The organism is Streptomyces sp. MMS24-W38 (assembly GCF_059889265.1).
In genome coordinates this window covers 6450621-6506527 of sequence record NZ_JCBCPP010000001.1, presented here as the reverse complement: position 1 = coordinate 6506527, position 55907 = coordinate 6450621, and the positions used below count along the sequence as shown (strand labels likewise).

General features: G+C 69.4%; 54 protein-coding genes, 1 tRNA gene and 5 pseudogenes (2 of these 60 cut by a window edge). 28 read left to right on the top strand and 32 right to left on the bottom strand.

Annotated elements, in window-relative coordinates; genetic code table 11:
- Together AC6F7H_RS28530 and AC6F7H_RS28525 are read left to right on the top strand one after the other, a co-directional pair.
- Nucleotides 1–1054 carry the 3' portion of a relaxase/mobilization nuclease domain-containing protein gene (locus AC6F7H_RS28530; protein WP_500759995.1) on the top strand. It extends 668 nt beyond the left edge of the window, so only the last 1054 of its 1722 coding nucleotides appear in the window; its start codon lies off the left edge, out of view; the stop codon is at nt 1052–1054.
- Between the two features lie 53 nt (nt 1055–1107).
- Complete coding sequence (locus tag AC6F7H_RS28525; protein ID WP_500759994.1) at nt 1108–1584, top strand: hypothetical protein; 477 nt, start codon at nt 1108–1110, stop codon at nt 1582–1584.
- A 147-nt stretch (nt 1585–1731) separates the two neighbouring features.
- On the opposite strand, the gene AC6F7H_RS28520 is transcribed toward AC6F7H_RS28525, so the two are convergent.
- The 4 genes from AC6F7H_RS28520 to AC6F7H_RS28505 form a co-directional block, all read right to left on the bottom strand.
- Nucleotides 1732–2208, bottom strand: coding sequence for a DUF7919 family protein (locus tag AC6F7H_RS28520; RefSeq protein WP_500759993.1), 477 nt, complete (start codon nt 2206–2208; stop codon nt 1732–1734).
- Nucleotides 2209–2556: 348 nt separating this feature from the next.
- On the bottom strand, nt 2557–3366 hold the full coding sequence (locus AC6F7H_RS28515; RefSeq protein ID WP_500762100.1) for an SPDY domain-containing protein: 810 nt from the start codon (nt 3364–3366) through the stop codon (nt 2557–2559).
- A gap of 26 nt (nt 3367–3392) precedes the next feature.
- Nucleotides 3393–3683 carry a hypothetical protein gene (locus AC6F7H_RS28510; protein ID WP_500759991.1) on the bottom strand — a complete coding sequence of 97 codons (291 nt, stop codon included), beginning with the start codon at nt 3681–3683 and terminating at the stop codon, nt 3393–3395.
- Between the two features lie 106 nt (nt 3684–3789).
- Entirely contained in the window at nt 3790–4143 is a 354-nt protein-coding gene (locus AC6F7H_RS28505) for an SPDY domain-containing protein (protein WP_500759989.1), read from the bottom strand.
- Between the two features lie 366 nt (nt 4144–4509).
- On the opposite strand from AC6F7H_RS28505, the gene AC6F7H_RS28500 reads away from it, so the two are divergent.
- The gene (locus AC6F7H_RS28500; protein ID WP_112438315.1) at nt 4510–4722 is read left to right on the top strand and encodes a hypothetical protein; all 213 of its coding nucleotides are present in this window, start codon (nt 4510–4512) and stop codon (nt 4720–4722) included.
- Nucleotides 4723–5413: 691 nt separating this feature from the next.
- Entirely contained in the window at nt 5414–6259 is an 846-nt protein-coding gene (locus tag AC6F7H_RS28495; RefSeq protein WP_500759988.1) for a hypothetical protein, read from the top strand.
- 60 nt (nt 6260–6319) lie between these two features.
- On the opposite strand, the pseudogene AC6F7H_RS28490 reads toward AC6F7H_RS28495, so the two are convergent.
- Nucleotides 6320–6865: pseudogene (locus tag AC6F7H_RS28490) on the bottom strand (helix-turn-helix domain-containing protein); the annotation flags it as partial.
- A 434-nt stretch (nt 6866–7299) separates the two neighbouring features.
- Nucleotides 7300–11829, bottom strand: a complete 4530-nt coding sequence (locus AC6F7H_RS28485) for an NACHT domain-containing protein (protein WP_500759987.1) — start codon at nt 11827–11829, stop codon at nt 7300–7302.
- Nucleotides 11830–11887: 58 nt separating this feature from the next.
- Here AC6F7H_RS28485 and AC6F7H_RS28480 point away from each other — a divergent pair, with 58 nt between their 5' ends.
- Entirely contained in the window at nt 11888–12118 is a 231-nt protein-coding gene (locus AC6F7H_RS28480) for a hypothetical protein (protein ID WP_500759986.1), read from the top strand.
- A 124-nt stretch (nt 12119–12242) separates the two neighbouring features.
- Here AC6F7H_RS28480 and AC6F7H_RS28475 read toward each other — a convergent pair whose 3' ends face one another.
- From AC6F7H_RS28475 to AC6F7H_RS28450, 6 genes and pseudogenes are all read right to left on the bottom strand, one after another.
- Nucleotides 12243–13412, bottom strand: coding sequence for an ISAs1 family transposase (locus AC6F7H_RS28475; RefSeq protein WP_500759985.1), 1170 nt, complete (start codon nt 13410–13412; stop codon nt 12243–12245).
- A gap of 186 nt (nt 13413–13598) precedes the next feature.
- Entirely contained in the window at nt 13599–13724 is a 126-nt protein-coding gene (locus tag AC6F7H_RS28470) for a hypothetical protein (RefSeq protein WP_500759984.1), read from the bottom strand.
- Between the two features lie 37 nt (nt 13725–13761).
- A complete protein-coding gene (locus AC6F7H_RS28465; RefSeq protein WP_500759983.1) occupies nt 13762–14250 on the bottom strand; it encodes a hypothetical protein in 489 nt (162 codons plus the stop codon).
- A 19-nt stretch (nt 14251–14269) separates the two neighbouring features.
- A complete protein-coding gene (locus AC6F7H_RS28460) occupies nt 14270–15136 on the bottom strand; it encodes an SPDY domain-containing protein (RefSeq protein ID WP_500759982.1) in 867 nt (288 codons plus the stop codon).
- 28 nt (nt 15137–15164) lie between these two features.
- Entirely contained in the window at nt 15165–15794 is a 630-nt protein-coding gene (locus AC6F7H_RS28455; RefSeq protein WP_500759981.1) for an HAD family hydrolase, read from the bottom strand.
- Nucleotides 15791–16306, bottom strand: a pseudogene (locus AC6F7H_RS28450) (MFS transporter); the annotation flags it as partial. The pseudogene AC6F7H_RS28450 and the gene AC6F7H_RS28455, both read right to left, overlap by 4 nt.
- A gap of 155 nt (nt 16307–16461) precedes the next feature.
- Between AC6F7H_RS28450 and istA the strand changes: the two are divergent.
- Nucleotides 16462–18093: an IS21 family transposase gene (istA, locus tag AC6F7H_RS28445; RefSeq protein ID WP_500761605.1), complete on the top strand. Its 1632-nt coding sequence runs from the start codon at nt 16462–16464 to the stop codon at nt 18091–18093.
- Nucleotides 18090–18887 (top strand): IS21-like element helper ATPase IstB, encoded by a 798-nt coding sequence (gene istB, locus AC6F7H_RS28440; RefSeq protein WP_500754609.1) that lies wholly within the window; start codon nt 18090–18092, stop codon nt 18885–18887. The genes istA and istB overlap by 4 nt, the downstream gene beginning before the upstream one ends.
- A 2-nt stretch (nt 18888–18889) precedes the next feature.
- Here istB and AC6F7H_RS28435 read toward each other — a convergent pair whose 3' ends face one another.
- The 3 genes from AC6F7H_RS28435 to AC6F7H_RS28425 form a co-directional block, all read right to left on the bottom strand.
- Nucleotides 18890–19675 carry a GNAT family N-acetyltransferase gene (locus AC6F7H_RS28435; RefSeq protein WP_500754610.1) on the bottom strand — a complete coding sequence of 262 codons (786 nt, stop codon included), beginning with the start codon at nt 19673–19675 and terminating at the stop codon, nt 18890–18892.
- A 219-nt stretch (nt 19676–19894) separates the two neighbouring features.
- Nucleotides 19895–20593, bottom strand: coding sequence for an MFS transporter (locus AC6F7H_RS28430; protein WP_500754612.1), 699 nt, complete (start codon nt 20591–20593; stop codon nt 19895–19897).
- Nucleotides 20590–21825 (bottom strand): ATP-grasp domain-containing protein, encoded by a 1236-nt coding sequence (locus AC6F7H_RS28425; protein ID WP_500761607.1) that lies wholly within the window; start codon nt 21823–21825, stop codon nt 20590–20592. Before AC6F7H_RS28425 ends, AC6F7H_RS28430 begins: the two co-directional genes overlap by 4 nt.
- 225 nt (nt 21826–22050) lie before the next feature.
- Between AC6F7H_RS28425 and AC6F7H_RS28420 the strand changes: the two genes are divergently transcribed.
- Nucleotides 22051–22431: a transposase gene (locus AC6F7H_RS28420; protein ID WP_500754603.1), complete on the top strand. Its 381-nt coding sequence runs from the start codon at nt 22051–22053 to the stop codon at nt 22429–22431.
- Nucleotides 22432–22451: 20 nt separating this feature from the next.
- The gene (locus AC6F7H_RS28415) at nt 22452–23456 is read left to right on the top strand and encodes an IS3 family transposase (protein WP_109382741.1); all 1005 of its coding nucleotides are present in this window, start codon (nt 22452–22454) and stop codon (nt 23454–23456) included.
- Nucleotides 23457–23605: 149 nt separating this feature from the next.
- Here AC6F7H_RS28415 and AC6F7H_RS28410 read toward each other — a convergent pair whose 3' ends face one another.
- From AC6F7H_RS28410 to AC6F7H_RS28375, 8 genes and pseudogenes are all read right to left on the bottom strand, one after another.
- Nucleotides 23606–24814: an MFS transporter gene (locus AC6F7H_RS28410; RefSeq protein WP_500754613.1), complete on the bottom strand. Its 1209-nt coding sequence runs from the start codon at nt 24812–24814 to the stop codon at nt 23606–23608.
- Nucleotides 24811–25287 carry a hypothetical protein gene (locus AC6F7H_RS28405; RefSeq protein WP_500754615.1) on the bottom strand — a complete coding sequence of 159 codons (477 nt, stop codon included), beginning with the start codon at nt 25285–25287 and terminating at the stop codon, nt 24811–24813. The genes AC6F7H_RS28410 and AC6F7H_RS28405 overlap by 4 nt, the downstream gene beginning before the upstream one ends.
- Entirely contained in the window at nt 25284–26126 is an 843-nt protein-coding gene (locus AC6F7H_RS28400; RefSeq protein WP_500754617.1) for a winged helix-turn-helix transcriptional regulator, read from the bottom strand. The genes AC6F7H_RS28405 and AC6F7H_RS28400 overlap by 4 nt, the downstream gene beginning before the upstream one ends.
- 42 nt (nt 26127–26168) lie before the next feature.
- A complete protein-coding gene (locus AC6F7H_RS28395) occupies nt 26169–26582 on the bottom strand; it encodes a hypothetical protein (protein WP_500754619.1) in 414 nt (137 codons plus the stop codon).
- Between the two features lie 13 nt (nt 26583–26595).
- On the bottom strand, nt 26596–27045 hold the full coding sequence (locus tag AC6F7H_RS28390) for a hypothetical protein (RefSeq protein WP_500754621.1): 450 nt from the start codon (nt 27043–27045) through the stop codon (nt 26596–26598).
- On the bottom strand, nt 27042–27503 hold the full coding sequence (locus AC6F7H_RS28385; protein ID WP_500754622.1) for a hypothetical protein: 462 nt from the start codon (nt 27501–27503) through the stop codon (nt 27042–27044). The genes AC6F7H_RS28390 and AC6F7H_RS28385 overlap by 4 nt, the downstream gene beginning before the upstream one ends.
- 57 nt (nt 27504–27560) lie before the next feature.
- Nucleotides 27561–27908, bottom strand: coding sequence for an SH3 domain-containing protein (locus tag AC6F7H_RS28380; RefSeq protein ID WP_500754624.1), 348 nt, complete (start codon nt 27906–27908; stop codon nt 27561–27563).
- Nucleotides 27909–28209: 301 nt separating this feature from the next.
- Nucleotides 28210–29436: pseudogene (locus AC6F7H_RS28375) on the bottom strand (IS1380 family transposase); the annotation flags it as partial.
- Between the two features lie 134 nt (nt 29437–29570).
- Between AC6F7H_RS28375 and AC6F7H_RS28370 the strand changes: the two are divergent.
- The 3 genes from AC6F7H_RS28370 (at nt 29571) to AC6F7H_RS28360 (ending at nt 32105) form a co-directional block, all read left to right on the top strand.
- A complete protein-coding gene (locus AC6F7H_RS28370; RefSeq protein ID WP_500754596.1) occupies nt 29571–30695 on the top strand; it encodes an ISAs1 family transposase in 1125 nt (374 codons plus the stop codon).
- A 199-nt stretch (nt 30696–30894) separates the two neighbouring features.
- Nucleotides 30895–31617: an IS110 family transposase gene (locus AC6F7H_RS28365; protein WP_500759980.1), complete on the top strand. Its 723-nt coding sequence runs from the start codon at nt 30895–30897 to the stop codon at nt 31615–31617.
- Nucleotides 31530–32105: a transposase gene (locus AC6F7H_RS28360; RefSeq protein ID WP_500759978.1), complete on the top strand. Its 576-nt coding sequence runs from the start codon at nt 31530–31532 to the stop codon at nt 32103–32105. Before AC6F7H_RS28365 ends, AC6F7H_RS28360 begins: the two co-directional genes overlap by 88 nt.
- Nucleotides 32106–32296: 191 nt before the next feature.
- Here the strand turns inward: AC6F7H_RS28360 and AC6F7H_RS28355 are convergent, their stop codons facing one another.
- The gene (locus AC6F7H_RS28355) at nt 32297–32935 is read right to left on the bottom strand and encodes a TetR/AcrR family transcriptional regulator (protein WP_500759976.1); all 639 of its coding nucleotides are present in this window, start codon (nt 32933–32935) and stop codon (nt 32297–32299) included.
- Nucleotides 32936–33143: 208 nt separating this feature from the next.
- Between AC6F7H_RS28355 and AC6F7H_RS28350 the strand changes: the two genes are divergently transcribed.
- From AC6F7H_RS28350 to AC6F7H_RS28315, 8 genes are all read left to right on the top strand, one after another.
- Nucleotides 33144–34505 carry an MFS transporter gene (locus AC6F7H_RS28350; protein WP_500759975.1) on the top strand — a complete coding sequence of 454 codons (1362 nt, stop codon included), beginning with the start codon at nt 33144–33146 and terminating at the stop codon, nt 34503–34505.
- A 35-nt stretch (nt 34506–34540) separates the two neighbouring features.
- Entirely contained in the window at nt 34541–35476 is a 936-nt protein-coding gene (locus AC6F7H_RS28345) for a 3-carboxyethylcatechol 2,3-dioxygenase (protein WP_500759974.1), read from the top strand.
- On the top strand, nt 35473–36357 hold the full coding sequence (locus AC6F7H_RS28340; RefSeq protein WP_500759972.1) for an alpha/beta fold hydrolase: 885 nt from the start codon (nt 35473–35475) through the stop codon (nt 36355–36357). Before AC6F7H_RS28345 ends, AC6F7H_RS28340 begins: the two co-directional genes overlap by 4 nt.
- Nucleotides 36350–37165, top strand: coding sequence for a 2-keto-4-pentenoate hydratase (locus tag AC6F7H_RS28335; RefSeq protein ID WP_500759971.1), 816 nt, complete (start codon nt 36350–36352; stop codon nt 37163–37165). Before AC6F7H_RS28340 ends, AC6F7H_RS28335 begins: the two co-directional genes overlap by 8 nt.
- A 2-nt stretch (nt 37166–37167) precedes the next feature.
- On the top strand, nt 37168–37632 hold the full coding sequence (locus tag AC6F7H_RS28330; protein WP_500759970.1) for a nuclear transport factor 2 family protein: 465 nt from the start codon (nt 37168–37170) through the stop codon (nt 37630–37632).
- On the top strand, nt 37629–38399 hold the full coding sequence (locus AC6F7H_RS28325) for an HpcH/HpaI aldolase family protein (RefSeq protein ID WP_500759969.1): 771 nt from the start codon (nt 37629–37631) through the stop codon (nt 38397–38399). The genes AC6F7H_RS28330 and AC6F7H_RS28325 overlap by 4 nt, the downstream gene beginning before the upstream one ends.
- Nucleotides 38396–40009, top strand: a complete 1614-nt coding sequence (gene mhpA / locus AC6F7H_RS28320; RefSeq protein ID WP_500759968.1) for a bifunctional 3-(3-hydroxy-phenyl)propionate/3-hydroxycinnamic acid hydroxylase MhpA — start codon at nt 38396–38398, stop codon at nt 40007–40009. The genes AC6F7H_RS28325 and mhpA overlap by 4 nt, the downstream gene beginning before the upstream one ends.
- A 263-nt stretch (nt 40010–40272) precedes the next feature.
- On the top strand, nt 40273–40953 hold the full coding sequence (locus AC6F7H_RS28315; RefSeq protein WP_500759967.1) for a TetR/AcrR family transcriptional regulator: 681 nt from the start codon (nt 40273–40275) through the stop codon (nt 40951–40953).
- Nucleotides 40954–40984: 31 nt separating this feature from the next.
- Here AC6F7H_RS28315 and AC6F7H_RS28310 read toward each other — a convergent pair whose 3' ends face one another.
- From AC6F7H_RS28310 to AC6F7H_RS28300, 3 genes and pseudogenes are all read right to left on the bottom strand, one after another.
- Nucleotides 40985–41695 carry an SDR family oxidoreductase gene (locus AC6F7H_RS28310; RefSeq protein WP_500759966.1) on the bottom strand — a complete coding sequence of 237 codons (711 nt, stop codon included), beginning with the start codon at nt 41693–41695 and terminating at the stop codon, nt 40985–40987.
- Nucleotides 41696–42388: 693 nt separating this feature from the next.
- Nucleotides 42389–42754, bottom strand: a pseudogene (locus AC6F7H_RS28305) (lysoplasmalogenase family protein); the annotation flags it as partial.
- 30 nt (nt 42755–42784) lie between these two features.
- Complete coding sequence (locus tag AC6F7H_RS28300; RefSeq protein WP_500759965.1) at nt 42785–44158, bottom strand: glycoside hydrolase family protein; 1374 nt, start codon at nt 44156–44158, stop codon at nt 42785–42787.
- 207 nt (nt 44159–44365) lie between these two features.
- Between AC6F7H_RS28300 and AC6F7H_RS28295 the strand changes: the two genes are divergently transcribed.
- From AC6F7H_RS28295 to AC6F7H_RS28280, 4 genes are all read left to right on the top strand, one after another.
- Nucleotides 44366–45385 carry a LacI family DNA-binding transcriptional regulator gene (locus tag AC6F7H_RS28295; RefSeq protein WP_500759964.1) on the top strand — a complete coding sequence of 340 codons (1020 nt, stop codon included), beginning with the start codon at nt 44366–44368 and terminating at the stop codon, nt 45383–45385.
- A 96-nt stretch (nt 45386–45481) separates the two neighbouring features.
- Nucleotides 45482–46825 carry an ABC transporter substrate-binding protein gene (locus AC6F7H_RS28290; RefSeq protein WP_500759963.1) on the top strand — a complete coding sequence of 448 codons (1344 nt, stop codon included), beginning with the start codon at nt 45482–45484 and terminating at the stop codon, nt 46823–46825.
- 80 nt (nt 46826–46905) lie between these two features.
- On the top strand, nt 46906–47898 hold the full coding sequence (locus tag AC6F7H_RS28285) for a carbohydrate ABC transporter permease (RefSeq protein WP_500759962.1): 993 nt from the start codon (nt 46906–46908) through the stop codon (nt 47896–47898).
- A gap of 7 nt (nt 47899–47905) precedes the next feature.
- Complete coding sequence (locus tag AC6F7H_RS28280) at nt 47906–48748, top strand: carbohydrate ABC transporter permease (protein ID WP_500759960.1); 843 nt, start codon at nt 47906–47908, stop codon at nt 48746–48748.
- Nucleotides 48749–48829: 81 nt separating this feature from the next.
- Here AC6F7H_RS28280 and AC6F7H_RS28275 read toward each other — a convergent pair.
- Together AC6F7H_RS28275 and AC6F7H_RS28270 are read right to left on the bottom strand one after the other, a co-directional pair.
- Nucleotides 48830–49149: pseudogene (locus AC6F7H_RS28275) on the bottom strand (glycoside hydrolase family 6 protein); the annotation flags it as partial.
- An 842-nt stretch (nt 49150–49991) separates the two neighbouring features.
- Entirely contained in the window at nt 49992–50549 is a 558-nt protein-coding gene (locus AC6F7H_RS28270) for a GNAT family N-acetyltransferase (RefSeq protein WP_500759958.1), read from the bottom strand.
- 845 nt (nt 50550–51394) lie between these two features.
- Here AC6F7H_RS28270 and AC6F7H_RS28265 point away from each other — a divergent pair.
- On the top strand, nt 51395–52078 hold the full coding sequence (locus AC6F7H_RS28265) for a hypothetical protein (RefSeq protein ID WP_500759957.1): 684 nt from the start codon (nt 51395–51397) through the stop codon (nt 52076–52078).
- Nucleotides 52079–52444: 366 nt separating this feature from the next.
- The gene (locus AC6F7H_RS28260) at nt 52445–52975 is read left to right on the top strand and encodes a GNAT family N-acetyltransferase (RefSeq protein WP_500754593.1); all 531 of its coding nucleotides are present in this window, start codon (nt 52445–52447) and stop codon (nt 52973–52975) included.
- 39 nt (nt 52976–53014) lie between these two features.
- On the opposite strand, the gene AC6F7H_RS28255 is transcribed toward AC6F7H_RS28260, so the two are convergent.
- Nucleotides 53015–54112 carry an IS630 family transposase gene (locus AC6F7H_RS28255; RefSeq protein WP_500754592.1) on the bottom strand — a complete coding sequence of 366 codons (1098 nt, stop codon included), beginning with the start codon at nt 54110–54112 and terminating at the stop codon, nt 53015–53017.
- Nucleotides 54113–54315: 203 nt separating this feature from the next.
- Here AC6F7H_RS28255 and AC6F7H_RS28250 point away from each other — a divergent pair.
- Nucleotides 54316–54390, top strand: a tRNA-Trp gene (locus AC6F7H_RS28250).
- Between the two features lie 191 nt (nt 54391–54581).
- On the opposite strand, the gene AC6F7H_RS28245 is transcribed toward AC6F7H_RS28250, so the two are convergent.
- Entirely contained in the window at nt 54582–55127 is a 546-nt protein-coding gene (locus tag AC6F7H_RS28245) for a hypothetical protein (RefSeq protein ID WP_500759956.1), read from the bottom strand.
- A 9-nt stretch (nt 55128–55136) separates the two neighbouring features.
- On the bottom strand, nt 55137–55496 hold the full coding sequence (locus AC6F7H_RS28240) for a hypothetical protein (protein ID WP_500759955.1): 360 nt from the start codon (nt 55494–55496) through the stop codon (nt 55137–55139).
- 367 nt (nt 55497–55863) lie between these two features.
- On the opposite strand from AC6F7H_RS28240, the gene AC6F7H_RS28235 reads away from it, so the two are divergent.
- Nucleotides 55864–55907, top strand: partial view of an SMI1/KNR4 family protein gene (locus AC6F7H_RS28235; protein WP_500759953.1) — the 5' portion only. 1894 nt of this gene lie beyond the right edge of the window; only the first 44 of its 1938 coding nucleotides appear in the window; its start codon is at nt 55864–55866; its stop codon lies beyond the right edge, outside the window.

The window sequence follows — 55907 nt, the reverse complement described above, 5'->3', positions numbered from 1 at the left end:
CGCCGGCCTGCTGATCCGCAAGCGGGTCGCCCCCTCTGGGGACCTGCTCGGCTACAAGGTCGCTCTACCCAACGACCGTAACGCCCAGGACGAGCCGGTGTTCTACCCCGGTGCGCGTCTCGCGCCGGACCTGTCCCTGCCCCGGATCCGAGAACGCTGGTCCGCCGAAAGCCACGACCAGGACGCCGTGCCGGCCGATGCGAAGGTACGTACGGCGCCGAGCGGACCGTCCGCCGCCCGTCGACGTACTGCCTCCGCGGCATGGCAGGCGGTGCACGTCATCGAGCGCGGCGGCGACGCGGTCGCCGCCGCCCACATCGCCTCGGCTGGTGAGGTCCTGGACGCGCTGGCGAAGACGTCCGCCGCGCACACCCGCCGCGAATTGCGTGACGCCGCCTTCGCGTTCGAGCGAGCCTCCCGCTCCCACATCCGCGCCGAGCGCGGCCACGACCGGGCACTGCGACAGGCCGCCCGCGACCTCGTCCAAAGCGGCCCCTCCCTCGGCCGGGGCGAAGACGGCGCGACGACTGCCATGGCGATCGACATGCTGTTCTTCCTCATCACCGCCACCGTCCACTGGCATGCGAAGAAGGGCCACGTCCAGCAGGCCATCGCCGCGCGCCGGGCCGCCGCACATCTGCGCGCCGCCTACAAGTTGGCCGCCGCCCAGCCGCTCGGCGCCCTCTACCAGCGCAGCCGGCACCTGGGCCGCCCCCTCCTCCAGCGGCAGACAAGGGCACTGCGCGAGGCGCTGCCGGAACTGGCGGAGCAGATCCTTGCCGAGCCCGGCTGGTACGCGCTCGCCGCCACCCTCGCCGACGCCGAAGCCGCCGGCCACGATCCCGCTGCCCTGCTTACCGACGCCGTCGGGCGACGGGAACTCGACACGGCAGAGTCCGTCAGCGACGTCCTGGTGTGGCGACTGCGCCGGACCGCGGACCTGCCCGCCGATACCAGCGACATGGTCGGCAACGCCCCCAGGGCGGGCCAGGTCGCACACCGCACGGGCCAGCAGGCACCGCAGCGGCCCGGGTCCCGGCACAGACGGGCGTGACTGTGGAGTTTGTGAATTGAAGCAGGTCGGGGCCCAGGGAACGATCATGACGCGTGCAAGACGAGACGAGGGAGAACGTCAAGGTGTTCCAACGGATACGCCGCCATCGTGAAGCGGAGATCAGCGAGATGCGCCACCTCCACGAGACGATGAGGGCTCGGCTGGACGGCTTGGTGCCGTCGGAAGCAGAACGGATACGGGTCGCGACGCGAGCCGACGAACCTGTCCCGGTGGTGGACGACTTCCTCCCGCCGGAATTGCGTGTCCCGAGCCACGACCAGCTCGACGGCCGGATAATGCCCTGGCCCTGGCCGATCACCCTCGACGGCGAGATGGTCGAGTGTGCCACATGCGGCACATACCGTGACTGGCTCGTCCTCTCCACCCGCGACCAGGTCTGGCTGCGCTGCCGAGCAGGCCACCAGCAGCACGAGAGGCGTCTCGACACCGCCTGGTACAACCGGCACGCCGGGCCGGCGGACGCGACGCACGCCACCTTCGAGGACTGCCTGCGACACCTCGGCCACTGACCGCCACCCCACTGGGTTCCGCAGCTGGCCGGTGGACACCCGCGTACTCGGACCGATCACCTCGGGGCGGCAAAGCCCATGACTTCCGGGGGACGGTCACCGTCGCCTCGATCCGGCTCTGGCTGCGCACGTGAGATTCGCTTGCTCCTACTCCAGCATGCGTTCGGCGTCATTCGGAACCCAGGAAAAGGGGACGTCGGGCCATCGTGCGGCGGCCCACGCGTCGAGATCTACGGCGAGGACCGCATCGATGAAGACCTGCGGTGGTCGGTAGCCGTGTGCGGTGACGTAGTGCGTGATCAGGAACGGAGCGGCGTAAGCGATACCGAGCTCGCCAGGGATCCGGATCTCCCCGTTTCCCTCTGGGGCTTCTCTCTCCGGACACAGGTCGCACTCGTGCTGCCCGAGGCAGACATTCATCCACTGGACCTTCTGGACAGCCTTCAGCTTCTCCACGAACGCCGCCGGGACGGCACCTGTGGGATATGGCCTACCTGCCTCCAGCCACCCAATGTTCAGGCGTCGGTAGGCAGGCCGGTACCAAAGCGCATAGAACCCCGATTCCCCGTCCGTGAACGCGTCCTCGTCCTGGTAGTTGTACTCGCTCAGATCTCCATAAAACACCCGCACATCATCGCCGTGCCCTCCAACAAACCGCGATCCGTGAAGGAAACGTGCTGTGGGTTGCCTCCAGCCCTCCCGCCCTCGTCGACCGACACCTCGACAAGGCCCTCCTCAAGGCGACAGGCCGCTGACGCCCGCTCATGACACGCTGCCCTCAGCCTCGATGACCAGGGGCAGCCGCCTGTTCCCGCAGCCCGACTCCACACGCGTCATACCAGGGCACGGACAACAGCACGAAGCCCGGCCTGCCCCAGCGGGGCAGGCCGGGCTTCACCGATTTCGGGCGAGCGGCGGGCGGTCGGACACCGTTCTGCCCGGGACTCGCGCCGGCCCGGGATGGATGTGCGGTCAGCCGGCCGGGGCGCGCAGGAGCCGGTCCCTGGTGCTCTCAGGCAGCACCCGTCGCAGCACCGGGTCCGTGGAGCTGAGGGAGCCAGCGAACACGGCGACGAGGTCGTGCGGCACGCTGCTACCAAAGGACGCCGCCCACAGGCACGCCGAGCCGGGCACCGGCTCGGCCCATGTCTGCCACCCGGCCGGGCCCGCCTCGTCCGCGCCAGCAGTCAGGGCGCGCGGGTCGGCGTCCTGGATGAGCGGCGGTACCTCGCCGAGGCTGATGTGCGAGGTGAAGGTCGGGTCCATCGCTCCCGTGTCGGGCTGGTCGATTTCGCGGAGCCAGCCGTGCGCGGTGACGCTGTCGAGGACCAGCTCGGGCCCGGCGAACTGCACGGCGGGCTGATCGCGGGCGTCGAGCGCGAAGAGGAAGTCGACGATCGCCTCTCCAGGAACCTCGGGGGTGAAGTAGGCGGACCACTGCGCGAGCGGGCTGGTCGTGTCCGCGCGCGCGGACACGTGCCAGGCGATCGGCAGCTCCCCCAGGTGGAACGGCTCGTCCGCCAGGACCCACTGGGCCCAGCGGAGGGTGTCGGGGCTGATGTGCAGGACGGTTGAGCGCAGGACCTGCCGGTCCTGCGGTGTCTCGTCCGGCTCCCGCCGCCCGCGGACGATCGTCAGGCTCGTCCAGCCGAGGCCGGCGAGTGTGTCGGCGACGGCGTCGTAGAGTCGTCCGTCGTCACCGGCCAGGTGGCGGGGACCGACCCAGTACGCGCTTTGGGCCTTGTGCGAGTGGGACGAGTCGAACGGGAAGTCGGGGTTCAGGGCGCCTCCAACGGGTTGGCGGGGGTCTACTGTCCGCCGACGGTACGGCGGGGACGGCGCGGGGGTGCCTGGACGGGAACCTGCCAGGCCAGCAGGACGGCGACCTCGGGCGGCAGATGGCCGAGCTGCGTGTCCGCATTCCGGCCCTCGGCGAGATGGACGACCGTCTGTCCGGTCTCGTCCATGGCCTGCACCACCTGCTCGAGGCGGTGAGCCATCGGAAAGAACGGGTTCATCGCCTGGCGCACAGGAGCGCTTCGATCGCAGACAGACAAGAGGTCGATGAGATCGCCGACGGTCATCTCCGTGTGCGGCACGGACAGCCTCCTTGGTTGCGGGATACAGGTGAGGTGACGGGGCAGGGATCGCCCGGTGGACGTAGAACCGCCTCCGAGGGAGTACCTCCGGCTCGCGGCTCCAGCGTCATACGCGAGGGTAGGTTTCCAGCACATGCGCCACGGCCGCGGCGACGACAGCGGCCGGCGTCTCCACATCGAAAGAGATGCTGTAGCCACGAACCGTCGCCGTACCGGTAACGGCAATCTTCCACCCCTCCCCGTCGGTGCCGGGGCGGCCGAGCGGAAACCATCCGAGGTAGAAGCGGCCATCCTTCGAGTTGACGTGCACGTCCGCGCGGTCGTCCACGACCAGATGGAAGTCGTCGGCGGAGAACTGGTCCATGACGAGCGCGGGCTCGCCTGGGCCAAGCTGCCACTCACGCAGCCGCAGGCCCTCGACGGTGGTCGAGAATCCAGGGCTCACGGGAGCCACGGTCACGGGCAATCACCTTCCTGACCTGGGAGTTTTCCCGGAAGGTCGTCTACGTTGACATGCCTGAACCCGTGTTGGCCAGTCCTTCGTGGATCTTTCCTGTCTGCCCCAGGCGAACTGCGATATGCACTTGCTGTTGTAAGGTCTCAGATTTCGTGGCCAAATCTCACGGTCGATGGCCAAGCGATGGCAGATCTGACACGAGTTTGAGATTGGCAGGTCAGGCCCTTCACTCATATGGGTGAGCGGGGTCTGATGCCGCCCCGCTACGGAATCTGCGCCGACGACTGGCCGGAACCCGGGGAGGGCGTTCAAGGCTCACCGGCGGCTCCGCGCGGTCAACGGCGGCAGCGACGACGAACAGGAGGCGTGATGCAGAGCAGTGCGGAGAACATCGATGTTGTGCTCAGGATCGTGGACACCATGGTCGCCTACCGGAAGGCGCACGGCGGCCTACCTGCCGACACGGACGGCCTTGAGAACATGGCCGTGGCGATCGTCGAGGCCCTGGAGCGCGACGACTTCCGCATCGTGGACGTCTTGAGCGGCAGCCGGACCGAGACGCCCACACCCGAACCGGCCTGACGGCACGGCAGCGGGGCGCCAGCCACTCCGGCCGGCGCCCCGCTTGCATTCTGCACTCCGTCAGCTGGTGGTTAGCCAGCGAGCTGACGAGCCAGCAAGCCAGCCGTCCCGAGGATTCGGACACGATCGTGAGACTGGACAGCTGGCCAAGTCGTGAGACACGACGACAACTACCAGGTCACGGCACCGCCGCTGGCCATGGGCGGCGAGACCCTACAGCTGTGTAGCGTCTCAAATTCGGGCGTATCCCAGGCGTCGCGGGTGCGCCGGTACCTCGGCGGCCCGATAGCCGAGGAGGAGATCGCACTCCGGCGCCAGCGGCTGCCCGGGACGCCCAAGGCATTCGCCACGAAGTACCGCACCACGGCCGCGTTTGTTGGACTGGTCACCGTGGGGCCAGGGTCGCCTCAGGGCGCCGTGGTGGCGACGGGGAGGAGGCCGTCCGGCTGTGGCGAGTGAAGGTCGAGTGGAGCGTCCGCTTCATGGCGGCCCAACTACCCGGCGACCGCTTCGACCCGAACCTGTGGACGACGCTGGCGGGCCGTCCCGAGCATCGAGCGGGCAGCCCTCGCAAGACGGGCTCTGCGTAATCCGCACCGACAGGCTGCTCCAGGCCGACAAGGCCACGCGCTATCAGGCGGCTCTCGCCCACCTCGCCAGGCTTGTCAGACCCCTGTGCCAGGGTGACCGTGTGAATCTTCAGAATGCAGCAGATGTCAGTACCGCGTTGGCTGCGATAGCCACATGCGTTTTGGTGGGCTTCACCTTGCTCCAGCTTCGCGCCCTCAAGCGCCAAGTTGAGATCGGACAGGAAGCCAGCAACGCGGCGGTGAGTGCGGCAGAGGCGGCACACCACGCCGTAGGGGAAGCGGCTCGCGCGCGAGTCGATGAACAGGTGGCACGCGTCGTGGTGTTGTCAGAAAAGCCACGGTGGCCGCCTTTCATTAATGCCCATCTCAGCGGCTCCGGGCCGGCGCAGCTCTTCGATCCGATGACAGTGCACGCCTCCTCCCAGGTGGGCCGCGAGGAGTTCGTCTTTCCCGAGCAGGCGCATCATCTGATGTGGTTCGTCGTACGAGGGATTATTACGAACGAGGGCAGGTCCACGGCGAGGATCCGTATCGCCGGCGACGGTGAGTTCGTCGCCGGCGAATCCCCCCTGCTGCCCGGCGAGCAAATCCCCTGCCCGCCGGTCGCCGCTGAGTGGCGCACCGACCGAAGCTACCTGTACCGCGAGCACGTACTCCGCCCCGGCCAGAGCGCCCTGTTCCAGTGGGCCGCCAACAACAAGGTGATGGACTGGGCAGCTGACTACAGTGAGGAGGGTGCTCCGCGGGCAAGTATGAACCTGGAAATCTTCGACTCAGCCGCCCACGGTGTCATAGACACCGTGCAGGTCCAGGTCCGGGCCTGGCCACTCCGGCGGGTACCCAACAGGGCGGAACACTGGGTGCTGAAGAACACCGACATCGATGTGGACGTCATCGTGTCGCCTACCAAGCGTCGATACCTCGCTGAAGAACCGCTTCCCAACTGAGGCACGCGCATGGGCATGGCTGCTGATCAGTTACGAATCGGTCGGCGATTGAGGTTGGGGAGTGCGGCCCTGGCCATCGCTGATGGAGGTGGTCTTGATGGTGTTCTGCTTCTTCTTGCCAGAGACAAACGCGCGGCGCCCGGGCCGGTGCACTCTCGGGCGGCGGACTTGGGTCTCCATGCCGTCGATGCGCAGGGTAACGCCTTCGGCGGCGGCGTAGGCGAACACGTCGGCCAGGGTACGCAGCCGCAGCCCGGGCCGGTCGGGGACTGCGAAGCCACGCCGGGCGAGCAGGGGGCGGACCTCGCCGATCGCCTCGCTGACGGTGGAGCGGCCGACGCCGTACAGCTCGGCCAGTGCGGCATGCGGCAGGTGGGGGCGCAGGTGGGCCAGGATAAGTACGACGCGGTCGGTGAAGACCAGCTCCTGTTTCGGGCCGGCCCCCGCCGCTCTCAGCCGCTTGTGACCGCGTCGTGCGTGCAGGTCCACCTCGCGCAGCGCACACCACGGCTCGGCCAACTCCTCGATCAGATCGCCGAGATGTCGGCGCGAGACGCCGGTGAAGCCGGGATGGGACAAGGCCGCACGGGCCCACTTCTTGGTCACACTCGAAGAACCCGCGCGGCCGTCCTCACGTCACGGCCAGTCCACGATCAACTATCGCCGACCGAGTCGTTATCGGACGGCGTAGTCCGCACGGCTCTAGCTCAAACAGGAACCGCAACTCGATCAGTCAGCGGATCCCGCCACGGCTCCGGCCCCCGCCTTGGCAGGGGCCCGTCAACCCTTGCGTGAACCAGCCTCAGTCGCCGGGACGGGGCAGCGGTGGAAGTGGAGCAGGTCGGCCAGGAGCGGGTGGCCGTGTCCCAGATCTCGCTGGCGAGGCGGGCTGGGGCACGGTGCCGTTGTCGAGCTCAAACACACCTCGCTAACCTTCGTCGGCAGGTACAGAACGGCGTCGGTGGTGAAGTGCAGGCCGGTCTCCTTGATGCGTTACTGACGTTCAGGTACTCACGTGCGTCGCGGCAGGCTCCAGCGGCTTACGACGGATGCGGTCGCGGGATGGTTATCACCATGGGTCGAAGGTGGAGCGCGCTGTCTTGAGACAGGCGCGCCGCTTGGTCCTGCAGATCGGCCAGCAGTGTGTCCGGCGCAAGCCTGCCGGCCCGCCGCCTCCGGTCGCTATCCTCCTCGGCGTCCCAGAGATCGACCGGGTACCAGCCGATGAGGTAGATACCCACGTCCGTCCCCGCCTCAGGCAGGTACCTGCCCGCCAGTTGCTCCGCCTGCGCGGTCATAACCCCCCGGTTCCAGGAGCCTTTGACCTCGATGACCAGCTTCACGGGACGGACGGAACCAGAACGCATGCCGTCACCGGGTGAGGGCAGGGCGTCGATAAGGATATCCGTGCGCTCGCCCGCGCCGTAGGCATCGGTGGGACGGATCAGCACTTCCCGGTTCACCGCGACACGGTGACCGGACAGCCGCAGAGCCAGTTCGTGTGTCAGGTAGGCGCACAGCGCCGCTTCGGGTTTGGGACGCCATGTATCCGGGACGGCCCGGTCGCCAGCGGCGGGGACGGGCTTCTTCCGAGAACGCTTGCCCGGGGTTCTGTCCCACAGTAGCTCTCCATGAGGGGGAAGCTCGCAGTCCACCTGTTCCAGGACCTCTTGCACGACCTCCAGAAGGTCTGTGCTGGTACGGATGACGCGTCGCGCGGGGTCTTGTAGCACCCTCACGACGTCCTCCAGACGCACTCCGGCCCAGCTCGCGGCTGCGTGCCGCTTCGTTGCGGCGACGAGTGCTGCGGCGATCTCGAGCCGGTTGGGGTACCGGGCCGCCAGGTGCCTCAACTGGTGAACACCAGCTGCGGTGCCCCGCCGGCTCAGCTCGCGCAGCAGGCCGTCTCTCCACTCACGCGCCTGTTCGGAGGCACTCACCCAACGCACTCCGAGGCGCGGCTCATCTTCCTCGGGGGCGTACAGGCTGCTCAGCCACAAATACAGGTCCGTAAGATCCGCCTCGTTGAGGGCGCTCTGGATCTGTGTGTGTGCCTCCGTCTGGGCACATGCCTCGGCCAGGCGGCGGCCGAGCTCCATGTCAGTTGCCGTGAAAGTCTTCGCTCGGGGCCAGTTCGCCTCGGCATCGGTCACCAGCAGGGCGTGGGCCGCGAGTGTAGCGATCTCCACGGCACTCTCCGTTTCCGGATGTTCGTCGAGCGCGGCGTCGACGATGCTGTCTGCGGTCTTGCTTCCAGCGGCCAGGAGAGGGATGAGCAGGCTGTGCCAAGTGCGCGCAGCAGCCTGGCGTGCCTCGTCGGTGTCCGCCAGGCGCAGTGGGGTGTCGGTGCGAGCTGGTGTGGCTCGCCCTGCCCCGGCCGCGACGGTCGGCGCGATGTTGAGACAAGCCGAGAGCTCGGTGGCGAGGTGTTCCATCGCGGTGCGCAGTTGCGCGGCCCACCGTGGGTCGACGGCGTTGAGCTCGATGGGCTGACGGCCGTGGGCGAGTGCCGCATGGGCCAGCTGGGTGATGCGGCGGGCCAGGGACTCGGGGGCATGGGTAGCCGCTCCACGCAGCAGCTCTTCGCGGGCGGCCTCGGTGTAGCTGGTCGACATGCCGAGGAATTCGGTGAGGATTGCGGCAGTCCACGAGGGCCAGGCCGGACCCGGCAGCTCGGCGAGACGGCCCTCGTGGTACAGCTCGTTCAGAAGGACATAGCCGGTCCACGAGCGCGGGTCCTGCCCGCAGTGCGCGAGCCAGAAGTCGGCGTGATCGTGTTCGGCGGTGAGGTAGCGCAGTGCGAGCTCTGGGAGGCCCGGCAGTTCGTCGTCGAGAACGACGGCGCCTGGCCAGGTCCGAACGGGACCGGATGGGGACTGTATCTGGCCCGTTACCGGGTCGGTGCGCAGCCCCCATAGGAACTGCTGCAGGCTGCCGTTGTCACCGTTCCGGGCCTGGGCAAGGAGCTGGGTCTGAGAGGCGGTGAAGGCCGCCGCTTGCGGCCAGGAATGGTGCTCGGCGCGATGGTTACGGCGTAGCGACTTCGCCAGCGTGCTGTCGAGGCGGATCGCTTCGTAGAAGGGGCGCAGGTAGGGCCAGGCGGCGTGCTTCTCGTCGTAGGCCAGCTCAAACGCGGCGTGATCGTCACGCGGGAACAACAGGGAGGCCAGTTCGCCGTACGCGGTGACGAGTCTGTCGTTGCCGGATGCTGCTGCTCGCGCCGTCTGTTGTAGTGCCCATGCGAAGTCCGTCCCATCCACCAGTTGATGACGTAGGGCCGGTGGGTTCTCCGAAGCGGCATGCCTTCGCAGCGACATGCGGGCTTTCCAGTCTCGGATGATGATCCAGGAGGCTTCCCGCGGATTGAGTTCCAGGCGGACGGCCTCGTTGACGAGAGCATCGGCCAGAAGCCGACGCAGCGACTGAACGCGCGGCGTTTCCTGCCCGTGCTCTGCGGGCTGCAGGCAGTCCGGAAGGTGGACCTTGTGATGGTCACGGAGGAGACCGAGAACGATCTTCGCCAGGACGTCCAGGTGCTGCGTCGCGTGGGGGCTGCTGAGGGTGCGGTCGATCAAGGAGTCGATCAGCGAAGACTCGATGCGGTGGGACGCAAAGAGGAAGCTACCTTCCGGTGGCCCCGGTTGGAGAACGGCCTTCTGTGTCCAGGCCAGGAGGTCCGGCAACTGCTCGTCCGGGCACTGGCCCGGCATGGTCCTCAAGAAGTGGGCATACATGCCATAGGTGTGCGGGGACGGGGGGCGGAGCGCGTCCAGCATCGTGGTCACGTCCAGGTGTTCTGGCCACAACAGGGTCAGTATGGTGCCCCGGAGGTCGTGGTCGGGATCCGCCGTCTTTGCGCAGGAGGGATCGGCCAGGGAGGCGAGTACTTCCTTCAAAACGGGCACGGAGCGGTCGACGTCGCATTCAAACGCCGCGCGGGCCGCCAGACGGCGCTCCACCTGGTGCCAGCTGTCGTTCTCTGCCAACCACAAGAGCACCTGCGCCAGCCGGGGGTGAGCCGCCCCGGCCTCCTGGGCCAGTTGCACGGCTAGGCGGATGCGTGATCGGGTCGGCCAGTCGGCAGCCTGGTCACTCGAGACCGCCTCCAGCGCGTCGGCCAGTTGGTCTGCCAGCAGCGGGTGCTGCAGGTCCCAGCGGGCGAGCTGCCAGCGGGTGTCGCCGAGTTCGACCTGCGCCGCACGTTCCAGGAGCCTTGCCACGGCCAGTCGGCGCACCTCGTCGGATCGCACCAGCGCGCTGTGCACGGCCAGGCTCTCGGGATCGGCGGCAGCCAGCCAGTCAGTGGCCGTGGGGTTCAAGGCCACCAGCCAGGCAGCGGTCTCCCGCAGCGGCGGGGGGATGCTTGCGGTGTCGCCGGCCGGTGCGCTGACCAGGAAAAGGTTCTCGAGCTGCCGCTGTGTGGTTGCGCGGTCGGTGAGATATCGGGCCGCCAAGTAGGCGGCCACCGACGAATGCCGGAAGGTCACCCTGTTGTTGTCCGGCGCGGTGAACAAAGCCGTCGCCAGCGTCTCCCCCAGCACCCGGGGCGTGACCTCGTAGGAGCCCGCTGCGGTTCGCTCCATGCCACCCGCCAGAGCGTCGCCCAGCAGGTCGAAGTCGCCCGCAGTGAAGGCGGTGCCTCGCCACACAGTGCGGCGACCGGACAGCAGCATCCAGGCGGCAATGCGTCCCGCCGCTCCCAGACGCTGCACCGTGGTGGTGGTCACGGCTTTACTCAGACGGTTCCGGTCGGGTTCCTCCGCGAGCCAGTGGACACCACGGGCGAACAGTTCCTCAGGCGTGCCGTGCAGTCGGCCGTCGGCCCGGTAGGTCATCACCAGCAATTCCAAGGTCAACGGAACACCAGCCAGCGCCGCGGCACCGGCCGCCTCGGCCTCCGACACCAGTTCCTCACCGGGCACACCGGCGCTGTCGGCCAGCGCCACAGCCTCCTGCCGGCTCAAGGGAGCCAGATCAACGCACCAGCACGCCCGAAAGGCCTCGGACAGCACAGGCGTCATGGCCCCCGGGTAGTCGGCCGTGCGGCAGGCCATAAGAAACCGGACCCGGCTCGTGTCCCGCCTGCGCAGCGACCTCTGCAACCGCCTCGGCAGGGCGGCAAGGATCGGGCTCTCGTCGGCCTGGTCCAGGACGACAGTCAGGACGCCGGCCTTCCCGCTGGCCTCACCCGCCGGCGGTAGGGCGTCGAGGTGACGGCCCAGCTCGTCCTGATAGGAGACCTCCGTCAGGTCCGCGCCCATAATCCACAGACAGGCGTCGGCGTCGGCGTCCCATGCATCTACGACACGGGACAGCCTGCTGGTGAGATCCTCCAGCACTGAGGTCTTACCAGCCCCCGGCTCGCCCAGCACAACCATCGCCCCAGCCGCCGCGACCGCAGAAGGCAGTGCCAGTACTCCCTCACGCAGTCCTACCGCTTCCGTGACCACCTCCTCGTCACCCTCGCGGAACGCCTCGGCGGCCAACGGCATCACGTCTTCCGCCGTGGCACTCCCGCCACGCACGCGGCACACTCGAAGTACGCGGAAGCCGAAAAGGTCATCTGCCATGATTCGATCCTCTCAAGCCCCACTGACAACCAGCTTGACCATCTGCCAGTAAAAGCACTTGAAGGCGAAGCACCTGACGGCCCGCGGCTGGCTGGCCGAGCAGCAGCCGGGCCGGTTCAGTGCCTTCGGCGCCGATGGTGAGCGTGAGAAGGGTCTTGTCACCACTGTCGATGTTGACGGTGGCGCTGGGCAGCAGCTTGCCAGTCTTGTCCTCCTTGGTCTTGAGGGTGACAAAGGGTCGACGACGGTCACCTGGGCGGTGGCGCCGGACGTAACGGTCACGTCCTGATCTGGGACGACCTCGTGGAGCGGGCTGCCCAAAGCGGTCTCCTTGAGCCGGTAGCTGCCGGGTACGAGACCAGGGACTTTGCGTGTAGGAGATCTGTCCGGTTGAGCATGTAGGTCCCGGTTGATCACCCCAGTCCGAGGGCGGCGAGGGGGCGTTGGGGATCGCGGGCGTGGTGGCGGGTGGCGGCAGCGACGTTGGTGTCGCCGTTCTGGCGGAAGACACTGATCGCAAGATTGCGCAGGGTGGCCATCACCCGGGGCAGGCTGCCGGTGCGGATCTTCGAGGCGTCCTCGGCGAACGTGGTGTCGCGGACATGGTGGAGCTGGTTCTCGATCTTCCAATGCCCGCGGATCCAGTCGGCGATCTGCGCTCCCGTCGCGGCGCCGGGCGAAAGACTCGTGACGAAGTACAGCCGCTGGATCGTGGTCTTCCCGCCGGCCAGGTCCCTGCGGTAGCGGACGACCTGGAGGGCCTGGCGGGCTCCGGGGTAGTCGAGGTGCCGGAAGGCGACGGTCTTCAGCCGGCGTGTCTCGATCCGGCTGCGGCCGGTGGTCCTGTCCTTGTGATCGAGGGCGATCTCGCGCCAGGGCAGCTTCCTCAGCGTGGCCAGGAGGGTCGGATGGTTGCCCTTCACCACGGCGACGTAGTGGGCCTGGCGGTTGCGGAGCCAGATGCCGTTCGCGTGCTGGGTGTGGGCCGCGTCCGCCGTGACCACAACGTTCTCCAGCTCCAGGCCGTCCAGCAGGGGGATGAACTCGGGCGTCTCGTTGCTCTTCGCGTCGATCTGCCGCTGCCCGACCACGGTGCCGGTGTGGTCCATCGCGGCGAGCAGCCACACCGCCCTCCCGTCACCCCTCCTCGATCCACGCAGTTGCTTCCCGTCGACGGCGACCGCCCGCCACCGCGCATTCTCCTGGCCGCGGCCGGCGGATCTGGCCCGCAGGAACGCGCTCACCGCCACGTCGAGGGCTTCACCGTCGAGGCGGGCCAGCAGGCGCATCACCGTCGTCGGATGCGGCACCACGACCGTCTTCGTGAACGGATCGACGGTGAGCCCTGCCGCCCGAAGGGCCCAGACCGGAGCGTCCGCGATCCACTCGACCGCCGCGGCCAGGGACTTCGCGCCGGCCAGCACGCCCGCAGCCACGGCGGCCAGGACGGGCACCAACGGGAAACGTCGCCCGCGCCGACTACGTGGATCGGGCAGACCGGCAAGGAACTGGGCAAGGCAGGCGGCGTCCGCCAGCGGCCGCGGTGATTCGGTATGGGCCAGTTGTTCCAGGCCCGACGGCATGCGAGAGGATGAGACAGCAGGCATGGGTCTTCGGTTGTGGTCACGTGAACTCGACACTCACATGATCACCGCACCTGTGCCTGCACCCGTTTCCGGCCCCGTACCCCCGGACATGACGGCTGATCACCGGGCGATCCCGCTCAATCCGCGAACACGCAAAGCCCCTGGGTACGAGACCGGTGGAGGTTAACTTGCCGTGAGCATCAGCTCTTTCGGCAGGGAGGACACGGCGGAGGCCCAGGTGAGTGTGCCGGCTACAGAGGCGGCGATGGCGGTCAGCCGGACGGCACTGCGGACGACACAGGCGTACATGAGGGAGGGGGGCTCCTTGATTGGTTAGAGAGCGAAGTCAGCGGGTCCGGCTCGGAGCCGAGTACGGCAGGGACGGAACCTTGCGGGCGGTCCGGGCGGTAGCGCGGGCCAACACGGGCGGCGGCCAGGAGCCGGGGAACCAGACGGAGGCGTACTGCTCGATGGCGTCCCGCAGGCCGTTAGTGTGGGCGCCTTTCCACGGCGCCCAGTCAGGGGCGTCCCTGTGCTCCTTGAACACGGCGTATCCGGACGCACTCGGCGTCCGGCCATACGCCGAATCGCGGTGGTCGAAAGTCTTGTGGTCCGCAAACCGCAGGTGGACGACGTCGAGTTCCCCTCGCTCCTGGTGGATCGTGGCGAGCCGTAGGCCGTTGTACTCGTCGGCTCGGATGGTGGGGCTGAAGTCGATCCGCAGCCGCAGAGGACCTCCGGCCGTAGGGGTGGCGTAGTAGGTGTTGCCGACAACGGCCGCGTCAGCGAAGGGAAGGTTCAGTTGGGCGAAGAACTCCTGGGTGTACATCGGCATGTGGGTCTCCGAGGGCTGGTCAGCGGCGGGGGCCCGGTAGGGCCGGTCGGCTGGTAGTGCTCCAGCGCGGGACGCTGGCGGTGGGGAGGGCAGCTGGGCGTCTGGAGGCAGCGCGCTGGACGTCGAGCGGCGTCGGGGCCGGTGGGCGCGGCGGGAGGATCGGGGTGAGGCGGGCCATGCCCTCGACGTAGCTGTGGGTGTCCTCGCGCCACCGGGGCAGCGGTGCGGGGTCGGAGACGCACTCGGTGACGGCCCGGACGAGGGCGACGGGGGTGTCGGTGCTGGCAGTGGCGTACCAGGCGGGGCGGTCGAGTGAGGTGCCGGCCCACAGCTGCCAGCGGGCGTCGCGGGTGGTCAGCTCGGCCTCCGGGTCGAGGGCCCCGGTGGTGAACTCCAGTCCGGCGAGCCCGTCGGCGGACCGGACGGCGAACACTTCCCAGCGGGGGCGGTCGATCTGCCAGCCGCGGTTGATGAGCGGTGCGACCGCGAGGAACGGGTCGCGGTCCCTGCTTCTGGGGTCGGGGGCGGCGAGGTAGGCGTCGGGGCCCTGTTCGTATGCCTCGGCAAGCGCGGTGGTGAAGGCGGTGACGAACTCCGTGGGACAGGAGTCGTTGAAGCAGACGCCCCAGGCCGGCGGTCCGAACGGGTCCTGGTAGGCGTTGATCCGCCACAGACCGTCGTCCTCGCCTTCCGGCAGGTAGCCGAGGCGGACCTTGCGGTCGGGAGCGTTCAGGTGGGCGTTGCCGAGGTCGTCGTTTGCCAGTTCCCAGCCGAGGTCGCGGAGCGGGGCGAGGCCGGGGTCACCGATCACGGTGCTGCCGGCGAGGTAGCGCGGGGAGACGTAGACGTCTCCGGCGATGGTGTGAAGGTCGTCGTGGGGTGGCACGCGGCTCCTGAGGGTAAATGGCGATGGGTCAGCCAGCGGTGTGCAGAAGGGCTGTCTCGAGGGCGTCGGGCCGGTCGGTGTAGTGCAGGGCGCGCAGCCCCAGGCTCCGGGCGGCGTGGCAGTTGTCGGCGCGGTCGTCGACGAACAGCACGCGCTGCGGGTCGCTGACGCCGGTGGCGGCCAGGGCGTGCCGGTAGGCGTCCGGGGCGGGCTTGCAGATCTCCAGCCGAGCCGAGTAGAAGGCACGGGTGATCAGGTGGTGGCGCCAGTCGGTGGTGTCGAGGACGTCGCTGAGGTAGTGCGGTGCGTTGGACAAGAGCACCATCGGCAGCCCCGTCTGATGGGCGCGGTGCAGGACATCCAGGACACGGTCGTCGGTAGCGGTCCACATGTCGGTGTCCACAGCGCGCAGTTCGCGCAGCAGGCGGGGGCCGGGGTGGGCGCCGAGGACCTTGGCCCAGTACGCCAGGTCGCTGAGCTGACCGGCGTCGTAGGGCTCGCGTGCGCTCCAAAAGGCGTGCTGGAAGCCGGTGAGGTCGTCCTCGGGCCAGGATGCGGTGCGCGCGAGGCGGAGCCACTGGCTGCGGGTGGGCTGGAGGCCGATGACGCCGTTGTAGTCGAGGATGACGGCGTCGAGGGCGGCGGTGTCCGATATCACGGGGTGGGTTTCTCCAGGGCTCGGTGGGCGAGTGCGGCGACGGTGGCCGCGAGCAGGGCGGGCAGCAGCAGTGCCGTGGGCAGGGTGGTGATGCTGGCGATGGCGCCGATGAGGGCGGGCCCGGCGAGCAGGCCCAGGTAGCCGGTGACGGCGACCGTGGCGACGGCGCCCGGGCCGCCGACGCCGGCGGCACTGATCAGGCAGGGAACCGTGGTGGACAGGCCGAGTCCGAAGAGCGCCCAGCCGGCCAGGGCCACGGAGGTGGTGGAGGCGAGGACGCCGGTGGTCAGCCCGGCCGCCGCGAGGACGGCGCCGGCCCGCACCACGGCAGCGGGCCCGAAGGTGGCGGTGAGCCGGTCGCCGGTCAGCCGCCCGGCGGCCATGGCCGCGCTGTAGAGGGCGAAGGCGGCGGCGCTCACCGCGGCGGAGGCGTCCAGGCTGTGCAGATGGATGGCCGCCCAGTCGGCGGCTGCTCCTTCTCCCAGCAGGCTGGCGGCAGCCAGCGCCCCCAGCTGGCTTTATCGAGCAGTAGCGATGTCGCTTCTCGATGAGTTTGGGAGGCGCCCCGTTCCACGGACGGGTGGTGTTGGCGAGTTTGGGAGGCGCTGGGGTTCTTGCCAGGGCAGCATCGGGATGCTCCTGGTGAAAGGTGCTGGTCATGCCGCAGATGTCGAAGGTCGAGCTGTACGCGGCGATCCGGCGTGACCATCGCGGCGACATGTCGATGCGAGAGCTCGAGCGCAAGCACGGCGTGACGTGGCGGACCGTGCGGAAGGCACTGGACTCGGCCTGGCCGGAGCCACGCAAGAAGCTGCCGCCCCGGGCCTCCGCTCTGGATCCGTACAAGCCGGTGATCGACGAAATCCTCCGGACGGACCTGGATGCGCCACGCAAGCAGCGGCACACCGTCACCCGGATCTTCCACCGGCTGGTCGAGGAACACGGCGCCGACGTCTCCTACGGGATGGTCCGCTACTACGTCGCCGCCAGGAAGCCCGAGATCCTGACCGAGTCCGGCAGGGCACCGCTGGAGGCGTTCGTCCCGCAGACCCACCAGCCCGGTCACGAGGCGGAAGTCGACTTCGGCGACGTGACCGTGCGCCTGGCCGGCGAGCTGGTGACCTGCTACCTGTTCTCCTTCCGGCTGTCGTACTCGGGCAAGGCCGTCCACCGGGTGTTCGCCTCCTGCGGCCAGGAAGCCTTCTTCGAAGGCCATGTCCACGCACTGCGGACGCTGGGTGGTGTCCCGCGGAGCAAGGTGCGCTACGACAACCTCAAGGCCGCCGTCGCCCGGGTACTGGGACTGAGCCGGGCGCGGGTGGAGGCCGACCGGTGGATCGCCTTCAAGTCGCACTACGGCATCGAGAGCTTCTACTGCCGCCCGGGCATCGAGGGCGCCCACGAGAAGGGCGGCGTCGAAGGGATGATCGGCTACTTCCGTCGCAACCACTTCGTTCCCGTCCCCGAGGTCGCCTCGCTCGCCGAGCTGAACGAGATGGTCGAGCAGTGGGACCGGCAGGACGATGCCCGCCGCATCGGTGCCCGGTCCAAGACCGTCGCCGAGTGCTTCGCGCTCGAGCGGCCGCTGCTGGTGCCGCTGCCCGAGGAGCCGTTCGAGACGGGCCGGCTGTTCACCCCGCGGGTTGACCGCTACGGCCAGATCCCGGTCCGCACCAACCGCTACTCGGTGCCGATCCGGCTGATCGGCAAGCGGGTGCGGGTCGTGCTGCACGCCTCTCACCTGGTGGTTTACGACCAGAATGTGGAAGTGGCCCGGCACGAGAGGCTGATCGCCAAGGGCGCCGTGCGCCTGGAGCTGGATCATTATCTGGAGGTCCTGGTCCGCAAACCCGGCGCGTTTCCCGGGTCCACCGCTCTGGAACAGGCCCGCTCGGCGGGCAAGTTCACCCCGGTCCACGACGCGTGGTGGGCTCAGGCTCGGAAGGTCCACGGTGAGCGGGACGGCACCCGCGCGCTGATCGAGGTCCTGCTGCTGGGCCGGCACCTGCCACACGAGCACATCGTCGCCGGCCTGGCCGCGGCCCTGCGGGCCGGGGCGATGACCGCTGACGCGGTCGCGCTCGAGGCCCGCAAGGCCGCCCAGGCCGAGACCGAACCCGCCCCGTCAGGCCAGCCGTCGCCCGGCAAAGCGCCGGCGAACGTGACGTCCCTGCATGAGTGGAAGCTGTCTCATCTCCCGCCGGACACCAGGCCACTGCCGTCCGTGGCCCCCTATGACCAGTTGCTCCGACGTCGTCGCGCCAGCGGCGGTGACCACCGAGAGGGAGAAGCACAGTGACCCTGCCCCGCCAGCGCGGCTTGACCGAGCAGGCCGCCGACGCCGCCATCGACACCGCCTGCCGCCTGCTGCGGCTGCCGTCGATCCGTAACGAGTTCTCCGAGATCGCCGACCGGGCGATGAAGGACCAGATGACCTACCGCGGCTTCCTCGCCGAGCTGCTGATGGCCGAGTGCGACGACCGGGCCCGCCGCAGGTCGGAGCGGCGGATCAAGGCGGCGGGCTTCCCGCGGGAGAAGTCGCTGCGGGCGTTCGACTTCGAGGCCAACCCGAACATCGACCCGGCCACGGTCCACACGCTCGCCAGCTGCGAGTGGATCAAGAAGAGTCAGCCGCTCTGCCTGATCGGCGACTCCGGCACCGGCAAGTCGCACATGCTGATCGCGCTGGGCACCGAGGCCGCGATGAAGGGCTACCGCGTCCGCTACACGCTTGCCACCAAGCTGGTGAACGAGCTGGTCGAGGCGGCCGACGAGAAGCAGCTGAACAAGACCATCGCCCGCTACGGCCGCGTCGACCTCCTCTGCATCGACGAGCTGGGATATATGGAACTGGACCGGCACGGCGCCGAGCTGCTGTTCCAGGTTCTGACCGAGCGCGAGGAGAAGAACAGCGTCGCCATCGCCTCCAACGAGTCGTTCGGCGGCTGGACCAAGACCTTCACCGACCCGCGTCTCTGCGCGGCCATCGTCGACCGCCTGACCTTCAACGGCACCATCATCGAGACCGGCACCGACTCCTATCGCCTCGCCAGCACCCGGGCACGAGCCGAGGAGCCGACGAAGGCCGGCTGAGCTCAGGGCGACCAGACATACGGTGTCGTCGTGGTGACCGCGTGCAGGCCAAGGCGGGTGAGGATCGGGGCGCTGTCGGCTGAGGCGTCGACGTAGACGTAGGGGACATCGCGGGCAGCAGCGAGTTGGGCTCGGTGGGCGACCATGGCCCGGTAGATGCCCTGTCCGCGCCATTCCTTGAGCGTTGAGCCGCCCCAGAGGCCGCCGAAGTCGACGCCGTCGTTGAACACCAGCCAGGCGGCGCAGACGACTTCGGCGCGTGCCTCGGCGACGAGGACGATGGTGTTCTCCGGGGCGTTCTCGACCCGGGCGGCCAGGTCGTCGGCGAGCCAACTCCAGTCCTCGCCCCAGACGGTGCTCTCCAGAGCGGCGATGCGCTGGAGGTCTGATCTGGCGGTGACACGGCGGAGGGTCACGCCGTCGGGCAGGACGGGGTCGGCGGCAAGGTCTGCGGCCTGCCCGATGAGCACCGTCTCGCTGTCCTCGGCGACGAAGCCGGCCGCGGTGAGCCGGTCGGTGAGGTCGGTGGGGAGATCATGGGCGCGAGTCTTCCATTCGACTGCCTCACCACGGGCAGCGTAAAAGTCACGCTGCCGCGCTATGAGCGTGTCGAGTTCTGCCCCGTACACACCGAGGTCGCGTGGGCCCGTGACGAAGCCACGGTGCCAACCGACGACACGGGTCAACGGGCCGTCCCTCTCGACGCGGGCGCTGCCGCCAGGCGGGGTGACACCACGGAGTTGGGCGTCATACGCGGTGCGGAGTTCGTCGATCAGAGTGTCCTTCACTCGAACACCGTACGGACCGGGTCAAGTGAATAATCGCCGGTCGAAACCGCGCGAACATCAAGGGCTGCACTGCCTCACCCGGCCACCGGAGACCAAAACAGGTACTGGCCTCTGCCGCTACCTGCCTCGACGGCCAGCCGCTCTTCGAGCGGCTGGCCGTCGGCACGTTCGCATCCACGCAGTGCCGTCATTTCTCATCCATATTCCAGAGCCGGTTGATCACCAACTGCCTCCGGAAACCGTCGACAAACGCTGTTCTTGGAGATCAACGAAGCCACCCAGCAGCCACAGCTTTGTGGACGGCAGCGACGCTCCGGTCTCGTCCTGTCCCGTGGGAGCCGGTGGCTGGTCGGTGCCTGTCAGCGTCCGGGTTGCCGGGGTGGCGGCCAGCGCGGCACCGGCCAGGATCAGGCCGGTCGTCAGGAAGAGGGTGCGGTGTGTGGTGTGGGCGGTGATCGCGGCCAGGGCGGCACCGGCGAGGGCGCCGAGGGAGTAGGCGGCGTGCAGGGACGACATGATCGGTCTGCCGTAGGCATTCTGGCAGCGCACCGCTGCGGAGTTGGCGGCGACGTCCAGCACGCCATGGGTGACCCCGAAGGCGAGCGCGGCCACGAGCAGCGAGGGGAGATTGTCGCAGCGGCCGAGGATGGCCAGGCAGCCGGCGAGGCCGACTGCGCCGCAGGTGAGCAGCGCGGGCAGGCGTTCAGGCCGGGTGAGCCGGCCCCCGGCCTGCAGTCCTGCCACCATGCCGAGGGCGGCGGCCAGCAGGACCATGGACAGTTGCGCGGTGCTCAGGTGGGCAGCCTGCTGGACGGCCGGCATCCGTGCGCCCCAGACGGCCATGATCGCCCCGAGGCCGAAGAAGTAACCCGTCAGCAGGCCGCGGCTGCGGCGGACGGAGTCGGTGGCCCGGTTCATGCGTTCAGGCCGCTGCGGGAGGTCTCACCCGCGGCGCGGGGAGAGATCTGGATGCCGAGGGCACGAACGGCCTGTTCAGCACGGGACTGGGCGAGGTCTGCCGTGGACGCTGTGGTGATCACGTAGCCGATGCGTGCGGTGAACATGTCGCCGCCGTCGCCGGGCAGGACCAGCTCGTCGCCCGGATGGTGCTGGAAGTGGACGTGCTCCAGCCACTGCGGGCGGGGCCCGTCGAGGCGGAGGCGGGTGAGGATGCCCGAGGTGTCGGGGTAGATCAGGCGGATCGCGGCGGCGGAGGACCTGGTCGGGGTGAGGTCGGGGGCGCGGTCGCAGGCGATGTCGGCTGCGGCGCGCGGCAGGTCGATGCCGGTGGCGAGGCGGACCAGGTGGCCGATCATGTCCCCGGCCAGTCGGCCGTTGACCTCGACGAGCCGGGGCCGCCCGCCGACGAGGCGCATCTCGACGTGGCTGACGCCGTCGGTGATCCCCAGGGCATGAATCGCGGCCCGTGCGACAGGGGCGACCTGGGCGAGGAGTGGGTCTGCGGCGTCGACGGAGTGCGCGAGTTCCTCGAAGTACGGCGGGGTGCTGACGGTCTTGCGGGTGACGGCGACGACGGTGGTCTCGCCTTGGGAGGTGGCACACTCGACGGAGATCTCGGGGCCGTCGAGGTACTCCTCGACCAGCACGTCGGTGCTCTCCAAGCCCAGGCCGGCGGCCCGGTCGGCGAACGGGTAGGCAGCAGTGAGTTGGCCGGGGTTGTCGACGCGGATCACGCCGATGCTGGCCGCGTGGGCGGCCGGCTTCAGGACGACCGGGTAGCCGATCCGTTCGGCCGCGGCCCGTGCCTCATCCAGGGTGCGGACGCTCACCGATGCGGCTGACGGGACATCGTGGCGAGCGAACAGGCTCCTCGCGGTTGCCTTGTTGCGGCATGCCTGCATCGCCTCCGGGGCGGTGGTCGGCAGGCCGAGCTGGCGGGCGAGGCGGGCGAGGCGGGCGACGGGGACGAGATACCACTCGGTCCACGTGAACACCCCGGCGAGATCGTGGTGTTGGGCCAGGTATCGGCCTGCGGCGGACAGTGCCGCCTGATCGGTCGGGTCGGGCAGGACCATGCAGTCCCGGATGTACGGGACCTCCCACGACGGCTCCTCGTCGGTGATGAGGACGACGTCGTAGTCGGCAGCAACGCTTTCGAGGCAGTAGCCCCGGTAGCCTTCGGCTTCCATGTCTGCGGAAGCGACGAGCAGAACAACGGGACGGTCGGACAAGAACAGGCTCCTTGAGAGTTCAGGGGGTGGAAGATGTCTGCCTGCTGCCGTTCACGGGCTGCGCCGGCGGTGGACCTCGGTAGCGGAGGCCCACTCGGGGTGCCCTCTCTGTCAGCCTTGAGTGAGACACCCGGCTCTGCCGGGTTAGCCTGAGAGGGCACCGACAGGAGAACCACCTCCCTCATGACCAGCAAGAACCCCGCGTCCGATCCCGCTCCCCGGCCGAAGCGCCGCTCCTTCAGTCCGGAGTACAAGCTGCGGATCGTCGCCGAGTACGACGCGGCCCCGAAGAACGAGAAGGGTGCGATCCTGCGCCGCGAGCGTCTCTACCACTCGCACGTCAAGGAATGGCGGGCCGCGCGGGACGCCGGCGCCCTGGAGAAGCTGGTCGACCGCCGGACCAGTCCCGCGAGGCCGAAGAAGTCGGCCGCCGAGGCGGAGAACGAGAGACTGCGGCGCCAGGTGGAGCGGCTCGAGAAGGAGCTGGCCCAGAACAAGGCCGCTCTGGAGGTCATGGGAAAAGCTTCTGCGCTCTTGGAAATGATCTCCAGGAGCGCGGACTGAAGTCTGCCGCCGCCCCGGTCGTGGACGACGCCTTCCACGGCGTCGAGACCGAGCTCGGTGTCGTTGCCGCGTGCCGGCTGACCGGCCGTTCCCGTGCCACCCACTACCGTCGGCTACGGCCACCGGCCCGGCCCGGGCCCCGCGCGGTCGGCGTCCAACCGTCCGCCCTGAGCGCCGAAGAGCGCCTGACGGTGCTGGAGTTGATGAACAGCGCCGAGTACGCGGAACTGCCGCCCGCGCAGATCTGGGCCCGTGAGCTGGACGCCGGGCGCTACCACTGTTCGGTCTCCACGATGTACCGGATCCTTCGGGAACAGGGCCAGAGCGGTGAGCGCCGCCGCCAGGCGACCCACCCGGCGCGGGTGGTGCCGGAACTGGTCGCCACCGGCCCGTCTCAGGTCTTCTCCTGGGACATCACCAAGGTGGCCGGGCCCGCCAAGGGCGTCTGGTACCACGCCTACGTCATCATCGACATCTTCAGCCGGTACATCGTCGGCCACACCGTCGAGCGCGCCGAGTCCGCCCTACGGGCCGAGGAACTGATCCGCGAGACCATCGCCCGCAACGGCATCGTGCCCGGGACCGTGCACGCCGACCGCGGCACGTCCATGACTTCCAAGAAGGTGTCCCAGCTGCTGATCGACCTGGGCGTCACCCGGTCGCACTCGCGGCCGAAGGTCTCCAACGACAACCCCTACAGCGAGGCTCAGTTCAAGACCACGAAATACATGGCGGACTTCCCGGAAAGGTTCGATTCGCTGGCCCATGCCCGTGAGTGGTTCGACGCGTTCATCGCGTACTACAACCACGAGCACCGCCACTCCGGTATCGCCTGGCACACCCCGGCCAGCGTCCATTTCGGCACCGCCGAAGAGGTCCGCGACCAGCGGGCCGCCACCCTCGCCCAGGCCTACACACACCACCCCGAACGCTTCGGACGCCGCCCCCGGCCACCCGAGATACCCCGGACAGCCTGGATCAACGATCCCGCCAAGCGCCGCGAATCAGCACCACAAACCTCATAGCATCACAACTGTCTCACTGGACTTGAAATCTTCCGGTGAGCGGCGAGCAGCCTGCGGGTGATGGCCGGCCCCCAGAGGAAGGCGAAGGCCGGGCAGTCCGTCCTGGCTGATGGTGGGCATGAGGGGCAGGGACCCTGTCGTGCAGAGGGTCAGGGCACCGGCGTCGGTGGGGCTGGCAGGGTGCGCAGCCGGGTGAAAGCGGTTGCCAGACCGGCTGCTTGGAGCAGCGCGGCGGCGGTGACGGCGTGCCCGAGCTGGGAGGGTGGGAGGGCGGCGACGAGCAGTCCGGCGGCGGGGAACGGCAGCAGGAGCAGCAGGATCGTCAGGCTGAGGGTGCTGCCGAAGACGTCGGCTGGGATCAGGTGGGAGCGCAGGGTGCGCAGGACGACGGTGAGGCCGCCTTCGCCGGCCATCAGGACGGCGATCAACAGCAGGTAGCTGTGGTAGGCATCGGCCTGGGAGACGGCGAGGGTCGCTCCGGCAGCGAGAACGGAGGCTGCGGCGCCGACCGGCCACAGTCCCCAGCGGTCGATCGCCCGGCGGGCGGCGGTGAGGGCGAGCAGGGAGGCGACAGCTGCGGCGGACCAGATGAGTCCGGCGTCCGCGCTGGAGCGCCGTAGTTCGGTGATCACGATCACCGGCATGGCCGCCTGTAGGACGGCGATGGCCGTGTTGGAGACCATAAGGCCGCCGACCAGCCAGGCCAGGACGGGCAGCGAGCGCAGTGTCGCCCATCCCATCCGTAGTCCTCCCTTGGCCAATGCCGCGCTCGGCGGCGTGTTCCGTTCCCCGGATCCGAGGGCGGCGGCGAGCAAGGAGAAGGCCGCGAGTGTGCCGAGCATGGCGGTCGGCCCGCCGTGCTCCAGCAGCAGGCCGGCAACCAGCGGTCCAGCGAGCATGGCGGTCTGGTCGATGCCCAGCAGCACGGACTGCACCCGGTGGGCCTGAGCGCCCGCGCTCCGGCTCGCTGCGCCGCCGACGGTCTCGGCGGCCACGTAGCTGAATTCGGTGAGGATGCCGGTGGACGCGGCCAGCAGCATGACCGTGGCGGTCACCGCCGGCGACCCGGCGTCGAGCGCGGTCAGGACGCCGGCGGCGGCAAGCACGGCCAGGGCCCGAGCGAGGCAGGCTGCCCGGAAGACACGGGCCGTGCCGTGACGGTCGACAACGGTGCCCACCACGGTGAAGGCCGCGATGCGCGGAATCCATTCCAGTGCGAAGGCCAGGCCGGTCAGCGCAGTCGACCCGGTAGCGGCGAGGACGAGGAGGGGGATGCCGTAGGTGGCCATCGCGAAGGCGGCACCGTCGGCGCTGCGCGGCAGGTAGATCCCGCGCAGGAGGCCAGGGGTAGACGTCACGCGACGACGCCATAGGCGCTGCGGTTTCGCTGATGGGCGTGGGCCCACTCGGCCATCAGCCGGTGGATGCGGCCGAGTTCGGCAACGTGCTCGCCGTCGGGATCCTGCGTGCCGGCTGTCGGCGTTCCCAGGAGGGCGAAGGTGTGCTGAATCCGTCCGGCGAAGTCACACAACGGAGCGGGGTAGTTGTGCCGCCGGGCCCACCGCGCGGTCGCGTCGTAGACGTCGGCGAGGTCCCGGCCGGCTGCCGAGAGGCCCACGCTGCCGGGGGCGCGGGTGAGGAGTCCGAGGGCATCTGCCTGCTCGATGGCCTGGCGAATCTGACGGGTGGAGAGGTCCGCGAGGGTGCGTGCCAGGCCGCGCACAGGTATCGCTCCGTGGTCGTCGATCTCGCTGACCAGGCGAATCAGGCTTGCGGAGGACAGCACCGTGCACATGTCGCGGAGCTGCTGGTGGGAGAGAGCGGGAATCATCGGCGGGCTCCCCCGGGCAACAGGACGGCCTTCACTCGGGCGGGGGCGGCATGGGAGAACAACTCGCTGGGTTGCCAGCCGGGGCGGCGTGCGGGCTGCGTCGGTACGGCGGGGGCAGGGATCCCGGGCTGGTGGCTGGTCCAGGCGGCAGCAGGACTCGCAGGTCCGGGGGCGGGTCGCCCCCAGAGCGGATGCAAGGCGGCGTGGTCGAGTGGTCGTCCGGCGGACCACGTGGACAGGGCTCCGAAAACAGGGCCCAGAGCGTCACCGGCCCGCGAGAGGCGGTAGGGCTGCCCGTTGCCCGCGGTCATCACCAGGCCGTCATCGATGAGTTGACGCAGCGGCGGGTAGATGTTGGTCCAGTAGCCGTCGGGGATGACGATGCGGGCCAGGGCCCGAGCAGACACCTCCTGCCGTGACTTGAGCACCCACAGGATCGCGGCAGCCTGTCGGCGGGCGAGGAGGGTGAGACTGTCCTCGACCTGTTCGATCGCGGACAGCGGCTGCCCCGGCTTCTCCAGATGTTCCTCGGCCCAGGCAGCCATCACCGGAAGCACCGGTAGGAGTTGTCGGCCCCGGATGGTGAGGCCGTAGGTGACGTGACGCGCGGAGTGTTCGGTGCGCTCGGCGAGGCCGGCATCGCACAGCGAGCGGATCTTGGGATGCAGCTGGCCGCTCTGGAGATACGGCAGCTTGGCCGCGATCTCCGTGTAGCGCTGGGGCGGTTGGTTCAGGGCCAGGAGGATCCGCACGTTCCAGCGCGGGGTGATCATCTGGAGGGCTTCGGTGACCCGGGCGACGTCGGCGTCGTCGGCGGGCGGCAGACCGGTGATGGCCAAGGGGGTGAACTCCTGGGGTGCGGAAGGCCGGGCGCTGGCGGGTCAGCGGCTCGGGGCGGGGCTCGCGGCCGGTACGGGCGGAGCGGCAACGGGTGCTGCCGCCAAGGTGGTGGGCGACTCCGGTGCCGGCGCGCGACCGAGGCTGCGCAGAACCGCGTCGGCGGTTGCGGCTTGCGTGTCGCGGACGGCCACGGCTTCGGCGAGGCGGCGGGCGCAGTCGAGGATGTGGGAGACCTCGTGGGCGCCGATCTGCCGCTCGGGTTGGGTCAGGTGCTGCAGCCGCTCTCGGTGCGCGGCGATGCTCTGTTCGGCGAACGCCAGGGTGTGGTGGCTGGCGAGGAGAGCGGCCAGCATGCCGGGGGCCTGGTCCTGGGCGTGTGCTTCGAGGCCGGGCAGTTCGGCGCCGTACAGGCCCTCGATCCGTGCGGCGATCTCAGCGGCGGTGGGAGGGGGCAATCGGTAGAGGCTCTCATCGTCGGCGGCTGCGGGCCGCCCCGACATGCGCGGGTGCCGGGGCGGCGGAGGCCGGGGGCAGGGTGGTGGTGACCGTCTGCTGGGCGAATCGGGCGGGGCGGGCCTGCGCGTGGAGCGGGGGCATGGTGTGCAGCAGGTCGTCCAGCGCGGCGCGGTAGCCGTCCCGGGCGGACAGCGCTGCCTCCAGCCACTGCGTGTCCATCCGCAGCTCGGCCGCGGACAGCTCGTCCATGTCGCGCTCGGGCGCCATCGCCTCGTGCACGCGGTCGCGGATCCGGGCGACCTGTTCCTCGGCCAGGGCGAGGAAGCTGCGCAGTTCCAGGGCCCGGGTGACGGCCGCGGAGGCGTCCGGGGCGGCGGCCTGCGCGTACAGGTCGGTGACCGGGACGCCGAAGACCTCGTGGAGTCGGGTGTCCTGGGTGCAGGGCTTGTCTCGGACGCTCATCGCAGGGCTCCTTGGCCGGTGGCCGTCGCCGTCGCGGGCCGGGCCGGTGCGCTGGTGGGCACGGCCGGGCCCGGTCGCCGACTGCGGTCGAGGCGGGCCAGCCGGTCTGCGGCGGGGCCCCGTTTGCCCGGTGCGTCAGGGTCGAGCAGCCACCGCACGACCATGGCACGCCCGTCGCGGGTGGAGACGGCGGCGTTGACGCGGTGGGCGAGGTCCATGGTGGGGTCATCGACCTCGTTGGGCTGCTTTTCCAGAGCGCGTAGGAGGTCGTCCTCCGCGCGCTCCAGTACGGTCTGGGATTCGGTGAGCAGGCCGTGCCAGCGCACGATGTCGGTGGCCTGTCGGTTAGCGTCCGGGGCGGCTGTGACGGCGGCCTTCAGCGTTCCGATGTACATGCCGAAGCGTTGCTCGATCTGCTCGGTGAGCACGCCCACGACATCGTCTGCATCGTCGGACACAGGGCTTTCCTTCCTGGGAGGCACACGGGATACAGGCAGGCGGAGTTCGAACCCCTGTCAGCCAAGGCACATGCGGACGTCGCGGTAGACGTAGGGGCCGGAGCCCCAGCCCCTCGAGCCGGTGGTCGTGTCCGTGATGTGGTGCCGGTTCCCGCTGGTCTTGTGGACGGTGAAGCGGTGGTCGCGGTGGAGAATGCCGAGCCGGGTGGACTTGACCGATGCCTTGGAGCGGATGTCGACGGCCTGTGTGCCGATGTCCCAGGGGTCGGGCCGGTCGCATGCCCGGGTGGTCGGCATCGTGCTCGGCGCGGATGCCGGAGCTGCCGTGGCCGCCGTCGCGGACACGAGCGGCAGGGCGAGCGCGCCGAGCACTGCGGCGGACAGCGCTATTCGGGATGAGCGCATGCGGAAGTAACCTTCGTACGGGAAAAGGGGAATGCAGAGAGGCGGACCGGGCGTTCGCCCTGTCGGCCGCTACTAGAGTCCATGGATTCGCCGGTTTGGCTAACCGGCGATCGTCGTCTATATTTCCGGCCGCTTCACAAGCTTGAGTTCAGCCTCGATCCACCGCGTGATCTTTGATCGCGCGGTGTGATTGGTTTCGGGGTGGATTTTCGGTTCCGGGCAGGGCGGGTTTCCGGATGGCCGTTCCGGTGGCGGGTTCTCCAAGGTCTTCCAGATCGTGGACGGGCGGGGGTCCGGTTGGTCAGGTCTGCATCCGCTGCCCGGTGGCGGTCCACAGGTCGGTGAAGTCGTCTTCCCACCGCCAGCGTTGGGGCAGATGCAGCACTACTCGTCGTCCCGGGCGGGCGATGCGGGCCGGAACGGCGATGAGATGACGGCGGATCGTGCCGGTCCGTGCCCGTGCATGGAAGGCGGAAGCGAGGTGTCCGGCCGCGCGGGTGAGGTTGTAGGCGGTGGCGGCCAGGGTGAGCCAGGCCGCGTTCGCGGTGAACTTCCCCGAGGGCAGGTGGGCCAGGGCGGAGTCCTCCAGATCGGCGAAGACCTGTTCCACCGCGGCGTGAGCACGATGCATGGGCTCGGCGTCGGTGAGGACGAAGGTGCTGTCGGTGAAGACCACATGATGGCGCCAGACCGCGAACAGCTCACTTTGTCCGTCGGGCACCGTCTTCGGGTTCAGCCGCTTCACACGGCGGACGATCAGCCGGGCGGTGGTGTGGAACTGCTTCTTCTTGCTGGTGAACGCGGTGAACGGGATCTCGGCGATCTCGGCGTCGGAGATCCAGCGTTCCTCCTCGGCGTCCCAGATCGCGTCGGTGTACCGGATCGGTGTCCAGGTGTCAGGGGGCATCGTCTCGATCGCCGTGCGGATCGTCTTGGTGACCGCGACGGCCAGCGAGAAGCGGGCGCCGGCCCGACGGCAGGCGGCGACGACCTTGTGGGAGAAGAACGCCGAGTCGGCGCGCACGATGATCTGCGCGGTGATCCCCATGGCCCGCACCGTGGTCAGCGCCTCGCGCAGCAGACTCGCCGCCCCCTTGCCGGAGCCGGCCGAGCCCCTGCGCAGCCTGGTGGCGACGATGACCGGCGCGCAGGTGGACGTCTTGACCGTGACGATCTGGAAGTGCAGCCCCCGGACCTTGGTGTAGCCGAACGAGGCGCCCTGCTTGGCCGGGCCGTAGACCTGCTTGACCTTGGAGTCGATGTCGACGAACACCACCTCGTCCGTCGTGGGCACCAGTCCGGTGTGGGCGGCCAGGTTGCAGGTGAACGCGCGTGTCGCGGACTGGAGTTGCCGGACGTGTCCCCAGGTGAAGGCGCGCAGGAAGGTGCCCAGCGTGGACGGTGCCCGCACCCCTGCGAAGAGCTTCCGCAGCCCTCCGTGCCGCAGGACATCCAGGTCGTCGATGGAGTCGGCGCCGGCGGCCATGCCGCCCACGATGCTCATCGCCTTCGCGTCGGGGGCCGTGCCAGGGCTCCGGCAAAGTCGTTTGGTAGCCCTGTGACGTGTGGTTTTGCGGGTGGGTGAGGTGCGCGGGCGTGTTCCGGTCCGGTTGGATGGAGGTTCCTACGCCTTCCGTCCGACCAGGGAACAACGCCCGCGCCATGCCATCGTCTCGCATCTGCGTGCCTGTTCGCACGCCCGTCCCGGAGCGCGAGCTCCTCGTCGACCTGCTCGGCCGGATGCCCGATCCGCGCCGCCGGCGCGGGGTCCGTCACCCGGTGAGTGCTCTGATCGCGGTCGCGGTGTGCGCGGTGATGGCCGGAGCGCGGGGTTTCACGGCGATCGGGGAGTGGGCCCGGGACGCCGGAGCGGTAGCCGTGAAACAGCTGGGCCTGGTGCGAGGCTCGGTGGACGAGTCGACGCTGCGGCGCCTGTTCGCGAGGCTGGACGCGGACCGCCTCGACGCGCTCCTGGGGACATGGGCGGCGACGAGGGCCTCGCTGGTCGCGGGCCGGCGGGTCATCGCGATCGACGGCAAGACCGTCCGGGGCGCACGCGGCGGTGACGCCCCGGCCCCACATCTGGTCGCCGCGCTCGCGCACGGTTCGGGAGCGGTACTGGGCCAAGTCGCCGTGCGCGAGAAGAGCAACGAGATCCCCGCGGCCAGAGAACTGCTGGATGCCCTCGACCTGGACGGGGCGGTGGTCACGATGGACGCGCTGCACACCCAGCACGCCACCGCGGCACTCGTGACCGAGGCCGGCGCCGACTACGTCCTGACCGTGAAGGCCAATCAGAAGTCGTTGTACGCACGGCTCAAGGCTCTGCCCTGGGCCCGGATACCTGCTGTCACCAGAACGGACCGCGGACACGGGCGCCGCGCCACCCGAACGATCAAGGCCGTCGCCGTCCCCGCCTGGATCGACTTCACCGGGGCCGCGCAGGTCGCCCAGCTGCGGCGCACCGTCACCAGGAAGGGCACACGGACGGTCGAGATCGTCTACCTGATCACCAGCGCGGACGCCCGCACCGCGCCCCCGGAGCTGCTGGCCACATGGGTGCAGTCGCACTGGGAGATCGAGAACCGCCTGCACTGGGTCCGCGACGTCACCTTCGACGAGGACCGCTCCCAGGTCCGCACCGGCAACGCACCCCGCGTCATGGCAGGCATCCGCAACACCGCGATCACCCTCCTCCGCCTCCACGGCCACCAGAACATCGCCGCCGCCCTACGACACCACGCCCGCGACACCGACCGCCCCGTCAGCCTTCTTCTGACCGCATGACCGACGACTTTGCCGGAGCCCTGGGGGGTGGTGCCACCGGGCCCGGGAGGCGTCGTCACAGACGCTGATCGGAGGTCCGGCCGCCGCCCGGTCCGGCGCAATGCCGGACAGCTCGCGGGCGGCAGATCTGCATGACGTGGATGCGCGCGCACGACACCAAAGCCGAGGCCGGCACCGTCAACACCCCTGGAAAGGCGCTGTGTTCGACACCGAAGACGTGGGCGTCTTCCTCGGCCTGGACGTCGGCAAGAGCGCCCACCACGGGCACGGACTCACCCCGGCCGGCCAGAAGGTCTTTAACATGGCCATGCCCAACAGCGAGCCGAAACTGCGGGCCGTGTTCGACAAACTGGCCGCGAAGTTCGGCACCGTGCTGGTGGTCGTGGACCAGCCCGCCTCCATCGGCGCCCTGCCGCTGACCGTGGCCCGGGACGCCGGCTGCCAGGTCGCCTACCTGCCCGGACCGGCGATGCGCCGGATCGCCGACCTGTACCCGGACGAGGCCAAGACCGACGCCAAGGACGCGGCCGTGATCGCGGACGCGGCCCGCACCATGCCGCACACCCTGCGCTCGCTGGAGCCGACCGACGAGATCACCGCCGAGCTGACCGTGCTCGTCGGCTTCGACCGGGACCTGGCCGCCGAGGCCACCCGCACCTCCCACCGGATCCGCGGCCTGCTCACCCAGTTCCACCCCGGCCTGGAGCGCGTCCTGAGCCCCCGCCCCGACCACCGGGCCGTCACCTGGCTGCTGGAGCGTTACGGCTCCCCGGCCGCGCTGCGCAAGGCCGGCCGCCACAGACTCGTCGAGGCCATCCGGCCCAGGCCCCCCGCATGGCCGAACGGCTGGTCGCCGACGTCTTCGCCGCCCTCGGCGAGCAGACCGTCGTCGTGCCCGGCACCGGCACCCTCGACATCGTGATCCCCACCCTGGCCCGCTCGCTGGGAGCCGTCCACGACCAGCGCCGGGCCCTGGAGGCCCAGATCAACGCCCTGCTGGAGGCGCACCCACTTTCCCCGGTCCTGACGTCGCTGCCCGGCGTCGGTGTTCAGGACCGCCGCCGTCCTGCTGGTCACCGTCGGCGACGGCACCGGCTTTCCCACCGCCGCCCACCTCGCCTCCTACCCGGCCTGGCCCCGGCCACGAGATCCTCGGGGACCTCGATCCACGGCGAGCACGCGCCCCGAGGCGGCAACCGGCAGCTCAAGCGGGCCATGTTCCTGTCCGCCTTCGCCTGCATGAACGCCGACCCGGCCTCCCGCAGCTACTACGACCGCCAGCGAGCCCGCGGCAAGACCCACACCCAGGCCCGCCTGGCCTGCCACCGCATCAGCGTCCTGTTCGCCATGCTCCGCGACGGCACCTTCTACGAACCCCGCGTCCCCAAGGACGTCGAACTCGCCGCATGACCCCAGCAAGCCAAACCACCCCAAAGCGAACCGGGGCGCCTTGACGAAAGACATAGAGGCCCCCCAGCCAGGGCCTGGACGGGCCTCCGCCTCTCGCTCTTCAACCGGGACGGACGCCCAGCGGGACGCCCCGTCAACTGCGCCCGGGAGGAGACGCTCGGCCGGCACTCCGCCGTGCTGGACACGAAGCGTCAGGCTCTCTTCGTGTGCTCCTGCAGGCGAGCGGAGATCAGGGACTCGAGCGCGTCGGCCGCCAGCTTGGCGTACCGGGCGAAGTCGGTGTCGTCGCCGGCGGCCGCGGCCACTCGGAAGCCGTCGGTGAGGGCTCGCCCCATGACCGTCATGTCGTGCGCCAACTCTGCCGCCACTTCGTCCGTCACCCCCTGGTACGAGGCGCGCAGCCGGGACGCGATGAACTCGAACATCTCCTTGCGGATGGCGAGGTACCGCTGCCGGGCGAGGTTGTCCTCCAGCCGCCGCTCGAACGCGAAGACGAGGCCGATGCTCCAGAACGCGGCGGCCGGGTCGGCGAGGCCTCCGGATGCCGCTGCCGAATCGCTGATACTGCGCCGCAGCAGCTCGCGCAGGTCGCCGACGGACGCGTGCGCCTGCCGCCAGACCTCGAAGCAGTAGTCGAGCAACTCGACGAAGAGCTGCTCCTTGTTCTGGAAGTGCCAGTAGACGGATCCGATCGGCAGGCCGGACACGCGGGCGGCATCGGCCATGGTCGTCCCCTCGTACCCGGCCTCGACCGCACGCGAGAGCACGGCCTCGAGTATCGCCCGTTTCGACGTCTTGGACGCCTGGTGGGTCTTCCGTCTCGTGACCACGGCCCCCTCACCGCTCTTCGGACTGCAGTTCTACCAAATGCACGCCGGCTCTTGACACCGACGGCAGGCGCTCGTCATTGTAATGACGATTCTAGAACGTAGCTTCTAGGTTTCGTCGATGGAACGCGACTCGGTGCGCGGTCCACCTCATCCTTGCGGGCCATTGCGATGGCACGGGTCCGCTCTGTCCCGAAACAGGGAGACCTCCATGAGGATCACCGACCACATCCCTCAAGAGAAGATGAGCGGTCTGCAGATCCGCGCCATCGTCATCGCGATCACCTTGGTCGTGCTCGACGGCTACGACGTCTCGCTCACGTCGTTCTCCGCCCCGTACATCGAGAAGGGCTTCGGGGTCTCCAAGGCCGAGCTCGGACTCGTCATGTCCGGCGCCCTGATCGGCATGCTCGTGGGCTCTATCATCGTCGCGCCGCTCGCCGACCGCATCGGCAGACGCAAGATGGGGATCATCGCCGCCGTGACGATCGCGGTGGGCATGTTCATCGGCCCGTTCGCGACGCCGGAAACCGGGACCTGGCCCCTCGTCGTGAGCCGCATCGTCACCGGCATCGGGGTCGGCTGCCTGGTGGCCGTGGTCGGCGTCATCCTCACCGAGTACACGGGCAAGCGCGTGTACGCGCTGGTGATGGCCGTCTACGCCGCCGCGATCAACATCGGCGGGCTGCTCGGCTCCATGATCGTGGGCCCGATGCTCGACACGCGCGGCTGGCAGTTCGGCTGGTGGATCGGGTTCGTCCTGAGCGCGATCGCCGCGGTCGCCACGTACGCCTTCCTCCCCGAATCGCTCGCCTGGCTCTCCGAGGGCCGTCGCACGGACTCCCTGCAGCGGCTCAACGCGCTCCTGGCGAAGATGCACCGTCCCGCACTCGAAGCGCTCCCCGAGCCCGACTCGACGGGCGTCAGGGCGAAGGGCGCGCTGCGCACCGTGTTCACCGGCCGGACAGGCTTCTACACGCTGCTGATGATCGTCGGGTACTTCACGTACATGCTCAGTTTCTACTTCATGACGAACTGGGCACCCAGCGCCGTGGCGTCGGCCAATCAGAACCCGGCTCTGGCCCCGCAGCTCGTCGCCGCCTTCAGCATCGGCGGCATCCTCGGCAACGTGCTCTTCGGGTTCCTCGGCGGCAGGATCGGCGTTCGCCTCCTCGCTCCGGTCTTCCTGGTCCTGGCCACCGCGACCCTGTCGCTGTTCGGCATCGCCGGCCCGGGGATGCCGACCGCTTGGTGGACCCTGTTCCTGGCTTCGTTCTTCGTCTGCTCGGGCACCGCCGCCTTCTACGCGATCGTCCCGACGCTGTACCCGACGCTGGCCCGCTCGACCGGTTTCGGTGTCGTCATCGGCATCGGCCGGTTCGGCGGCATCGTGGCGCCGGTCGTCGGCGGCGCGGCCTTCGACGCGGGCATGGGGATGGCGGCGGCCTTCACCGTCTTCGCGCTGCCCATGCTCGTCGCCGGCCTCTGCATCCTGGCCCTGCACCTGAGCCAGCGCCGCTCCGATGCAGCCAGTGCCCAGCCTCAGCCTGCGCTCTCCGATACGTCCGCATAGCGGCCGTCCACCACTTCCGAGAAAGGAACCACTCCATGCCGCTGGCCGTCGCAGCGCTCTCCCACGCGCCGTCCTTCGGCAACGTCGACCCGGGCGGGGAGACGTTCGCCGAGATCAATGCCGCCATCGACGAGGTCAGGGGGTTCGTCGCCGCGTACGACCCCGACCTGGTCGTGGTGTTCGGACCCGACCACTTCAACGGCCAGCTCTACTCGCTGATCACCCCGTGGGTGATCGGTGCGGTCGCCGAAGGCATCGGTGACTACGGCACCACCGCAGGGCCGCTCCCCGTCGACGGCAGCGCCGCCCGGGCCTTCCACGCGGCAGTGCTGGGTGAGGGCATCGACATCGGCCGCAGCGAGCGGATGAAGGTCGACCACGGCGTGGTCCAGCCGCTCGACTTCGTGTTCGGGAAGGGCTTCACCCAGCCGATCGTGCCGGTGTTCGTGAACGCGATCGGCCTGCCGCTCTCCCCCATGCGGCGGGTGCGCCTGATGGGCGAGGCGTTCGGCCGGGCCGCCCAGGCCATGGACAGGAAGGTGCTGTTCCTCGCCTCGGGCGGCATCTCCCACAACCCGCCGATCCCGCGCTGGGACGGTGCCCCCGGCACCGTGCACGAGCGCCTGGTCGCGTACGCGCCCTCGCCCGAGGAGCGGCGGGAGCGTGAGCAGATGATCGTCAAGGGCATCCAGGCGATAGCCGACGGCAAGGCGCCCAGCGACCCGCTGAACGAGGAGTGGGACACGCTCGTCCTCGACGTGTTCCGCTCCGGCGACCTCGAGCCGGTCGACGGCTGGGAGAACGGCTGGTTCATGGCGGAGGGCGGCTCGGCCGCGCACGAGATGCGCAGCTGGATCGCCGCCTATGCGGCGCTGTCGACCGCCGGCCCCTACCGCTTCGCCGTCGACCGCTACTGGGCGGTCGAGAAGTGGGGCGCCGGCTTCGCCGTCCAGGCGGCGGTGACCGCATGAGCCAGGCAAAGAAGACGCACTTCGCGACCCTGTGGGAAGAGATCGCGGACCTGGAGCACACGCTGCGGTACGTGGACGCGGGCGGCTACCGCACCCGGGTGCTCGACATCGCCGGAGCGGCCCCCGACGCACAGACGGTCGTGCTCGCCAGCGGCACCAGCGGTCACATCGAGGCGTGGACGCAGAACGTCCGCGCGTTCGCGGAAGCCGGTTTCCGGGTGGTCGGCTACGACTACCCGGGCCACGGCTACACCTCGCTGTCCGACCATCCGCTGGAGATCCGCGACTACGAGGAGCACCTGCTCGCCCTGCTCGACGCACTGGCGCTGGAGCGCGTGCACCTCGCCGGTGAGTCGCTCGGCGGCTGGCTCGCGCTGAAGTTCGCGCCGAAGCACCCCGACCGCCTGCGCACGGTGATTCTGTCCGCACCGGGCGGGCGGGTGGTCGGGGAGCCGCAGCTGGACAAGACCCAGTCGGTGAGCGCCCGGGCGGTGAGCGAGCCGACCTTCGACAACGTGAAGAAGCGCCTGCAGGTCGTGATCCACGATCCGCGGAACATCACCGACGAGCTCGTACGCGTCCGCCAGGCGATCTACGCCCGCGACGGGTTCAGCATGGCGCACGTGTCCGCCCTGCGGGAGCCGGAGCGGCGCTGGCGCAACCGGGTGACGGACGACGACTTCGCGGCGGTCCCGGTCCCGGCCCTGATGGTGTGGACCGACCACGAGCCGACCGGCGACGAGGCCGAGGGCGAGCGCCTGTGCGGACTGATCCCGGACGGCGAGTACCTGCTGGTCCGCGGTGCCGCGCACTGGCCGCAGTGGGAGGGAGCCGCGGAGTTCAACGCCGCGGCGGTCGCCTTCCTGAAGAAGCATGCCTGACGAAAGGACCGGAGTGAGCGTCACCAGGGAAACCATCACCCAGATCGCCCGCGAGCTGTTCGAAGCGAAGCGCGGCGTGTACACCGTGCCGTACGTGAGCCCCCGGCTCCCCGAGCACGATCTCGACGCGGCCTACGCGATCTCCGCCGAGTTCGCCGCCCTCCGCGAGCGCGAGCTGGGCGTGAAGCGGGTGGGCCGCAAGGTCGGCCTGACCAACCCCCTCGTGCAGCAGCGCGTGGGCATCGACGAGCCCGACTACGGCATCATCCACGACGACATGGTGCACGCCTCGGGAACGCACCTTCCGCTGTCCGCGTACAACCGCCTGCTCATCGAGGCCGAGGTCGCGTTCGTGCTGAAGAGCGACATTCTGGATGCGGGACGCGACAGCGTCGAGGCCGCCATCGACTACGTGACCCCCGCGTTCGAGGTCGTCGACTTCCGCTACGACGGTTCGGTGGGGCAGATCGTCGACACCATCGCGGACAACGCCGGCTGCAGCGGCGTCGTCCTCGGCGAGGAGCGGCACCCGTACGGCGAGGTCGACCTGACCGAGGTGGAGATGGTCATCACCGGCGGCGGCACCGAGATCACCCGGGGTGTCGGCAGCAACGTGCTGGGGGACCCGGTCAACGCGGTGGTCTGGCTGGCCGAGACCGCGATCCGTACGGGCGAGCCGCTGCGCGCCGGCGAGGTGCTGCTGTCCGGGTCCATCGGCTACATCGAGCCGTGGCCCGCCGACGTCGAGTGTGTCGCCACCATCACCGGGCTGGGTCGCGTGGTCGCGACCGCGGATTCGAAAGGCTGAACATGAGTGACTACCGTCCCGTCGACGCGACCACCCGCGTCGAGATCGAGCAGCTCATCGCGGAGATGCTCTACCGCCTCGACCACAACCGGGCGGACAGCACCTGGGAGCTGTACACCGAAGACGGCGTCTCGGTCGGCCCGATGGGCGACATGGACCGCGAGGCCATGAAGGCCTGGGGCGCCAGGCGCGCCCTGCAGACGGACGTCGTCGGCCGTCACTTCATCGGCGGGATCCGCCTGGTGTGGGACGGGGAGGAGGTCGAGGGAACGGTGCAATACCTGACCTTCCGCGACACGAACGAGCCGCAGACACTGCCCGCGTCGGTCGGCGAGTTCCGCGAGCGGTACCGCAGGGTCGACGGCCGGTGGCTGTTCTCCCGCCGGGAGATCGTGCCGGTCTTCGGCGGCCGGGCGGCCGCGGCACACGCCGCGCGCCTGGCCGGACGGGAGGGGCCGGCACAGTGAAGCGAGCAGCTCTCGGCGACGGGAATCCCGTCCTGTACCACCAGACGGTCCCCTCGTTCTCGATGCCGGAGTGGGCGGCGGCCGCCGGCTACGACGGCGTGATCCTCGACCTCCAGCACGGCGAACTGGGGCTCGAGGCGGCCTGCGGGATCCTGCGCTCGATCCCGCGGGGGAACGCGTACGCGTACGCGCGTGTGGGCTCGCTGGAACCCGCCCCGGTCCTGCGGCTCCTCGACAGCGGGGCCCGCGGCATCGTCGCGCCCACCGTCGAGTCCCGGTCCGAGGCCGAGGCGCTGGTCTCCGCGACCAAGTACCCGCCGGCCGGGAACCGCAGCCTGGGGCCGTCCCGGCCGGCGCTGTACCCGGGTGACTCGTACACCGAGGCGGGCAACCGCGCGGTGTCCGCCATCGCCCAGATCGAGACGAAGGCCGGAGTCGACCGTGCCGAAGAGATCGTCTCGACTCCGGGCCTGGACTCGGTCTACATCGGGCCGGCCGACCTGGCCGTCTCCTACGGCCTGCCCGGCCGCGGCGACTGGGAGGACGGCCCCGTGCGCGAGGCGATCGCGTACCTCCGGGAGGTGACGAGCGCGCACGGCGTCACCCTCGGCATCTACTCCGGCCGGCCGGATTACACGGCCGGCCTGTTCGCCGACGGCCTCGTGGACTACACGGGCCTCGGCATCGATCTCGTCCTGCTGAACCGCGCGTTCGGCGACACCATCGCCGGGCTGGGCTCGGCACGATCCGCACGGAGCAACGTATGACCAAGGCCTGCGACGTTCTCGTCGTCGGGGCGGGTCCCGTCGGCCTGACCCTGGCCAACCTGCTCGGGCAGCAGGGCGTCGACGTCCTCGTCGTCGAACGGGAGCACGAACTCATCGACTACCCGCGGGCCGTGGGCATCGACGACGAGGCACTTCGCGCGATGCAGACCGCCGGCCTCGTCGACGAGGTGCTCCCCCACACCATCCCGGACCAGAAGATCTACATGATCAACGGCGACCGGATGATCCTCTCCGAAGTGAACCCGACGACGCGCGAGTTCGGCTGGCCGCGCCGCAACGGCTTCGTGCAGCCGCTGGTCGATCGGGTGCTGCTCGCCGGCCTCGACCGCTTCCCCAACGCCGCCGTGCGCTTCGGTGCCGAGGTCGTGGACCTGTCCGAGGGCGCCGACGGCGTGGTCGCCACCCTCGCGAACGGCGAAACGGTGCGCGCGCTGTACGTCGTCGCCGCCGAGGGCGGGTCCTCACCCACCCGCAAGCGCCTGGGCATCTCGTTCGAGGGCGAGACCCGGCCGACCGACGGCATCGTGATCGACGTCGCCAACGACCCGATCGGCACGCCCCACGCCGTCTTCGGCGGGGATCCGGCCCGCAGCTACGCCTCCATCGCACTGCCCCACGGCATCCGGCGCTGGGAGTTCACGCTCTTCGAGGACGAGAGCGAGGCCGACGTCGACGACGACGAGTTCGTCTTCGGCCTGCTGGCACCGCACGTGCCGGACCCGTCCCAGCTGGACATCATCCGCCGCCGCGTCTACCGGCACCACGCCCGTATCGCGGGACGGTTCCGCCACGGGCGGATCTTCCTCGCCGGCGACGCCGCCCATGTCATGCCCGTCGTCGGCGGCCAGGGCTGGAACTCGGGGATCCGCGACGCCTTCAACCTCGGCTGGAAGCTGGCAGCCGTCGTCAAGGGTCTCTCGACCGACGGTCTGCTGGACACGTACGAGACCGAACGGCTGGGCCACGTCACGCAGATGGTGGCCGTCTCCCTCCAGATGGCGAAGGAGATGACCGACCACGATCCGCAGAAGGCCGCCGAGCGCGACCGGATCGCCGCCAGCCGCACCCCCGAGGAGCGGGAGGCCCAGAAGCGGCAGGCGTTCAAGCCCCAGCCGAAGTTCGACCGGGGCGTGGTGGTGCACACCCCGCTGCCGACGTCCAAGTCGCTGCCCGACCGCGACGTGCCCCGACTGGCGGGGACGATCTTCCCCCAGCCGACGGCCACCGATGCCGACGGCGTCGAGATGCTGCTCGACGACGCGACCGGTCAGGGCTGGCGGATCCTCACCTGGAACAACGACCCGACGGCGTTCCTGTCGGCCCCGAGACGCGCCGCGCTGGACCGGTTCGGCGCCCGCCTCGTGCAGGTGGTGCCGAAGGCACAGCTACCGTGGGCGCGCAAGCAGGCCGCCGCCGGCGTCACCGTCGTCGGCGACCTCGGCGGCGAGTCGGGCCTGCAGGCCTGGTTCGACGCGCGGCCGGTCGGCGCGGTCGTCGTCCGCCCCGATCACGTGATCGCCGCCGAATGCCTGGCCCTGGAGCTCGATGATGTCGTTGCCCGGGTCCTCGAGGCCGCCTGCGCCGCCTGACGGAGTGCGGGGCTTCGACCCCGGCGGGACGGTGCGCGTCGAGTCCGACGCCGAAGTGGTCACGAGGGTCGCGACCCTCCGGTCCACCTCGCGACGGCTCCCGCGCGCCGTCCTGCCACCGTCGACGCGGCCGTGGGCGGGCTCGTGGCGCATGACTGCCGGAACAGCTGCCCTGTATTCCCACCTTCATTAGTAGCCGGGTTCTAGAATGGGCGTGTTGACGACGTGGGGCACGGACGGCAGGCGGGCGACAGGGTGGCGGCATGAAGCAGGGCACACGGCAGGGCGGCGGCACGAAGGGCACGCGGCAGGCGCGTTCGGACCGGAGCCGGGAGCAGATCCTGCAGGCGGCGCTGGACCTGGCGGTGGAACACGGCTACCAGGGCACGACCATGGCGGCCGTCAGCACGGAATCCGGCCTGCCCATCGGCTCGGTCTACTGGCACTTCAAGAACAAGGAGCAGCTCTTCGTCGCCCTGCTCGAGCACTGCTACGAGGTGTGGATGGAGATCCACTCCGGCCCCGAGGGGCTGCGCCGCAAACTGTCACGTGGCATCACCGGCCTGTCCGGTGCCGATCCGGAGCACTACACGAAGGAGGAAGCCCTGCTCAAGGCCGCGAATGTCTGGGCGTTGAGCAAGCAGCTCGGCGGTCTGGGTGAGGACAGTGAGGTCCGTGCGGCGTACCTGCGGATGCGGATGGAGATGTTCAAGGTGAACGTCCAGCGGATCACCGAGTCCGTCCCCGACGAAATCACCGAGCGCTTCCCCGACATGCCCACCAAGCTCGCGGTGCTGAGCCTGGCGTTCACCGACGGCTTCTACGTCCACGCGAACTCCGAGGTGCACCTGGACCTGGACTTCGGCGAGTACGCCGATCTGGCCGCGCAGGCGCTGGAGGGCCTGGTGGACACCTTCGCCCGCCGGGCGGCAGAGGAGCGGTAGGACTCTCGAACTGCCCGGCGGGGCGGAGAAGTCAAACGCCGCGGGTGAGTCCGCCGTCGACGCGCAGGTTCTGCCCGGTGGTGTACGTGGCGTCACAGGCCACGAAGGCCACCATCCGGGCGACCTCCTGGTAGGCGGCGGCCCTGCCCAGCGGGATCGCGGAGGTCCATTCGGCCGGAACGGCCTCCGGGTCGGCGACGGTGTACCCCGGGAGCACGTTGTTGATTCGGATGCCGTCCGCGGCGACTTCGTCCGCCCACAGCTTCGACCAGGTCGTCATCGCCGCCCGGGCCACCATCGAGGTGGGGAAGCGAGGCGAGGGCTCGGTGGGGCTGGCCGAGGAGATGTTGACGATGCTGCCTCCGCCCTGTGCGCGCATCGGTGCCAGGGCGGCGCGGCAGGCCCGCACCACGTTGTAGAAGTACAGGTCGAATCCGGCGGCCAGATCCTGGTCGGTAAGCTCCTCAAGCTTGCCTTTGGGGCCGTGGCCCGCGCTGTTGATCAGCACGTCCAGTCGGCCCCAGACGGAGACCACCTGCTCGACGGCCGCCTCGATGACCCCGACTTCGGTGTAGTCGCCGCGGATAGCGAGGCCGCCGAGCTCCCCGGCCAGCTCAACCGCCCCTTCGCCGCGCGCCAGCACCGCCACCCGGTGGCCGCGCGCTGCCAGTTCGCGTGCTGAGGCGGCGCCAATGCCGCTGCTGCCGGCGATCACGAGGGCGGTGGGGGATGCTTCGGTCATGCTGCACTACTCCTGGGCACGGGGCCGGATCCGGTCATACTGCCCGCGCGGCCCGCTTCTGTACGGCTGCGGTAACCGTCGGCGTCCTGCTCGGGCGCGATCTCGGCGGTCGCAGGGGGCTGTCCTCAATGGAGCAACCCCTCTAGAATTATTATTCTAGTCGAACGTAACCGGCCTCACGTCGGACGTCAACGGCCGGGGGCTGACCGATTGAGCGGGGTCCGAGCCGCTGGGATTCAGCGCCAACAGCCCGAGGCTGGCGCTCGTCGAGGTTCGCGTCTTTCCTCGCCCAGCCCACTCCCCTTCCGATGCGTGCACGGGTGCGGGCACCGGGTTGGCCCGGCACAGCCGCAGTTCGCGCAGAACGACCCCATACCGCGGGCGAGCTGACGAACCACGTAGCGCCCCTTGCGAACGGAAGCCAGACATCCGCGCCCAAGCCTCCGCCACGGCAGCCACCGGGTCAGCAAGCCAGGACGCTTCCGCGCCCAATGCTGACCGTTTGCTGACCCGGACGCGGCAATCAAGGCCCTGACCTGCGAAAACACCCAAACGCTAGATCTTGGACTTGAATACTGTACGAAACATGAAGATGCTCCCGGTTTTTCTGCTCTCTGCCTGCTTCTTGCAGGTCAAAGGCACCTTCTGGAGATTACAACGATTCGCACGTGCGGTCAGCTGTCTCCTGGTGTTTCAGGACTCACACTGACTCGATGCTGACTTTCTCAACGACCCGTCAGACGTTCGATGACTCCGCCTGGTGGGGCGCGCCGTCCCCTGCGCCGCAGGGGCGCGAGCGCACGCGTCGACGAGGAGGAACTGAGCGACCACGTAGGTGGCCGTCACCAGGACCTGACGGCCGGCGAACTCCGCCCCGGCCGCGCCGAGCCCGACCAGCAGGTCGGAGCCCAGGAACAGCACCCCGCCCTGCGCCGCCCTCGGCCCCGTGACGCAGGCGGTGGCCGCCATGGTCACCAGTGCGGCGCTGCAGGGAGCCACCGCCCGGGCCAGGAGACCCACACGTGGTAGCAGCGCCGCGTTCACCGCAGCCCAGGCAACGAGGCATCCCGCACCCTCCGCCCCCCGGTTTCACCGTAGGCCGACGGCGGCCGCGATCGTTGCCGTCGGACCGGGCCACACGGCCGAGGCGTCGTCCCGGCACGGGTCGGGCAGGCGGATCGGGCGGACAGGGACCGGACTGGCACCGTTGCCGGTGACCGCCGTCCAGGGGACAGCCCGACCGGAATAGCACAGAGCGGTCAGCGCGAAGGCGTCGTCGGCGTAGACCTCGACGTACTCGCCGACCGTGAGGATGCGCAACGCGCCGGGGAGACTCGACAGAACGGTCTGCGCCAGCACCCTTCCGCCGGACCCGGTGACCCGGAGGTGCTTGCCGTCGCAGGCCACGGCGAGGGCGGCACGGTCATTGTCCGGATCTTCGGCACGCAGAACGACCTCGATGCGGCCGCCGACGTCGACGTGGCCGACCGCGTGCAGGGGGGCGTCGTACGTCTCCTCGCCGAGCCAGGTCTCCAGGCCCGGCCACCATTCCAGGCGGGGCCCCGAATCCGCGGACACGACCAGGGACTTGGGCTGGGCGAGCATGCCGCGGCATGGGTCGCCGGTGTCGGTGAGGCCGACGCGGCGCGGGGTGGTGTGCAGCACGACGCGGGAGCCGTCGGGGGCTGCGACGACACGCGGGGCGTACGCGCCCGTCGGCCCGAGCGGGCCGTGACGGGCCCACGGGCCGCGGAGGCGGGGCGCGGTCCACGCCTCGAAGCCCCGAGTGGCGCCGATGGAGCCGAGCAGTAGCCAGCTGCCGTCGTCGAGGCGTTCGAGGACGGGGCACTCCAACTCGTCGACGTCGCCGGGGGCGACGAGCGGCGGGTGGACGGTCCAGTGCTCCAGGTCGTCGGAGGTCGCCCAGGCCACGCAGCCGCTGACGTCGACGGGCAACGAGGCGTCGGCGGCACAGAGGACCATGACCCAGCCGTCGGACTCGTCGTCGCGCACGACGAAGGGGTCGCGCCAGCCCATGCGTTCGCCCGTGCGGTACCAGCGCGGGTCGGCCTCGGCGACCGGCCCCGTGCCATGGCGGCGCCAGCCGGTGCCGTCGGTGCGCTCGGAGTACGCCAGGCCGACCGACTGCAGCGGCCAGCCGTCCGGGGTGAGGCCGGAGACAGCGGTGTAGAGCATCGCCATGCCGATGCCGTGCGGGAAGGCGTGCATGGTCCACACCGCCTGCTGGTCGAAGCGGCCCGGCAGGCCGTTGCCGAAGGCGGTGCCTTGCGGCTCCCAGTGGACCAGGTCGGCGGAGGTGGCCCGGCCGTAGGAGGTCTCCATGCGCAGGTGGTCGAACTCGGCTGTCCACGGGCCCTGCAGGTGAAGCACGGTGTAGGTGCCGTCCGCGTGGCGCAGGAGGTCGAAGTCGTTCACGCAGAGGCCGGGCGGCGCGTATCGCATGGACAGGTCCTGTCTGCCGACAGTCGCACTCAAACGTGTGCGCTGTTCTCTGGCTGGTGGGAGTTCCTCTGAGAGTCAGCCGAAGTAAAACTGAACGCAAACGCTTGCGCAACTGGGTGGACGGGTTTACGGTCTCGTCACTCCCCCTCACGCCGACGTGCTGCCGGACCCCGGCCACGCGGTGTGCACCCGTTCAAGGAGCGTCCCGTGACGGTCAGCATCACCGATGTCGCCGAGGCCACCGGTGTCTCGGCGTCCACCGTGTCCCGCGCCCTGCGCGGCCGTCCCGGAGTGTCGGAGGAGATGCGAGCCCGGATCGTCGCGGCCGCCGCCGAACTGGGCTACACCGCCTCGCGCTCGGCGTCCAGCCTGGCCAGCGGGCACACCCACACCATCGGCGTCGTCGTCCCGTACGTCGGCCGCTGGTTCTTCGGCACCGTGCTGGACGCGGCCGAGAAGGTCTTCAGCGCCGCCGGCTACGACGTCCTGCTGTACAACCTCGGCTCACCGGAGGTACGCAAGCGCTTCTTCACCAAGCTGCCGATCCGCAAGCGGGTCGACGCCGTGCTGTCCCTGCTGATCCCGGACCCGGAGGAGGCCTCCGCCCTGCGCTCCCTGGACGTGCCGCTGGCGACCACGGTCGGCGGCGCCCGGCCCGGCTTCACGGTGGTCGGCATCGACGACCGGGGCGGGGCGGAGAGCGCCGTACGGCACCTGGTGAACCTCGGCCACCGCCGGGTCGGCATGATCTCCGGGGCCAGCGAGCCGCTGCACTGGACCACGCCCCTCGACCGCCGGCAGGGCTACCTGGACGTGCTGGCCGACGCCGGGATCGAGCCCGACCCCGCCCTGGAGGCGGACGGCGGTTACACGGTCGAGGGCGGCGAGCGGGCCATGACCGAGCTGCTGGCGCTGCGCCACCCGCCGACCGCCGTGTTCGCCCAGTCCGACGAGATGGCGATGGGCGCCCTGCGCGCCCTGCGCCGGCACCGGCTGAGGGTTCCGGAGGACGTGTCCGTCGTCGGCTTCGACGATCACGAGCTGTCCGAGGTGGTCGGGCTGACCACCGTGGCCCAGCCGGTCGCGGCCCAGGGCCGGGAGGCGGCCCGGCTGCTGCTGGCGCGGCTGGACGACCCGGACGCCGGGCCGGCAGACCCCGTCGAGATGCCCCTCCGCTTCGTCCTCCGCGAGACCACCGCTCCGCCGCACAGCCGCCGGCAGCGGTAGCCCAACCGCCTCGTCAACCGCCCGCTTCCGGAGGGCCGTTCCCGCCCCCGGCCCCACCGCCCCCACACCCATCGCACACCGCTCGGAGGCACCACCATGAACAACGGACCCAGAAGACACCGTCGTACGGGCCTGACCGCCCTCGCCCTGCTGCCGCTGGCCGCGCTGGCCGCCTGTGGCGGCGGGGGCGGCGCCGGCGACACCTCCGCCGAGGGGGGCAGCGGCAAGGGCACCGTCAGCGTCTGGGCCCACCAGGGCCAGGCGAGCGAGACGGCCGCGCTGCAGAACGCCGTGAAGACCTTCAACTCCTCGCAGAGCGACGTCAAGGCCGAGCTGAAGCTGATCCCCGAGAACGACTACACGAAGACCATCACCGCCACCGACCCCGCCGAACTGCCGGACGTGCTGGAGTTCGACGGCCCGACGATGGCGAACTTCGTCTACAACGGCAAGCTCGCCCCGGTCGACGACCATGTCTCCGCCAAGACCCTCGACAACGCCACCGACGCCGTCAAGGCCCAGGGCGAGATCGACGGCAAGCACTACGGCCTGGGCATGTTCGACGCCGGGCTCGGCATGTACGCCAACAAGAAGCTGCTGGACGCGGCCGGCGTGAAGTACCCGACGCGGGTGGACGACGCCTGGACGGCCGAGGAGTTCGGCAAGGCGCTCGAGGCGCTGAAGGCCGAGGACTCCGACGGCAAGGTCCTCGACATATCGGAGCAGTACGGCCTGGCCACGGAGTGGGGCACCTTCGGCTTCTCCCCGATCCTCTGGTCGTCCGGCGCAGCCCTGCTGAAGGACGGCAAGGCGGAGGGCTCCCTCGACAGCCCGAAGGCCGTCGCCGCGATGAAGACCTTCCAGTCCTGGAAGACGTACGTCGACCCCAACACCGACGGCAACGCCTTCGCCAAGGGCAAGGTGGCGCTGAGCTGGGTCGGCCACTGGATGTACCCCGCCTACAGCGAGGCCCTCGGCGACGACCTCGTCGTGCTGCCGCTGCCCGACTTCGGCAACGGCCCCAAGACCGGGCAGGGCTCGTGGGCCTGGGGCATCGGCGCCGGCAGCAAGAACGGCAAGGCCGCCGGCATCTTCCTGGACTACCTGCTGAACGACGCCAACGTCGGCGCGATGACGAAGGCCAACGGCGCGGTACCCGCCACCAGGACCGCGCTCGCCAAGAGCGAGCTGTACCAGGAGGGCGGCCCGCTCCAGCTCCTCGCCGACCAGCTCGCCCGGCCCTGCGGCGACAGCGACATCGGCGCCTCCTGCGTCGCCGCCACCCGGCCGGTGACCGCCGGATACCCCACGGTCACCGCCAAGTTCAACACCGCCCTGAACTCGATCTACGGCGGCGCCGACCCGGAGGAAGCCCTGCGCAAGGCCGCCCGGGCCATCGACCGGGACTTCACCGACAACGCCGGCTACGAGATCCCGTAACCCGCAGGACGCATCGGCCGGGGCGGGCCGTCGGCGACGTACCGACCGCACCCGTCCCCGCCGGGAAGAGGAACCCTCCCGTGAAAACCGTGGAACCCGCGCACGCCGCGGCCCCTGGCCGGGCGCAGGCCGTCTCGTCCGCGCCCTCCGCGAAGCCCTCGCGTCCCTCGCGCGGCAACCGTGACCGGCTGCACGGGCTGTTGATGTCCGCCCCGGCCGTCGGCGGGCTGATCGCCTTCGTCGGCATCCCGTTCGGCTACGCCGTGGTGCTCTCCTTCTACAACGTCCGCCTCGGCTCCCCGCTGGAACCCGCCTTCTTCGGCGTGGAGCACTACCGGCGGCTGTTCACCGACCCCGACCTGTCCGGCCCGTTCCTGCGGGCGCTGTTGAACAACCTGACCTTCGCCGCCGTCGTCGTACCGCTCCAGACCGGCCTCGCGCTGGCGCTGGCGATCCTGCTCAACCGCAAGCTGAAGGCCATCGGCCTGTTCCGGTCCTTCTTCTTCATGCCGGTGGTCTTCCCGATGGCGCTGGTCGCCGTGATCTGGCGGCTGATCCTCGCCCGCAGCGAGCAGGGCATGCTCAACTCCTTGCTCGACGCGGTGACGTTCGGCAACTGGGGCGCCTTCGACTGGCTCGGTGACAGCCTCACCGCGATGGGCTCGATCATCGTGCTGTCGATATGGCAGGGCGTCGGCTTCCAGATGGTCATCCTGCTGGCCGGCCTCCAGCAGATCCCGGGCGAGCTCTACGAGGCCTCCCAACTGGACCGGGCCTCGCGCTGGCAGCAGTTCCGGCACGTCACCCTGCCCGGCATCCGCGGCACCCTCGTCTTCGTCGCGATGCTGACCTCGGTGCTGTCCTTCCGGGTCTTCGACCAGGTGTACATCCTCATCCGCGGCGGAGGCCTGGACGAGGACGCCACCCGGACCGTGATGTACCAGGCCGTCACCACGGCCTTCGACCAGAACGACATCGGCCAGGCCTCGGCCGTCACGGTGGTGTTCTTCCTGATCGTCGTCGCCCTGACGATCGTCCAGCGCCGCGTCGTCCGGCCCGACCACGAGGACTGACTGCCCCATGGCCATGACCCGTACGCCCGTACGCCGCGTCCTCGACTACACCGTCCTGAGCGTCCTGGCGTTCGTCTTCGCCCTGCCCGCGCTCTACCTCTTCCTCGGCAGCCTCAAGCCGTCCGACGAGGTCTTGAACGGCCTGTCCGGCTTCCTGCCCACCCACCTTTCCTTCGACAACTACGCCGCCGTCCTCGACAGCCTCAGCTCCGACAGCACCGGCTACTTCTGGCAGTTCATGGGCGTGTCCGTGCTGCTGTCGTTCGTGGTGGTGACGGGCGGACTGATCGTCAACTCGATGGCCGCGTACGGGCTCACCCGGCTGAAGTGGCGCGGGCAGAACGCGGTGTTCACCCTCGTCCTGCTGCTGATGCTGATCCCGTTCGAGTCGGTGGCGGTGCCGCTGTTCTACATGTTCAACGGCCAGCGCAACACCCTGTACATTCAGGCGCTGCCGTTCGTCGCCAACGCCTTCGCCGTCTACCAGTTCCACACGTTCTTCCGGAAGATCCCACCGAGCATCGAGGAGGCGGCCCGGCTGGACGGCGCGGGGCCCTGGCGCACCTTCTTCGCGATCATCGTGCCGATGTCCAGACCGGTGTTCGCCTCGGTCGCGATCCTCACTTTCCTCATCCAGTGGGGCTCCTTCCTGTGGCCGGTGCTGATGGTGTCCGACCCGTCGGTGCGTCCCCTCCCCCTGGAGATGAGCGTCTTCCAGGGGCAGCAGCCCCCTGACTGGGGGCAGATCCTGGCCTTCGGTGTCCTGCTCGTCCTGCCGGTTCTCGCCGTCTTCGCCTTCTTCCAGCGCTGGTTCGTCCAAGGGGTCGCCAGTTCCGCCGTCAAGGGCTGACCGCACTCGTACGGGGCGGCGGTGAGGGCTCGGAACTCCTCGTCGCCGTCCCGCACGGGGCCGCGTCGGCCCACCCGGGTTCTACGGCAGCGGCGGGTGGGCGTTCTTCATCAGCTCCTGGAACCGGGCGGAGAACCAGTGTCCGGCGATCGGGGCGTCGGGCAGCGCTTCCGACATGTTGTTCCGCGGGTTACCGGTGCGCGTGGGGGCGCACATCCGGTCGAAGCCCTTGCCCTCGTCATTCGGTAGGGCTTCGTCCAACCCGTCGGACTCGCCCGGGGCTTCATCCACACGTAGGCGTCGATCCCGGGCTCCGGGGACGCCTGGGGCCACTCGCCGAGTCCGGCTCCCGACTGGTTGCACCAGTTGCCGATGTGGATGCGGCGGTCGTAACGGCCACCGGGGCCCTGGCGGTACAGGAACTACTCCTCACCGATCCGCACCTGGCGAGCGGCGTGGTGCCGGCCGCGACGCGGGGACGGCCCGATCCGGTCGGCGACGCGCTGGCCCGCGCCGAGGCCTCGTACACCGAGACGGGCGGCGACTGCCGCTGGAGTACGAGGCGTTCGTACGGATGGTGCAGAACCTCTCCCCCAGGGCCCTGGCGGACGAGGACGCGGCCGCGGAATGGCTGGACCTGTTCGAGATCGCCGTGCTCAGCGGTACCTCCGCCGCCGCGCACCGCCCGCGCCCGCCCGCCCCCGACCGGCTGGCCGCGTACGCACGGATCACCACGCCCCTGCGGGTGGCGGGCTTTGCCGACGACGTGCTGACTCCCGCCCACCTGAGTCGTGAGGTGGCCGCGGTGATCCCTAGCGCCCCCTACGCGGCTGGCGGTCTTCCTGCCGGAGCCCGCCGCGGGCGGGTCCACCCGCCGTACGCGGACCAAGTCACCTGGGAGGAGGAGGCGATGCCCCGCTCGGACGTCGTTCTGTTCTGGAGCCCCCGGACGATGAACCGGCTTCCCGGTCTGGTCTCCAACATCAAGTGGGGATGTGATACAGCTCGGGCCGGGCGGTGCCCGGTGGGCCGCGGTTCGCGCCGCACCGGCGGCGAGCGGGCCGTCCCACTCGTGGTGTGGCGCTCCGAACACTTCCAGAGGTGGTACGCCACCCGGCTGGCTGCTCGACGCGCGCGTGGAGTGGTACGAGAGGACCGCGGACGGAGACCCGGCCTGGCTGCTGATCGTCACGGTCGCGCCGGGCGATGGGGGCGCTCCGTCCGTGTGCCGCCTGCTGTCCGCTCAGGGGCAGGTCATGCTCATGTAGAGCGCCTGCTCGCCCTCGGAGGGGGTGCCGTCGTAGAGGGTGGTGTCCAGCCCGCAGAAGGCGAAGCCCATCCGCCGGTACGCATGGATCGCGGGCGCATTGATGTTGGTGACCTCCAGCCAGAGGTGCCCGGCGCCCCGCTCACGGGCGAACTCCACCGCGAGCCCCATCAGCGCACGGCCGACCCCCCGCCCCCGGTGCTCTGGGGCGATTTCGATGTCCTCGACGGTCAGCCGGCGGTTCCACCCGGAGTACGAGACGGCGACGAACCCGGCCAGGTCGCTGGCGGCCGCGTGGGCGACGAAGGTAAGGGAGTCCGCGTCGCCCCCGTCGTCCCCGTCGTGCTCGTCCTCGGGAAACACCTTGGTCAGGGGCGGGTCCACCGCGATCTCCCGCAGGGCGAACCCGTCGTCGGCGACGGTCACCTGGAAGACCGTGCCGGTGGTGAAGGAGCCGTCCAGGGCTCCGATGGCCTCGGCATCCTCGGGGACGGCGGTGCGGTACCGGTAAGCAGTGTTGTCAGCAGTGGTCACGGTACGACGCTAAGGCCGCTCGGACCACGACAGGACAGCCTTCGGCCGACCATGCCGGCGCCCTCGGACCTGGTCCAGGGTCGCAGGGCACGCCGGGTCGGCGGCGGTGCCGTGCGGGTGGATGACTTACACGTTCCGCCCCGCCACGACCGCGGTGGCAGTCACCCGGTCAGCAAGCCGGGACGCTCCCGCGCCCGATGCTGACCATTTGCTGACCTGAACAATCTCACTACGCCTTTGACCTGCACAAATGCCCAGATGCTAGATCTTGGACTTGAACAGAGTACGCAGCATTTAGGACTCCTGGAAGACGGCTCCCTGCCTGCTTGCCGCAGGTCAAGGGCGTTCTTCACTGTACAACGGCATGCGTTGGGCCCGAAGATCGCAAGGAACATCGGTTCACTCCGGCGACAGGGCTCCTGCCCTCGTTTCCGCGCGAACCAGGGTGTTGCGACGCCGCCGACCAGACGTCTGTTCGGACAACAGTATCGGAATGTGCGGGGACTGATGCCGATCAGATGCCGACTTACCTGACGACACATCAGGTACATGAGGGGCACAGGACGACTCGCTTCCTGAGAGTGCCTAACTAATCGGTCGACGCACTCGCCGTCGCGACCGGCTGTGTTGGCCGAGGTTCGTGCCACACCCGTGCCAGATCGTGCGGGGAACCACGGGGAACCAGCCTGACAAGCGATCGGACGTTAGCAGCGCTTCCGCCCAGGTCAGTCGAGCAACCGCCCGTAGATCACCTCAGCTTCCCAAGCTGATGGCGTACCTTCGGTTTGGAGTCGCGAACGCGGCCGCCGGCATGGTTTGTCGGAGCCAACGGCTACTGTCCGGGCATGCTGCTGCCACGTCCTGTGGAGGGGGCCGAAGGCCCGTACGACGCCGGGTACCTTCCCCGGTTGGAGATGACGTTCCACGCTGTCGAGGAGCCCGTCACCGAGCCCGTCGCCAAACTGGGCGGTGATCCCGTATGGCTGGGCGAGCCCTGCTGGCCGGTGCACCCGAGCACCGGGGAGCCATTGGACTTCATCGGGCAGTTCCCCGTCCCTGCGGAACCCGGCGAGGAACGACGTATGGCGTACCTCTTCCTGTCGTACGACGACTACGAGACCGGCGGCATGCACGCGGAAGACGGCGAAGCCGTCCTGCTCGTCCAGCCCAGTGGTCGGATCCCCGGATTCACCACTGTCGGACCGGCCGGGACGAAGGGGCGCTCGCTGTGGCGCTTCGGCCCCGACGAGGAGCACGTGCCGGTCGAGTTCCGGATCGACTTGACGCCGGTACTGGACGAGGTGGAGCAGGGGTGGGAGAAGTACGGCATGGTCGACGCCGACGACTACCTCGGAGGCCGGCCCACCTATCCCGACTGGGCCGGTGTCGAGGCCCCGTGGCGCTTCTTCTTCCGCATGGCGGACCCCGTCGAAGACGGACCGTACTTCCTGAACTTCGCCCACGGCGCCGGCTACGCCTACCTCAGCCCGGACCGCTTGGAGGGTCGCTTCAGCTGGGAAGCGGCATAGCCCACGCGCCACCGTCTCAGTTTCCGTCTCGTTCAGCGCCGCGCACAGCCGTTCAGGCGGGACCCGAAGCCGTCCAGGCGCCGATGATCAGCCGACTATGAACCCAGGTGAACGCCCCCGTACACAGCCCAACCTCCCGCCAACACAGTTCGAAGGAGTGTTGGTCTCCGTCTGCGGTTGCACCGGAGTCACCGCCTGCTGAGGCAGCTAGTGGCTCAGCTCGGATAGTTGACCGTGTAAATGGCCCCTCATGACAGCTCGGCCTGCAGCGCTGGGCGATGTGGGGCATGGCGACGAGAAAAGCGATGTCCGCGCAGGCGAAAGTGGTTTGCCGACACGGATGTTGCGTGGGTAGCGTCGCCATCTGTGACCCCGACTCTGCGCACCGAGCGGCTGCTTCTGGAGCCGTACGTCCCCGAGGACGAAGAGGGCTTCGTCGCTCTGTTCCAGGACACCAGGGTGTCGCAGTGGATGGGTGACGGCCCTGCTTCCGAAGCAACAGACCGGGCCCTGTTCGGGCGGATCTTCACGAAGGTCTATGCCCAGGACCTGTTCGATGTCTGGGCTGTTCGTCGCAACGGACTCCTGGTCGGGCATGCCGAGATCAAGCTGACCGACGTCGTCGGAGGCCACGAGATCATCTACGCTTTGGCGCCGACGGCATGGGGGTCCGGCCTAGGGACTGAGCTGGCTGAGGCCATCGTCGCCTATGGCTTGGATACTCTCGGATTGACCAGGGTGTATGCCACCGTAGCTGCATCGAACGAGGCCTCACTGACTCTGCTGGGCAGAATCGGTTTCGAGCATGTCCGGGACATCAAAGAGGACGACGGCACCACCACCCGCGTGTTGGCCCGCGGTCCGGCTGCGACCGACAAGTCGCCCCTCGCCCGATAGGGGCGAGCAAAACACTGCCTCTGAACCTCCTACGGGTGCTCAGGCAGCGCGGGTCGGATACCGGGTCCAGGTCCGGATGGGTGAGTCAGGAGCGAAGATGGTCTTCGGCTCGGCACGGGCATTACGCCAGCGGACGTAGGCGGCGATGGCGGCGTTCTGCTCGTCGTGGCTGCGGTGGTCGGTGCCGTTGAGGGCGAAGTAGCGCAGGGCGGCGAACTCGGCCTCGATCCAGTTCAGCCAGGAGCCGTAGGTCGGCAGGAAGACCAGCTCGACGTCGTTGCCGACCGCCCAGGCGCGGACCTTGGCATGCTTGTGCGGGGAGAAGTTGTCCAGCACCACATACAGCTTCTGACCGGGCCAGCGGGCGCGCAGGACCATGAGCAGGTCGAGGAACTCGCGCCACCGCTTGCGCGGGCGGATGCGGTAGTACAACTTGCCGGTGGCCAGATCGAGGGCGGCGAGCATGTGCATTACGCCGTTGTACCGGTTGTAGGTGGCCCGCAGCCGGCGCGGACGCCGCACCGGCCCCCACGCCTTGCCCTTGCGGGGCATCAGGTTCAGCGGCCCGAACTCATCGACGCATATCACCCGCCCGTCGGCGGGCGGGGTGTCGTACAGCGCCAGGATGCGGTGCATCTTGGCGATGAACTCCGGGTCGGTGGACGCCTTCCACGTGGTGGTGGTCTGCCAGGAGACCTTGCCGGCGTGCAGGATCCGGCGCAGCGTCTCCCGGCTGATGGCCGCGGTCACCTTCTGCTTGACCAGGTGCTCGGCGAGCTTGCTCAGGCTCCAGGTGGAGAACGCGGTGATCTTCCAGTCGGCGGGGGACGTCCGGGCGATCAGGCAGATGCGCTCACGCACCTGGTCACTGATCGTCTGGGGGCGTCCCCCGCTCCATTTTGGGTCCAGCGCGTCCAGCCCTCGCTCGTTGAAGGCGTGGATGACATCGCGGACGTAGTCCTCGCCGGCCTGCATCAGCACGGTGATGTCCTTGACCGTCTGGCCCTGGGCGGACATCAGCACCACGATCGCCCGGCGGAGTTTCACCGGGTCCTTCGCGGTCCGGCTGATCCGCTGCAGCTTCCGGCCCTCCTCCATGCTCACCGGCCGGACGAACACGCTTGGTCGACGTCCCACGACCACCTCCAAGATCAGGTCTTGGAGACAGTCTGCTGCCCGACGAACAGCGGGTTGATTACCCGGCCAAGGCTGCGTGACGAGCCACTAGGTTGAAGTCGTGGACGATGACGCGATCTTCGGCTGTCTTTCAGCCCCGCAGGCCAAGAGTGCCGGAAGCCTGGTCTGTCCCGAAACGCGGTGGGCTAGGATCCCCGCCGGGCGAAGCCGTAGCGCAGAGGTCGTCGCGCGCGGTCTCCAAAATCGCGAGGACGCCGGTTCGAATCCGGTCGGCTTCGCCCGTCCCAGCTGCGCGCCCGGGTGGGTTCCCCGGGACACCCGAAGCCCCTTCGGCCCGCATGCAAGGCGGGGAACCCGCAGGCCATGCCCTTGATCGCCCAACCGCTCTCCTAAAGAAGGCATACGCGCGGCTGATGTCGTCTGTGGCAGGAAACATCGACCGGTGCTGACCGACGACACCTCAGTCTGCTCATGGGGCCAGCCTGAGCAACTCGTTCATGCCGTACGGGTACGACCATGGGCTATGGTCACCGGCTTGGAGTCGATCGACCGCGATCAGCGCGTCGGCCGCGGTCTTGCAGTGCGGATGCCGCGTGGCGAAGGTGGCGATGCGGGCTCGCTGGGTGGGCAGCCATGTGGCGATCACCTGGGGATCGCCGTCGTACCACCATGTGAACCGGTTTTCCTCCCAGAGAAGTTCGGTCGCCCAGTCGAGGGCGAGGCGGACGCGCCCGGCGTCCGCCTCGGGGCCGGCAAGCCCAGCAATGTGCTCCAGCCACGGCTCCAGATCACCCGTCGCATGAGCGATTCCCTCCAAAAGATCAGCGATGTCCGAAGGGGGCCGACCGTCAACCAAAGCGATCGCCGGCAGTGCTCGAAAGGCCTGCCCTGCAACGGCACGTTCGGGCGCGGGCCAGTCAACGAACTTGGCCCCGCGCCGGCCGAGATGACCGATTCCCTCGGACGGATCGGTGCCATGGCCCTCCGGCCCCCAGTAGCGCAGCGCACGGGGCATGAGACGACGTCATAGGGCGGGGTACTGGTCCGCTTCCCAGTGGCTGACGACCTCACGCATGAAATGCCCGAGGAGATCGTCTGGTACGGCAGCGGGGTCGCCACCGAGAATGCGCAGCTCCGACTCCGGGGTGCAGTAAGTGCAGCCGTCCACCGGGCGGTCGAGTTCGGGAGGTAACGCGAAGACCCGGTCAGCCTCGGCCAGCGCGTGCTGCCACATTGTGTGAGGAGGACGGATGACCGGCTGGTCGGTGGCCGGCGAGTTCAGGTCCATGGCCAAGGGCAACCCCTGGCACTGGATCGTGGCCAGTACGGCTTGAAACGTGCCGGTCGGGCAGGTGGGCACCGTCATGGTGACCGTCTCGCGCACAGTCAACCGGTCTCTTCCGCTGCCCCGGCGTCCCCGGTGCCCGCACCCTCACGTCGACCACAGCCTCCGTCGTACACCAACACCGGCAGGACGCGCGAGAGCTGTTCGCCGCCCGGAACTCCGGCACGAGCGAGCAGCAGATGGTGCCTCGCCCGTGCACTGGGGCACACCTGCTTCCGGGACCACGGCAGACGCGCCCACGGGCCCCGGGCTCGCCTTCACCGACATGGGAGTTCGCCAGCCTCTCCATCGCCCGAGCAGGGCGCGAGCACGCCGGCACAGCCTGCCGAGCTGGTCGCGTACGTGAGGGTCCTTGGCCGCAGCATGCAACGGATCGATGTCAGTGGCGGGTGGCAGCATCGGGCGCATGACGGACACCACGACATTCGACTGGCGGCCCTTCCTGCTCAG

What these genes read in the sequence shown, in the direction of transcription:
- AC6F7H_RS28380 (WP_500754624.1), bottom strand. Translation starts at nt 27,908, where the DNA reads ATGCGCTCATCCCGAATAGCGCTGTCCGCCGCAGTGCTCGGCGCGCTC.
- AC6F7H_RS28350 (WP_500759975.1), top strand. Translation starts at nt 33,144, where the DNA reads ATGAGGATCACCGACCACATCCCTCAAGAGAAGATGAGCGGTCTGCAG.
- AC6F7H_RS28420 (WP_500754603.1), top strand. Translation starts at nt 22,051, where the DNA reads ATGACCAGCAAGAACCCCGCGTCCGATCCCGCTCCCCGGCCGAAGCGC.
- AC6F7H_RS28475 (WP_500759985.1), bottom strand. Translation starts at nt 13,412, where the DNA reads ATGCCGTCGGGCCTGGAACAACTGGCCCATACCGAATCACCGCGGCCG.
- AC6F7H_RS28500 (WP_112438315.1), top strand. Translation starts at nt 4,510, where the DNA reads ATGCAGAGCAGTGCGGAGAACATCGATGTTGTGCTCAGGATCGTGGAC.
- istA (WP_500761605.1), top strand. Translation starts at nt 16,462, where the DNA reads ATGTCGAAGGTCGAGCTGTACGCGGCGATCCGGCGTGACCATCGCGGC.
- AC6F7H_RS28405 (WP_500754615.1), bottom strand. Translation starts at nt 25,287, where the DNA reads ATGATTCCCGCTCTCTCCCACCAGCAGCTCCGCGACATGTGCACGGTG.
- AC6F7H_RS28430 (WP_500754612.1), bottom strand. Translation starts at nt 20,593, where the DNA reads ATGAACCGGGCCACCGACTCCGTCCGCCGCAGCCGCGGCCTGCTGACG.
- mhpA (WP_500759968.1), top strand. Translation starts at nt 38,396, where the DNA reads ATGACCAAGGCCTGCGACGTTCTCGTCGTCGGGGCGGGTCCCGTCGGC.
- AC6F7H_RS28370 (WP_500754596.1), top strand. Translation starts at nt 29,571, where the DNA reads ATGCCATCGTCTCGCATCTGCGTGCCTGTTCGCACGCCCGTCCCGGAG.
- AC6F7H_RS28465 (WP_500759983.1), bottom strand. Translation starts at nt 14,250, where the DNA reads ATGCCGATGTACACCCAGGAGTTCTTCGCCCAACTGAACCTTCCCTTC.
- AC6F7H_RS28310 (WP_500759966.1), bottom strand. Translation starts at nt 41,695, where the DNA reads ATGACCGAAGCATCCCCCACCGCCCTCGTGATCGCCGGCAGCAGCGGC.
- AC6F7H_RS28335 (WP_500759971.1), top strand. Translation starts at nt 36,350, where the DNA reads ATGCCTGACGAAAGGACCGGAGTGAGCGTCACCAGGGAAACCATCACC.
- AC6F7H_RS28340 (WP_500759972.1), top strand. Translation starts at nt 35,473, where the DNA reads ATGAGCCAGGCAAAGAAGACGCACTTCGCGACCCTGTGGGAAGAGATC.
- AC6F7H_RS28360 (WP_500759978.1), top strand. Translation starts at nt 31,530, where the DNA reads ATGGCCGAACGGCTGGTCGCCGACGTCTTCGCCGCCCTCGGCGAGCAG.
- AC6F7H_RS28390 (WP_500754621.1), bottom strand. Translation starts at nt 27,045, where the DNA reads ATGAGCGTCCGAGACAAGCCCTGCACCCAGGACACCCGACTCCACGAG.
- AC6F7H_RS28280 (WP_500759960.1), top strand. Translation starts at nt 47,906, where the DNA reads ATGGCCATGACCCGTACGCCCGTACGCCGCGTCCTCGACTACACCGTC.
- AC6F7H_RS28300 (WP_500759965.1), bottom strand. Translation starts at nt 44,158, where the DNA reads ATGCGATACGCGCCGCCCGGCCTCTGCGTGAACGACTTCGACCTCCTG.
- AC6F7H_RS28315 (WP_500759967.1), top strand. Translation starts at nt 40,273, where the DNA reads ATGAAGCAGGGCACACGGCAGGGCGGCGGCACGAAGGGCACGCGGCAG.
- AC6F7H_RS28245 (WP_500759956.1), bottom strand. Translation starts at nt 55,127, where the DNA reads ATGCCCCGTGCGCTGCGCTACTGGGGGCCGGAGGGCCATGGCACCGAT.
- AC6F7H_RS28345 (WP_500759974.1), top strand. Translation starts at nt 34,541, where the DNA reads ATGCCGCTGGCCGTCGCAGCGCTCTCCCACGCGCCGTCCTTCGGCAAC.
- AC6F7H_RS28290 (WP_500759963.1), top strand. Translation starts at nt 45,482, where the DNA reads ATGAACAACGGACCCAGAAGACACCGTCGTACGGGCCTGACCGCCCTC.
- AC6F7H_RS28425 (WP_500761607.1), bottom strand. Translation starts at nt 21,825, where the DNA reads ATGGAAGCCGAAGGCTACCGGGGCTACTGCCTCGAAAGCGTTGCTGCC.
- AC6F7H_RS28485 (WP_500759987.1), bottom strand. Translation starts at nt 11,829, where the DNA reads ATGGCAGATGACCTTTTCGGCTTCCGCGTACTTCGAGTGTGCCGCGTG.
- AC6F7H_RS28330 (WP_500759970.1), top strand. Translation starts at nt 37,168, where the DNA reads ATGAGTGACTACCGTCCCGTCGACGCGACCACCCGCGTCGAGATCGAG.
- AC6F7H_RS28265 (WP_500759957.1), top strand. Translation starts at nt 51,395, where the DNA reads ATGCTGCTGCCACGTCCTGTGGAGGGGGCCGAAGGCCCGTACGACGCC.
- AC6F7H_RS28470 (WP_500759984.1), bottom strand. Translation starts at nt 13,724, where the DNA reads ATGTACGCCTGTGTCGTCCGCAGTGCCGTCCGGCTGACCGCCATCGCC.